Raw genomic sequence first — 57,671 nt, 5'->3', positions numbered from 1 at the left:
ACACTTCAGGCAATTGCCGCAGGCGATACTGGCCTTCGACCGCGTTGCCGTCCTTGGTCACCAGCGGATCGGCGTAGATCACGTCGCCCGGCTGCAGCACCTGCGAAACGGCGCTCGGCGCCTTGCCCTTGGTCTTGGCCCAGCGCACGCCGTCGATCGTGATGATGCCGGTCTGCCGCTCCTTGCTGACCGCGCCGCCGAGCTCGCGACCCGGCTGGAAGCCGATCCGCGCCGACTGATCGCTGGTCTCGAGCACGACGGCCATCCGCCACGGCGAGATGTCGGACAGCGACTTCACATCGGCAAGCTTGACGCCCCAGTCACCGGAAATGTCGAGCTTGTGCAGCGCCCCGCGCCAGCCCTGCGCCTCGTCGTAATTGACAAGCCCCGCGACCATGGTCTTGCGCGCCATCACCTGGATCTTGGGATCGAGCGTGGTGCGCACCGACAGACCACCCTCGTAGAGCTTCTTTTCGCCGTAGCGCTCGAAGATGTCGCGGCGGACCTCCTCGGCGAAATATTCGCCGGCGAAGATGTGCGCGCCGTTCGAGCGGCTGGTGACGTTGAGCGGGTCCTTGCGCGCCTTGTCGGCGTCGGCCTGCTTGATCCAGCCGTTCTCCAGCAGACGATCGATCACATAATTGCGGCGCTCGATCGCGCGGTCGCGGTTGCGCACCGGATGCAGCGCCGCCGGCGCTTTCGGCAGCGCGGCGAGATAGGACGCCTCCGCAATCGTCAGCTCGTTGACCGACTTGTCGAAATAGACCAGCGACGCCGCCGCGATGCCGTAGGCACCGAGGCCGAGATAGATTTCGTTCAGATAGAGCTCGAGGATGCGGTCCTTGGAATAGGCGCGCTCGATGCGCATCGCCAGCAAGGCTTCCTTGATCTTGCGGCTGAACGAGACCTCGTTGGTGAGCAGGAAGTTCTTCGCGACCTGCTGGGTGATGGTCGAGGCGCCCTGCGGGCGGCGGTTCGAGCCGTAGTTCTGCGCATAAAGGATCGCAGCGCGCGCCATGCCCTGATAGTCGATGCCACCGTGCTCGTAGAAGTTCTTGTCTTCGGCGGCGAGGAAGGCGTTGATCACGAGCTTCGGCACCGCCTGGATCGGCAGATAGAGCCGGCGCTCCTTGGAATATTCGCCAAGCAGCGCGCCGTCGGCGGCATGCACGCGGGTCATCACCGGCGGCTCATAGTCCTGCAGCTGCGAGTAGTCGGGCAGATCCTTGGAGAAATGCCAGATGGCGCCAGCGACGGCGGCGACACCGACCAGGAACACGACGGTTCCGGCGGCGAACAAGAAACCCATAAACCGCACGAGCAGGCGCATTATCGACGTTCCGTTCCTACCCTCCGGCGCTCAGTCGTCAGAAGCGCCTGTCCAAAAGTGCGAAAGCCTCACACAACGAAGCTTTGGCCCAGCGAGCCACCTTGCGCACGCGAGTATACAAGAGCCGCCGGACAATATGGTCGATTCTGCGGACCTGCGGTCCATTGTCTATACCGTCGCGGCTGTGGCCAAACTAGGGCTTCGGCGCAACGGCCCCGGCTTTTCAGCGGGCCGATTTCACTTTGCCGACCCGGCAGTTGCCAGCCGTTTGGCGAAGAACGTGTCGATCGCCTGGACCATCAAGCCGACCGCCTTGTTCCGCCAGCTCTCCGAGACCAGGTGCTCGAGGTCGCCCTTGTTGGAGACGTAGCCGATCTCGACCAGCACGGACGGCACGTCGGGCGCCTTTAGCACCCGGAAGCCGGCCGATTTGAGCGGGTGCTTGTGCATCCGCACGGTGGTCTTCATCTCGTCCATCAGAAGACGGGCGAAGCGATTGGAGAATGTCTTGGTTTCGCGCTGCGCGAGGTCGATCAGGATGTCGGCGACCTCGGTCGGCTCGTCGGTCAGGTTCACGCCGGCGATGGCGTCGGCCTTGTTTTCCGCCTCCGCCAGCCGTTCGGCCTCGGCGTCGGAGGCCTTGTCCGACACCGTGTAGATCGTGGCGCCCTGGGCATCGCCCTCGCGGCGCGGCAGGGCGTCGGCGTGGATCGAGACGAACAGCGCCGCGGACTGGGAGCGCGCGATCTTCACCCGATCGTTGAGCGGGATGAAGGTGTCGTCGGACCGCGTCATGACCACCCGATACTTGCCCGACTTTTCGATCCGGTCGCGCAGGGCAAGGCCAAAGCCCAGCACCAGGTTCTTCTCGGTCTGGTCGCCGGATTGCGTGCCGTTGTCGATGCCGCCGTGACCGGGATCGATCACGATCAGCGGGCGCGCGTCGGTGGCCGCAACCGGCGGCAGCGCCGCCGAGGTAACGGCCGGAATGGTCGCCGTGGTGGATTCGGAAATCGCCGGTTTCGATTCGGGCCGGCTCGCGGGCGCCAGCGACTGCACGAAGCTGGTGCGGTCGACCTCCTCGAAGTCCAGCACCAGCCGCGGCGGCTGGCCATTGGCGGCATCGAGCACGTAGGAATTGGCGATCTTCACCGGTCCGGTCAGGTCGAACACGATCCGCGAGCCGCCGGGCATCACGAGGCCATAGCGGAACGCCTTCACCAAGCCCCGCCCCGCCGAGCCGGTGCCGGCCGCGAGCTGAAAATCGACCTGTGGGATATCGACCACGACGCGGTAGGGGTCCGCGAGCGGGAAGGCGCGAAACTCGATCTTGCGGTCGAGGTCGAGGATGAATCGGGTCTGCTTGGCGTCGCCGGCGAGCCTGGCGCCGGATGCGACCGGGAAATTCGGGGAGCTCGCGGCCGGCGCAGGCGGGCTGTTCTGCGGGCCCTCAGCGGCGCTCGGGGCGCCGGCAATGGCAAACACCGATGTTGCGGCGCAAAATAGCCCGCATCCCAGAAAAACAAGGTGTTTTGCGCGGTTCGCCACCCAATTCGTAGCCTCCCAGCTGCTTCTTACCGCATTAGAACCACACGGTTAATCGCCCCCTAATGACGCTCCGGCGAAAAGAACCGAGTGTTGCGGCGGCGTGACGCTTCCCTTGCACGCGGCGGTCAATCCACGTATGTACGAGGTGCTGACGGCTAGTACTCCCGGTTGTGTCGCGTTCAGCCTCCCGGTGCAGCGGTGGAACCTTCCTGATCGAAGATCCCGCCGTGTTTTTCCGGTCCCTCCCCAGCCAGCGCCGCGCGCGGCTGACACGGAGTGGCGGATTCAAGCCCGAGCGGCGTCCGGTCCCAGGCACACTCCCTCGCCAGAGGGACGGTTTGAGACAAGGCATAACCGATTATCCGGTCCCTTGGGGCCTCGATATGCGATGGCCGGCAGGCGCTTCGGCGCCAGACGGGGCTTTCAGCAAAAGATACGGCGGTATTTTTCGCCGCCAACATGTTTAGACGGGCCGACGCTTAATGCGCCAGACTGCATTGCCGACCAGGATCCCCCGAATGATCGCGCTGACGCGAGGTGAAAACTTCGCCCGTCGCATCATCCCGGTGAGTTCCCGTCCGGCGCTGCGCCGCGAGATGCGTTTCGGCCTTCCCCTCACCCCCGAATCAGGTGGACCGTCGCGTCACCGGGCGGCGCAGTTTGCGCGCGCCATGATCCGCGCCCGCCGCCGTCAAGAGCTCCAAAATGCCCAACAAGATGTTGATCGATGCCACCCACCCGGAAGAGACCCGGGTCGTCGTGGTCCGTGGCAATCGCGTCGAAGAGTTTGATTTCGAGACCGCCCAGCGCAAACAGTTGCGCGGCAACATTTATCTCGCCAAGGTTACGCGCGTAGAGCCGTCGCTGCAGGCCGCCTTCATCGAGTATGGCGGCAACCGGCATGGCTTCCTAGCCTTCAGCGAAATCCATCCCGACTATTACCAGATCCCGGTCGCCGACCGTCAGGCGCTGATCGAGGCCGACGAGCGCGCCCATCGCGAGGCCGAGGAAGAGCACGAGAACCGCGGCCATCGCCGCCGGTCGCGCCATCGCAATGCCCGTCGCCGCGGCCATGGCGAGCGCGTCCAGAGCGAGGTGATCGAGGGCGCGAACGACACGCAGGCGCTGCCCACCATCGAGGCCCACGAACATCCCGTCGATGCCGAGCATCACGAACATGACGCCGGGCACCACGATCACGGCCTGGTCGCCCACGAAGGCCACGAGCATGAGGCGCATGATCATGCGCATCACGAGGACCATGAGCATCACCATGATCATGACCACGACGATCATGGCCACCACGATCATGGTCACGACGACCATCACGACCACGATCATGCCCATGATCACGACCACGCCCCCGAGGTGAGCGAGGCGGCGGCTGCCGACGCCCCCTCCGACCCCGTCGTTGCGGTGGTCGAAGCCTCCGCCGCGTCGGCCGCGCCCGAGACCGTCGAGACGGTCGAGGTCGATCATGAGCCCGAGCGGGTCCATGAGGAGCAGATCGAGGAAAACGCCGCGCATGCCGACGACGCGCCGCATGTGGCTTCCGACGAGCTTCACGCCGCCGCGGATGAACACGCGGTCGCCGAATATGGCGCGCTCGCCGAGGTGGTCGCGCCCGAGACCGGGCCTGGCGACGAGGCCGGCGAAGATGACGAAGAGGATGAGGGCGAGGAAGGCGAGGAAGAGGACGTCGTCGAGTCGGTCGGCGGCGACGACGTGCTCGAGGAGGTTCCGGAGCGCCCGTTCCGCCCGCGCCGCCAGTACAAGATCCAGGAAGTGATCAAGCGCCGGCAGGTGATGCTGGTGCAGGTCGTCAAGGAAGAGCGCGGCAACAAGGGCGCCGCGCTGACCACCTATCTGTCGCTCGCCGGCCGCTACGCCGTGCTGATGCCCAACACCGCGCGCGGCGGCGGCATCAGCCGCAAGATCACCTCCGCCCAGGACCGTTCGCGGCTGAAGGAAGTGGTGCAGGATCTCGACGTGCCCGAGGGCATGGGGATCATCCTGCGCACCGCCGGCGCCTCCCGCAGCAAGCCGGAAATCAAGCGCGACTTCGAATACCTGATCCGGATGTGGGAAACGGTGCGCGACCTGACGCTGAAGTCGCAGGCGCCGACGCTGGTCTATGAGGAAGGCTCGCTGATCAAGCGCTCGCTGCGCGACCTCTACAACAAGGAGATCGACGAGATCCAGGTGGCGGGCGAAGCCGGCTACCGTGAAGCGCGCGACTTCATGAAGATGCTGATGCCGGCCAATGTGCGGGCGGTGAAGCAATATCGCGACGGCCAGCCGCTGTTCTCGCGCATGGGCGTCGAAAGCCAACTCGACGCGATGTTCTCGCCGACCGTGCAGTTGCGCTCCGGCGGCTACATCGTGATCAACCAGACCGAGGCGCTGGTCTCGATCGACGTCAACTCCGGACGGGCGACGCGCGAGCACCATATCGAGGACACTGCGCTCAAGACCAATCTGGAAGCGGCGGAAGAAGTCGCGCGCCAATTGCGCCTGCGTGACCTCGCCGGCCTGATCGTCATCGACTTCATCGACATGGACGAGAAGCGCAACAACCGCGCGGTCGAGCGCAAGCTGTCCGACTGCCTGCGCCAGGACCGTGCGCGGATCCAGGTCGGCCGCATCTCGCATTTCGGCCTCTTGGAAATGTCGCGCCAGCGCATCCGCGCCAGCGTGCTCGAAAGCTCGACGGAGCCCTGCCCGCAATGCGGCGGAAGCGGTCACGTCCGCTCGGTCTCGTCGGTGGCGCTGCAGCTCTTGCGCGGCATCGAGGAGATCCTGATGAAGGGCGCGACCCACAACCTGGTGGTCCGCACCCGCACCGACGTCGCGCTGTACGTGCTCAACCACAAGCGCGGCCATCTGCGCGATCTCGAAGACTCCTTCCGGGTTTCGCTGTCGATCGTCGCGGATGCCACGGTGCATGGCCAGCAGTCCTACATCATCGACCGCGGCGAGCAGGTGCATACGCTCGAAGCCGCCAAGGCGCTGCTCGCTGCGCAGGCTGCCGCTGCGCCGGCTCAGGCCGAAGAGGCCGATGACGAGGAAGAGCTGTTCGAATACGAGGCCGAGATCGAGACCGACGAGACCGATGGCCTCGCCGACGAGCGGGCGGCCGGTGATGAAGCAGGCTCCGCCGAGGGCGAAGGCGACGGCCAGCGCCGCAAGCGGCGCCGCCGGCGTCGCGGCCGCGGCGGCAGCGAGGCGCGTGAAGGCGCCCAGCAGCCGCGCGAGGACGGCGATCTCATGCATGTCCTGCCCGAAGGCACCGAGGCGGTTGCCGCCGCCGATGCCGAAGGCGATGAGGACGAAGGTGACGAGCAGCAGGGCGCTGCCCGCGACGACCAGGCCGGCAATGGCGATCGTCGTCCGCGGCGCCGCGGACGCCGTGGCGGCCGCCGCCGGCGCGGCAGTGGCGGACCGGATGACGGTCTCGCCGGATCGATCTCCGATGAGTTGAGCCCGGCGGCGACGTCGGAGGCCTCCGACGCAGTCGCCGATTTCGATAGTCATGACGCGGAGCCGGCTCCCTCGCTGGCGCAGCCCGAACTGGTGGCCGAGCCGCCGGAGTGGCAGCCGACCGAGGTCGCCCCCGTCGAGCCGGTCGCGGCACCCGAGCCCGAAACCGCCACGGCGTCTGCCGCCGAGGACACTGCCGAAGGCGACCGTGCCCAGCGTCGCCGCTCGACGGTGCGCGAAAAGGTCAACTTCGCATCGAGCCCGCAGCCCGAGGCATCAGCGGCGCTGGTTCAAAGCCCCGCGGAGGAAGCCCCTGAGCCGGCCGCGGCTACTCCAGAGCCGGCACCGGCCGCTGCGGCCGAGGCTCCGGCCCGCAAGGGCTGGTGGTCGCGCCGCTTCGGCGGCGGCAACTAGCACCACCTGCAAGTCAAAACGCCCGGTTCACGCCGGGCGTTTTTACTGAACAGGCAATCCGTTCGTCGGACGCCGGCGTAACGGAGCCTGACGGAGACGGATCCCAATGCAAAGCGCGATCGTTCTTGGCGGCGGCATGGTGGGCGTCAGCACGGCGCTGCATCTGCAGCGTCGCGGCTGGTCGGTGACGCTCGTCGACCGCAAGGAGCCGGGCCGCGAAACCAGCTACGGCAATGCCGGCATCATCCAGAGCGAAGCGGTGCGGCCCTACCCGATGCCGCGCGATCCCGCCATCCTCGCCCGGATCGCGATGGGGCGCACCAACGATGTGCGCTATCGCCTGGCGTCGCTGCCGCAGCACGCCGGCCCGCTGCTGCGCTATTGGTGGAACTCGACGCCCGAGCGGCACCGCGAAGCCACCATCGCCTGGGCGCGCCTGATCGCCTACGCCACCGCGGAGCACGACACGCTGATCCGCGGCGCCCATGCCGACAATCTGATCCGCCGCGCCGGCTATCGCCTGCTGCATCGCGACCCGGCCGCGCTGGAGCAGGCCATTGCAATCGCCGAGGAGAACCAGCGCGACTTCGGCGTGACGTTTCGCGTGCTTGATGGCCGCGAGCTCGCCAAGGCGGAACCGTTGCTGCGCGACGACCTGCCCGGCGCCATTCACTGGCTTGGGCCCTGGACCGTGTCGGACCCCGGCGGACTTGTTTCCGCCTATGCCGGACTGTTCGAGCGTCTCGGCGGCACGCTGCTGCGCGGCGATGCGCAGACGCTGACGCAGACGACGTCCGGCTGGTCGGTCGACACCAGTGGCGGCCGGATCGATGCCGCCCACGTCGTGGTCACGCTCGGCCCGTGGTCACCGCAATTGCTGCGCAAGTTCGGCTACCGGATCCCGCTGGTGCGCAAGCGCGGCTACCACATGCACTATCAGGGCGGCCGCTCGCTCGACCTGCCGCTGGTCGACACCGCGAACGGCTACGCGATGGCGCCGATGGCCAAGGGCATCCGCATCACCACTGGCGCGGAGCTGACCAGTCCCGACGCACCGGCGACGCCGATCCAGCTCGGCTACGCCGAAGCGGCGGCGCGCGAGCTGATCGAGATCGGCAGCCGCGTCGAGCCCGAACCGTGGTTCGGCACCCGCCCCTGCACAACCGACATGCTGCCGGTGCTCGGGCCGGTGCCGCGGCATCGCGGGCTGTGGGTGAGATTTCGGCCACGGCCATCAGGGCTTCACGCTCGGCCCCGCGACCGCGCGGGTGCTGGCCGAAACGATGAACGGCGAGGCATCCGCGGTGGACACCTCGCCGTATCGGCTGGACCGGTTCTAACTAAGGAGAACTAGTCCGTCGTCAACGCGGTCTCCATGTCGGTTGGGTCGACCTGTTCGGCGAGATTGGCATTGAGCTTGTCGCGGTCGAGCTCGCCCTCCACCAGGCGACGATCACGCAAGCCACGCCGTTGCCGCACAGATTGGTCAGCGCGCGGCACTCGCTCATGAACTTGTCGATGCCGAGCACGATCGCCATGCCCGGCACCAGCCGCGGATCGACCACCGCAAGCGTCGCCGCCAGCGTGATGAAGCCGGCACCGGCGATGCCGGAGGCACCCTTCGAGGTCAGCATCGCCACGATCAGGATGGTGATCTGCTGGCTGAAGGTGAGATCGAAGCCCAGCGCCTGTGCGATGAACAGGGTCGCCAGCGTCATGTAGATGTTGGTGCCGTCGAGGTTGAACGAATAGCCCGTGGGCACCACGAGGCCGACCACCGATTTCGAGCAGCCGAGACGTTCGAGCTTCTCCATCAATGATGGCAGCGCGCTCTCGGAGGACGAGGTGCCGAGCACGATCAGGAGCTCGTCCTTGATGTAGGCCAGGAACTTGAAGATCGAGAACCCGGCGATCCGCGCGATGATGCCGAGCACCACGAACACGAACAACGCGGCGGTCAGATAGAACGTCGCGATCAGCCCCATCAGGTTGAGGATCGCGCCGGTGCCGAACTTGCCGATGGTGAAGGCCATCGCGCCGAATGCGCCGATCGGCGCCGCCCGCATCACGATCGAGATGACGCCGAACACCGCATGCGCGGCGTCGTCGATGAACGAGCGGATGGTGTGGCCGCGCTCGCCAAGGCCCATGATCGCGAAGCCGAACAGCACCGAGAACAGCAGCACCTGAAGGATCTCGCCCTGCGCGAATGCGCCGACCACTGTGTCCGGAATGATGTGCAGCACGAAGTCGACGCTCTTCTGCGCCTCCGCCTGCTTGGCATAGCCGGCGACCGCCTGCGCGTTCGCCGCCGCATTGCCGAAGCCGGCGCCAGGCCTGACCAGATTGCCGACGAGCAATCCGATCACCAGCGCGAAGGTCGAGACGACCTCGAAATACACCAGCGCCTTGACACCGATGCGGCCGACCTTCTTGGCATCTTGTATATGGGCGATGCCCGATACCACGGTGCAGAAGATGATCGGCGCGATCACCATCTTGATCAGCTTGATGAAGCCGTCACCGAGCGCCTTGATCCACTCGTTGGTGGCAAGGCCCGGCCACAACCAGCCGACCAATGCGCCGAGCACGATCGCGATCAGGACCTGGACATAGAGAACTTTATACCACGGCTTGCTGCCGGCGCTCGCCGGCGCAGCCGTGACAACGGTTGCCGTTGCCATGTGTCACTCCCCCTCAGAAATGGCGGAAACAGCCAAGATCAACTTGGCGGTTCAAGTCAAATGGAACTATGTGGGCCCTGCCGCTTATCCGCGATGATCCGCGCGCCACAGTGCCGGCGAAACCACGGCACTGCGCTGCGAAACCGATCCGAAAGGCAAAGCGAACGCCGGAAGGCTCTTGATGGCTCTTGGAGTTTGAAGGCTCCTGGAGTTCGCGGGCTATTTAAGCCAATGCGCGATCCGTGCAACTGCTTCCTGCATCTCCGCGGCCGAGCGTGCATAGGAAAAACGGATGAAGGCGCGGCCGTGGATCGGATCGAAATCGACGCCGGGGGTCGCCGCGACATGCGCCTTCTCGAGCATCTCGCTGGCGAAGGCGAAGCTGTCGGAGGTGAAGTCGGAGACGTCGGCATAGAGGTAGAACGCGCCGTCAGCGGGAAGGAATTTGGTCAGGCCGGCCTTCGGCAGCCCTTCGATCAGGATGCGGCGGTTCTCCTGATAGCCGCGCTTGATCGCCTCCATCTCCTCGCGGCCTTCGAACGCCGCTTCGGCCGCGATCTGCGACAGGGTCGGCACCGAGATCGACAGGTTCTGCTGCAGCCGCTCGATCGGCCGCACCAGCACGTCGGGCACCACCATCCAGCCGACACGCCAGCCGGTCATGCAGAAGTACTTCGAGAACGAGTTGATCACGAGCGCGTTCGGCGACAGCTCTGCGGCCGTCACCGCAGGGAACGCGTAGTCGAGCCCGTGATAGATCTCGTCGGAGATGAAGCGGATGCCGGCGCTGTCGGCGGCCGCCATCAGGGTCGACAGCGCCTCGCGCGACATCATGGTGCCGGTCGGGTTGGCGGGGCTGCCGACCAGCACGCCCTTCAGCGGCGCCTTGCGGTGGGCGGCGAGCAGCGCCTCGCCGGTCAGGGCATGGCGGGTGTCGCCGGAGGTTTCGATCAGCACTGGCTCGCAGCCCAGCGCGGTCAGGATATGGCGGTACGGCGGATAGCCCGGCACGGTCACCGCGACCCGGTCGCCCGGTTCGAACATCGCAAGAAACGCCAGGATGAACCCGCCCGACGAGCCGGTCGTGACGATGATGCGCTCCGCGTCGACCGCGCAACCATACGTGTCGCCGTAGTGCCGGGCGATGCGCGCGCGCAGCGAGGGAATGCCGAGCGCCGAGGTGTAGTCGATCCGCCCGTCCGCAAGCGCGGCCTGCGCGGCCGCGATCGCCGGCTTCGGCGCGCCTGCGGCAGGCTGCCCCACCTCCATATGGATGACATGGCCGCCGGCGGCCTCGATTCGCGCGGCCGCCGCCATCACGTCCATCACCATGAACGGCGGAACATCGCTCCGTCCGGACGCTGTCAACAGGCTGCTTACACGGTCTCTCGGTGTCGCTTCACGCATGGATTTCTGCTATTGCACGGCCGCTGCCGAATTCGGGTTCCCGTTACCGGCTGCCGCCCCAGACTGGCCGCATTCGGTGGCTCCTTATAACGCTTTCAGGCCAAGTGAATACCCGGTTCGCGTGAAGAAGAACTGCAAAAACAACAGACTGCGCCACGCGCCTGATCCGGTCGGGCCCGGAACACGGACTTGTGCCGGCGCGGCCAGTCATCGCCGATAGATCGCCCATGCTGTTCCGCCTCGCGCTTCGCACCAGGACCTTCAAGCTGACCGCGCTCATGACTGCGGTTGCGCTCGCGGTCGGCCCCGTGGTCCCTGCGCGAGCCCAGCAAAAAGGCCCGCCGGTGCTGCGCGACACCGAGTCCGAGCAGCTGTTGCGCGAATACACAAGGCCGATCCTGCGCGCCGCCGGTCTGGAGAAGCAGAACATCCAGATCGTGATCATCAACGACGGCTCGTTCAACGCCTTCGTCGCCGACGGCCGGCGCATCTTCGTCAATTACGGCGCGCTGCTGCAATCGGAGACGCCGAACCAGATCATCGGCGTGCTGGCGCACGAGACCGGCCACCTCGCCGGCGGCCATCTCGCCAAGATGCGCGAGCAGCTGGCGCAAGCCCAGACCCAGATGATCATCGCGATGCTGCTCGGCGTCGGCGCGCTTGCCGCGGGTGCGGGCGGCCGCGGCAATGGTCTCTCCAGCGCCGGCGCCGCGGCGATCTCGGCGCCGCAAGCGGTCATTCAGCGCACGCTATTGTCCTATCAACGCCAGCAGGAAGAGAACGCCGACCGCGCCGGCGTCAAGTTCCTGAATGCGACCGGACAATCCGCCAAGGGCATGTACGAGACGTTCAAGCGCTTCACCGACGAGAGCCTGTTCGCCTCGCGCGGGGCTGACCCTTATCTGCAGTCGCATCCGATGCCGGTCGATCGCGTCTCCGCGCTGCAGGAACTGGCGCGCTCCAGCCCCATCTGGGACAAGAAGGACGATCCGGCGCTGCAGCTGCGCCACGACATGATGCGCGCCAAGATCTCGGGCTTCATGGAGCGGCAGGACACGGTCTACCGCCGCTATCCGCTGTCCAACACCAGCCTGCCGGCGCGCTATGCACGCGCGATCACGACCTATCTGCACGGCGATCTGCGCTCGGCGATCGCGCAGATCGACGGCTTGATCCAGGTGCAGCCCAACAATCCCTATTTCCATGAATTGCGCGGCCAGGCGCTGCTCGAAGGCGGCCGGCCGGCCGAAGCCATCGCGCCGCTGCGCCGCGCAGTGCAGCTCTCCAGCAATTCGCCGTTGATCGAGATGCTGCTCGGCCAGGCGCTGGTCGCCTCGGACAACAAGGCCTACACCGACGAGGCGATCAACATGCTGCGTGCCGCGGTGGCGCGCGAGCCCGAGGCGCCGCTCGGCTATACCCAGCTCGCGATGGCCTATGGCCGCAAGGGCGACTATGCCCAGGCCGACCTCGCCTCGGCGCAGGCCGCCTATCTCCGCGGCGACACCAAGACCGCCCGCGATCTTGCGTCACGCGCCAAGACGCGGTTCGCGATCGGCACGCCCGGCTGGGTCAAAGCTGACGACATTGTGAGCGCCAAGCCCATGCCGGGTCAGAAAAACAACTAGAAATAAACCGTAGTTCCATACAACGATCACCGAAACCGGCTCACGGCCCCGCCGTTTTTTTGAGCCACCGCGAACAAGGATTTTGTCATGCCAGCGCTTCGTTTTCTTGCCCCTGCCCTGCTCGCGCTCGGCGTTTGCGCCGCGCCGCTTCCGGCGTCCGCGCAGAGCTTCACCGACACCCAGCGCGGCGACATCGAGACCATCGTGCGCAACTATCTGATCGCGCACCCGGAGGTGCTCGAGGAGGCGATGAACGAGCTGAGCAAGCGGCAGGCCGCCGCCGAAGCCGAGAAGCATGAGCAGAGCGTCGCCAAGAACGCCGACACCATCTTCAATTCGCCGCGCGGCGTCATGCTCGGCAACAAGGACGGCGACGTCACCTTCGTCGAGTTCTTCGATTACAATTGCGGCTACTGCAAGCGCGCGATGTCCGACATGCTCGATTTGATGAAGGCGGATCCGAAGCTGAAGGTCGTGCTGAAGGAATTCCCGGTGCTGAGCCAGGGCTCGGTCGAGGCCGCGCAGGTCGCGGTCGCCGTGCGCATGCAGGATCCGACCGGCAAGAAGTATCTCGATTTCCACCAGAAGCTGCTCGGCGGCCGCGGCGCCGCCGACAAGGCGCGCGCGCTGGCGGTCGCCAAGGAGGTCGGTCTCGACATGGCGAAACTCGAGAAGGATATGGCGAGCCCCGAGGTGAAGGCGACCATCGAGGAGAACTTCCGCCTCGCCGAATCCATGGGCATGAACGGCACACCGAGCTACGTGATCGGCAAGCAGGTCGTGATCGGCGCCGTCGGCGTCGACAACCTCAAGGAAAAGATCGGCATCGCCCGCTGCGGCAAGGCGACCTGCTGATCGCCGCTCCGACAGCGCTCATCGCGTACAAGATCCGGCTGCGATGCAGCCGGATTTTTTGTGGCCGCCACCGAACCGATTCCGCGCGGGTCGCAACCAAGGGCCGTCACCAACGACGCAAGTCGCGCGAAGCCGAAAATATAGCGCGACCTAATCTCGAGATCGAAGAGCATTTCGGCGGCTTCAATTTCGGCGGCGGCAACGGCCAGCTCGATCATGCGGGCGCGGAGTTCGACTGGGCCTGCGGTTGAAGCAGCCGCGCATTCATCTCGCGCGTTCATCGCGCATTCACCTCAAGAACAAACCGCAAGGAACCGCAAATCAACAGGAACATCGCACATGCTCTCCCGTTGTCGGCGCGGGCAATGCTGAAAAACGAGGAGGAATTACGATGTCTAACCGCTTTCTGATTTCGGTCGCGGCGGCGGCTTTGATCGCCGGCACCGGTTTCGCGAACGCACAGGGCGCCGGCGGCGCCAACAAGGAAACCGGGGCCGGTGGTGGTGCGACCACGCAGCAGTCTGCACCGTCCGGTGGTGCGTCATCGGGCACCATGCAGCATGACAAGAGCGGCATGAAGGGTTCCGAGCATTCGACGACCGGTGAGTTCGAGCACCAAGGGTGCGGAGTCCGACAAGTCCGGCACGGCCACCAAGGGCGCGCAGGACAGTACCCAAAAGTCGAAGGGCATGAGCTCGGAGAACGAAGCGACCAAGGGCTCCAAGGAGGGCTCGAAGGACATGAAGGCCGAAGGTCGCGACAAGAGCGGCAACATGAAAGCCGAGGAGCGTGACAAGAGCGGCAAGATGAACGCCGAGGGCCGCGACAAGAGCGGTGCCGGTGCCACGACCAACCAGAACGCTCAGACCAAGAGCCCGGCCGACCCCAACCGCGCGCAGACCAACGACACGAGCCGCACGCAGACCACGACCGGCAACGCGGCAACGTCGGCCACCGCGGCTCCGCCGGCCGAGAAGCGCAGCCAGATCACGACCGCGATCAAGTCGGAGCACGTGACCGAAGCCACCAACGTCAACTTTAACGTGTCGGTCGGCACCCGCGTTCCGGCTGACGTTCACTTCTACCCGGTGCCGGAGCGGGTCGTGACGATCTACCCGCAGTGGCGCGGCTATCAGTTCATCCTGGTCAAGGGCCGCTACGTGATCGTGCAGCCTGAGACCCATGAGATCGTCTACATCATCGAGGGCTAAACCGGCCTCGGTGCGAGGGCGCCCAAACGGGCCCTCGCCTTCATCTCGACCCGCCCCCTTCGGGGCGGGGTCTTGCTTTCGGCCGCACCCCGCATCACGCAGTGGATGGCGGGCCGGAGCGCCCGCCGAGGGCAGCTTCCGCAAGATTTGGTTAATCAGCATTTTCCGTAGGTTAGGACAGTCATCTAACAGGGTGGAGGAAGTTGTTGAAGACGTTCTGATTTCACCTAAAGACTTCCCCTTCGGCCGGTTGTTACCTATAACCCGGCCCACTCCACCCCTTGTCGGACCCCTCTCGGAACCTTTGGCCGGAACTCTTGGAACCTTTGGCCGGAACTCTTGGCAGGAAACTCTGGAATGGCTGCTGCCGGAACGATCTATGTGCTGAACGGCCCGAACCTCAATCTGCTGGGGACGCGCGAGCCGGAGACCTACGGCCATGCCACCCTCGCCGATGTCGAGAAGCTGTGCGCGGACACCGCGCGCCAGTTCGGGCTGAGCGCCGACTGCCGGCAGTCCAACCGCGAGGGCGAACTGATTGACTTCATCCATGAGGCCCACGCCAAGAAGGCGGTCGGCATCATCATCAACGCCGGTGGCTACTCTCATACCTCGATCGCGCTGCATGACGCGCTGATCGCGGTCAAGATCCCCGTGGTCGAAGTTCACGTCAGCAACATCCACGCCCGCGAAAGCTTCCGACACCACTCGTTCACTGCTAAAGCCGCCTTCGCGTCACTTTGCGGCTTCGGCATCGACGGCTACCGGCTTGCGATCATCGGCCTCGCCACCAGGATCGGCGTCAAGATCGACGCCAAGCCAAAGACTTAATCGTCAATCCTGACGTTCCCCGTCACCAGACAAAGATTTTGGATCACAGAGCATGGCGCGCCAGCCAGACGACAAATCAACCGCAAAAAAGAACAACTCCAAGAGCGACGACAGCGCCCTCATTCGCGAACTCGCGCTGCTGCTTGCGGAAACCAATCTGACCGAGATCGAGATCGAGCGTGCCGGCCTGCGTGTCCGCGTCGCGCGCAACATCAGCATCGCGGCCTCGGTGCCCGCCGCCTCCGTGGCGGGCGTTGCCGCACCGGCCGCCATTGCCGTCCCGGTGGCTGCGGCTGCGACCGATCTCGCCAAGCACCCGGGCGCCGTGCCGTCGCCGATGGTCGGCACCGCCTACTGGGCGCCCGAGCCGGGCGCCAAGCCGTTCATTGAAGTCGGCACCAAGGTCTCCGCCGGCCAGACGCTTCTGATCATCGAGGCGATGAAGACGATGAACCAGATCCCGTCGCCGCGCGCGGGCACCGTGACGCAAATTCTCGTCGAGGACGGCCAGCCGGTCGAATTCGGCGAGCCGCTCGTCATCATTGAATAGCTTCCGTCAACACCAGGCGCTGCGATGTTCGACAAGATCCTCATAGCCAATCGCGGCGAGATCGCGCTTCGCGTGCTGCGCGCCTGCAAGGAACTCGGCATCTCAACCGTCGCGGTGCATTCCACCGCCGACGCCGACGCCATGCATGTGCGGCTCGCCGACGAGAGCGTGTGCATTGGCCCGCCGCCGTCGAAGGATTCCTATCTCAACGTGCCGGCGCTGCTCGCGGCCTGCGAGATCACCGGCGCCGACGCCGTGCATCCCGGCTACGGCTTCCTGTCTGAGAACGCGCGCTTCGCCGAGATCCTCGCCGACCACAATCTGGGCTTCATCGGACCGAAGGCCGAGCACATCCGCCTGATGGGCGACAAGATCGAAGCCAAGAAGACCGCCAAGCGCCTCGGCATTCCCGTGGTGCCCGGCTCGGACGGCGCGGTGACCTCGGAGGCCGACGCGCTCGCGATCGGCAGAGACATCGGATTCCCGGTGCTGGTCAAGGCGGCGGCCGGCGGCGGCGGCCGCGGCATGAAGGTCGCCCATACCGAGGCTGACCTCGCGCTCGCGCTCTCGACCGCGGCCAACGAGGCCAAGTCTGCGTTCGGCGACGCCTCTGTCTACCTGGAGAAATACCTGCAGAAGCCGCGCCACATCGAGATCCAGATTCTCGGCGACGGCCGCGGCGGCGCCATCCATCTCGGCGAGCGCGACTGCTCGCTGCAACGCCGTCACCAGAAGGTCTGGGAGGAAGGCCCCTCGCCCGTGCTCGCGGCGGCGGCGCGCGCCAGGATCGGCGAGACCTGCGCCAAGGCGATGCGGGACATGAAATATCTCGGCGTCGGCACCATCGAATTCCTCTACGAGGACGGCGAGTTCTATTTCATCGAAATGAACACGCGCATCCAGGTCGAGCATCCCGTCACCGAAAGCATCACCGATATCGATCTCGTGCTGGAGCAGATCCGGATCGCCGCCGGCGGCGACCTTCCGGCCAAACAGGACGACATCGCGATCATCGGCCACGCCATCGAGTGCCGCATCAATGCGGAGAACCCGCAGACCTTCCGTCCCTCGCCCGGACGGATCACGCAATTCCATCCGCCTGGCGGCCTCGGCGTGCGGATCGATTCCGCCGTCTATCAGGGCTATGTGATCCCGCCCTATTACAACTCGCTGGTCGGCAAGCTGATCGTGCACGGCAAGACCCGCGGCGAATGCCTGATGCGGCTGCGCCGGGCGCTGGACGAGATGGTGGTCGACGGGATCGAGACGACGCTGCCGCTGTTCCGCGCGCTGGTACGCGAGCCCGACATCATCGAGGGCGACTACCATATTCACTGGCTGGAGCAGTACCTCGCCGGCCAGCCATCCGACGCCGCAAAATAGTTCGGAACTCCGTGGAACCCAGCCCTTCCTCAAACGTACTATAGGGTTATTGGCTTTCCACGGGGACGCGTTAAATCCCACTCCCATAGCGAGATCGTCGTGACGGTCGTTTCACGACGCCGGTCGACGTTACAGATCCTCCTGCTGTCGGCGGGATTTTTCGTGCTGGTCGCGGTCAGCGTGGCGTCCGTCCTGCTGGTCAACAAGGCGCGCGAGGACAACGCCTGGGTGATTCACACCGTCGAGACCGACAGCCAGATTGCCAACCTGCTGCTCGACATCAGGCGCGCCGAAAGCGCGACCAGGGCGTATCTGCTGACATCAGCACCACAATACCTGTCCGAGTACCAGTCCGCGGCAGCAGGAGTCCCGGCCGCGCTCAACCATCTCCAGATGATGACCGTGGATAATCCGGCGCAGGTTGCCAATGCCGCGAAGCTCAAGGCCGCCGTCGAGCAACGGCTGGCCGAGTTCGCGCTCAGCATCGAGCGCGTCAAGAACAACGACACGGCGACCAGCATCGACGTCCTGCGCAAGACCACATCGACCGATGCGGTCGAGGCGATCGCCCGGATCGCCCGCGACATCCGCACCGAGGAGGATCGTCTGCTGGCGCTGCGCACCGCGACGGCGGACAAGACCCAGGTGCTGGCCTCCTCCGTCACGATCGCCGGCTCCTGCATGGTGCTGGCGCTCGCCGCTCTCTCAGTGGTGCTGCTGCGGCGATCGTCGCGGGCGCGCGATGAGGCCGAGGCCAGGCTGCGCGACAGCAATGTCAATCTCGAAACCATCGTCGACGAGCGCACCTCCGACCTACGCGAGGCCAACGAGGAAATCCAGCGCTTCGCCTATATCGTCAGCCACGATCTGCGCTCGCCGTTGGTCAACATCATGGGCTTCACCAGCGAGCTCGAGGAACTGCGCGGCGACATCTTCAAGCGCATCGCCACGCTCAATCGCGCCGCGTCGCTGGCGCCGGCGATGCCGGAAGACGCGACCGATGTGGCCGAGCCCGAGCTTGAAGGCTCCGACAAGCGGCTATCCGACGATTTCAACGAATCGCTCGGTTTCATCAAATCGTCGATCGCCAAGATGGATCGCCTGATCAGTGCGATCCTCAATCTCACCCGCGAGGGCCGCCGCGAGTTCAAGCCCGAACGCATCGATCTGCGCGAGCTGATCGACGGCATCGTCAAGACGATGGCTCACCAGGCCGTCGAGGCCAACGCGACCGTCGAGGTCGGCGCGCTGCCAAATATCGTCAGCGACCGCCTCGCGCTGGAGCAGATCTTTTCCAATCTGGTCGACAACGCCCTCAAGTACCTCAGGAACGGCGTTCCCGGCGAGATTTCGATCGAGGGCCGCACCAAGCTCGGCTTCGCGATCTTCGAAGTCACCGACAACGGCCGCGGCATCGATCCGAAGGACCACCAGCGCATCTTCGATTTGTTCCGTCGCGCCGGAACCCAGGACAAACCCGGTCAGGGCATCGGGCTTGCCCATGTCCGCGCACTTGTGCGCAGAGCTGGGCGGCACCATGTCGGTAGCATCGGAACTTCACAACGGCAGCACCTTCACGATCACGCTGCCTATCAATTGGTCAGGCAAGAACCGGGACAAAGTGACATGAGTGATCCAGTCACCATCATCATGATCGAGGACGACGAGGGCCATGCCCGCCTGATTGAGCGGAATATCCGGCGCTCGGGTGTCAACAATGAGATCATCCCGTTCACCAACGGTACAGAGGCGGTCAACTACCTGTTCGGCAAGGATGGCAGCGCCGTCGAGCGCAAGGGCCAGGCCCTGCTGATCCTGCTCGATCTCAATCTGCCCGATATGACCGGCATCGATATTCTGAGGCGGGTCAAGGAGAACAAATATCTCAAGTCGACGCCGGTGGTCGTGCTGACCACGACCGACAACTCCCAGGAGATCAAGCGTTGCTACGAGCTGGGTTGCAACGTCTACATCACCAAGCCGGTGAACTACGAAAGCTTCGCCAACGCCATTCGTCAGCTTGGCCTGTTCTTTCCGTGATTCAGGTGCCGCCGGCTTCCGTATGACCAGCGCAACGCCGACACTGCTCTACATCGACGACGACGCGGCGCTGGCGCGCCTCGTCGAACGCGGGCTGACGCGCGCGGGCTACAAGGTCGTGCACGCCGCAAGCGGCCAGGAAGGCCTCGACCGGCTCGCCCAGGGCGGCATCGACGTCGTCGCGCTCGATCAGTATATGCCCGGCCTCGACGGGCTGGAGACCCTGGAGCAGATCCTCAAGATACCGGACGCTCCGCCGGTGGTGTTCGTCACCGCGTCGCAGGATTCGGCGATCGCCGTCACCGCGCTGAAGGCCGGCGCGGCGGACTATCTGGTCAAGGACGTCAGGGGCGAGTTCATCCCCCTGCTCCAGGTCGCGGTGAACGGCGCGATCCGGCAGGCCGCGCTCCAGAAGGCGCGCGACGAGGCCGAGGCCGAGGTGCACGCCTCGCGCGACCGCTACGCCGCGCTCGCCGCAGAGCGTGAGGTTCTGCTCCGCGAGGTCAACCATCGCGTCGGCAATTCGCTGCAGATCATCGCCTCGTTGCTGCATCTGCAGGCCAACTCCGCGACCCAACAGGATGTGAAGGCCGCGCTCACCAACGCGATGGGGCGCGTCGCGGCCGTTGCACAGGTGCACCGCCGCCTCTACACCTCGCAAGACTTCAAGACGGTGATGCTCAACCAGTATCTCGAGGCACTGCTCGAGGATCTCCGGCGATCGGCCGAAGGCAACAAGATGTCGCGGCTGACCTTGAAGGCCGACCCGATCGAGATCGATCCCGACCGCGCGGTCGCGATCGGCATCATCGTCAACGAGCTGGTGATGAACGCCGTGAAGTACGCCTACCCCGACGGCGCCGGCCCGATCCATGTCGAGCTGAAGCCGCAAGGCGACGATCTGCAGCTCGCGATCAGCGACGACGGGGTCGGCTTTTCCGACAAGGCCGATCCGCGCGGCACCGGCATGGGCCAGCGGATCGTCAGCGCGATGGCAGCCAAGCTCGATGCCAGCGTCGAGCGCGACCCCGGCCACAAGGGCACCCGCTTCGTGGTGCGGTTCGCCCGCGTCAGCCCGGTGCTCGACAAATCGACAAGCGCCGCCGCCAGCTAATGCCGCAAATTTCAGCAAATTCGATTGACTTGTCCGGTTCGCTTTAACGACTACGTCATGCTGTTGATGAATCGCGGCGCGCCAAGCCTGACCGATTAAGGAAGTTCTGGGCGTCCCTTGCGATGCTTGTGCCAACTGCTTGGCAGGAGCGGCACGCGATGTTCGGGCGCAGGCCAATTTTTGGAAAGAAGCAAGAGACGACCTTGGGCGAGCTCAAGGAGACCGTGCGTCCGGCGCCGGGCGCCGACGGCGCGACGCCCGCTTTTCACAAGCAGCAGTGGGATCACCCACTGATCGGCTCGATGCTGCGCGATGCAGGCTTCGCGCCTGATGACGAAGCCAGCATCGTGCCGACGGCGAACAATCGCCTTGCCGTGTTCGCTGCGGCCAACAAGCGATTGCAAGACCGTACCGAGACCTTCAACCGCGACATGACGGCGCGGCACGGCCATTGCCACGCGGTGCCGTTCCTGGTCATCGACCAGAAGATCTGGGATGGACCGCATGGCGCGTTTCTCTACGCGCAGATGGGGCTGATCGGCTACGACGAGTGGAACGTGATCATGCTGGCAGGCGACCCGCAGACCACGGCGTCATGCGGCCTGGCAGGCCATCCCGGCTTCCTTCCATCCGTGACGCAAGTCATGACCGAGCATGTGATCGCGTGGAAGGCGCGGCACAACGCCCTGCTCGAGACGTTCGGAATCACCGCGACCGGCGGCCGGGATATCTCGCACGAACAATACGAGATGGAAAAGGACACCTTGCGCAACGAAATCATCGACAAGGCCGGCTGGATGAAGCTGCGCATCATCGACGAGCTCTTGCGCAAGGCCTAGAGGCATCAAGCCTTTGCGAAGCGCCTCACTCGCGCCCGCCGCGGTGCCGGCGTGTGCGCTGCGGACGGCAGTCCTGACACGGTGCGCCAAACACGACCTGCGATGGATAGGGCTGCGCGGAATGCCACGGCGTCGAGCCGAACAGGCCGGCCGCACCGAACCCCGCGCTGAAGGGATCGGCCGCGAAATTGCCGGGGAAATATCCGTTACTGCGAAAATCCCGGTCGTCGTCCCTGCCGTCGAAATACGCGCCGCCGGTGCTGCCGTAGCGCAGCGGCCGCTGCTGGGCCGATGCCGCGGCTACGCTGAGCGCGATGGCGGCGCAGGCGATCAGTCCTCTCATGGCGATCATGGCCAACCCCTCATTGCGGAAGGGTGCCCCAGTCGCCCTTCCAGGCGATCAGGCGTCCCTTGCCGAATTGCAGATAGAGCCCGTCGCTGCGCCTCGACAGCACGCTGCCCCTGACATTGGGCAGCGCGACGAACAATTCATTGCCCGGCGTGCCGCGCACGTAATTCAGGGGAACGCCGAGCGACCGGCTGGCCTGGCCGGCGCTCATGCCGAAGGCGAGCGGAACGCTGTTCGGTGGCCGCTGCTGCGCGCGGGACGCGCCGGTCGATGCGCCGAGCCCGATGATGACGAGGGCAACGAGGGAGTGTCGCGAAACGCTGCATGGCTGACCTCATGGCACTGCCGCCGCCAGCGTACCGGCGGGCGTCCAGCCGCCGCCGAGCGCCTGGAACAGGGTGCTCGCCGCGAGCAGCTTGTTGAGCCTGACCGTGACCAGATTGTTCTCGGCGGTGAACAGCGTCTGCTGCGCCTGCAGCACCGTGATCAGGTTGACCGTGCCGCCGCGCAGCTGCGTCTCGGCGACCTCGAACGCCTTGCGCGAGGCGGCGACGACGTCGGACTGCAGGCGCTCCTGCAATGTGTACTTCTGCAACGCGATCAGCGCCTTCTCGACATCGGCGAAGGCCGACAGCACCGCCTTGCGATAGGCCTGCAGGTTTTGCAGCTGCTGCCCTTGGCGAGCTTGAGCTGGCTCTCCAGCAGGAAGCCGTCGAACAGCGGCTGGGTCAGCCCGGCGGCGAGCGTGTAGTACCAGGCGCCGGGCGCGAACAGCGCGGCGAGCGCCGCGCTCTGGAAGCCGGTAGTGCCGGTCAGCTGGATCTGCGGAAAGAATGCCGCGCGCGCCGCGTCGACGCTGAAATTGGACGACGCCAGCTGCGCCTCGGCCTCGCGGACGTCAGGCCGCTGGTAGAGCAATTCCGACGGCAGTCCCGGCGTGACGCGCGGCACCGCGATCTGCGTGGTGGACCCGCCGCGCACCTTGAAATCGGCAGGCGCGCGCCACGAGCACGGCGAGCGCCGCGGTGTTCTGCCCACCGTTACCTCGAGCGGCGGGATCGCCGCGCGCTGCGTGGCGACCAGCGCCTCCTGCTGCGACAGATCCAGCTGCGAAGCGGTGCCGCCCGCAAATTGCGACTTGATCAGCGCAAGGATGCGCTCGGCCGCCGCGAGGTTGCGGCGGGTGACCTTGATCTGGTCCTGCGCCGCCAGCAGCTGGAAATAGGTATTGGCGACCGTCGCCATCGTGGTCAGCGCGACCACCTCGCGATTGTAGCGCGCGACGGTCGCGCTCTCCTCCGAGGCCGACAGCGTCGCGCGGTTCTTGCCCCAGAAATCGACGATGTAGCTTGCGCTCAGCCCCAGGCTGTACTGCGAGAAAGTGCCGCTGGTGCCGAACGACGAACTGGATCCCGTTGCCACACGCTGACGCTCGGCGTTCGCCGATCCGGAGATGGACGGCAGCAGCGCGGCGCCGGACACGCCGACCTGGGCGTCGGCCTGCACGATCTGGGCGATCGCCACCGCGATGTCGAGATTGTAGAGCTGCGCGGACTCCATCAGCCCGGTCAGTTCGGGCGAGCGGAAGCCGCGCCACCAGGCAAGCGCCGGAACAGCCGCGTCGGCATCGCCTTTGGCCGCAGTCTTGTAGCTCGCCGGCACTTCGAGGCTGAGCTCCGGCTTCTCCGCCCGGGAATACAGCCGGACAGACCGAGGCTGAGGCCGCCGAACGCCGCCACGCGCAGAAACCGGATCGGCTTGCGCATCAACTGAAGATTTCGCAACGCTGTACCTGTCGGCATTTACTCGCCCGGTTGAAGTGAGGAGCCCGGCGTCCGCATCGCGCCGCCGCGGCGCGCGCGCTGGGCCCACAGGCGGAACCGGTCGAGATAGAGGTAGATAACCGGCGTCGTGTAGAGCGTGAGGACCTGGCTCAGGATCAGGCCACCGACGATGGCGATGCCGAGCGGCTGCCGCAGCTCGCCGCCGTCGCCCATGCCGATCGCCAGCGGCACCGCCCCGAGCAGCGCGGCCATCGTCGTCATCATGATGGGGCGGAAGCGCAGCAGGCAGGCCTCCCGGATCGCCTCGAGCGGCTCCAGCCCGCGCCTGCGTTCCGCCTCCAGCGCAAAGTCGATCATCATGATGGCGTTCTTCTTCACAATGCCGATCAGCAGGATGACGCCGATCAGCGCCATGATACTGAACTCGGTCTTGAATGCCATCAGCGCCAGCAAGGCGCCCACACCCGCCGAGGGCAATGTGGACAAGATGGTCAGCGGATGGATGTAGCTCTCGTAGAGCACGCCCAGCACGATGTAGATCGCCACCAGCGCGGCCAGGATCAGGAACGGCTGGTTGCTCAGCGAGTCCTGGAACGCCTTGGCGGTACCCTGGAAGGTGCCGCGGATCGTGGCCGGGACCCCGATCCGGTTCATGGTCGCCTCGATGCTGCCGACCGCCGTGCTCAGCGACACGTTCGGCGGCAGGTTGAACGAGATGGTGTTGGCGACCAACAGACCCTGGTGATTGACCGCAAGCGGCGTCGCGCCCTGCTTGAATGCTGCAACTTCCGACAGCGGGATCATGGTCTCGCTGCTGGTGGAGACGGCCGATCCGGTCGAGGCAACGCCCTTCCCGGTCGAACCGATCGAGTTGGTGGCCTGGTTGCGCGCGGCCTGGGCGTTGGCTGCACTGGCCGCGCTGGAGTTGCCTGGGGCGACGACCGTGCCTGCCACCGCGTTGGTCGATTGCGAGCCGCCGACCGATCCGCCGGACGTGCTGATATAGACGTCCTTCAGCGTCTCCGGGTTCTGCCAGTAGCGCGGCGCGACCTCCATGATGACGTGATACTGGTTGCGCGCGACATAGATCGTCGACACCTGCCGCTGGCCGAAGGCGTCGTAGAGGGTGTTGTCGATCTGGCTCACCGTGATGCCGAGCCGGGCCGCGGCGTCGCGGTCGATCACGAGATCGGATTCCAGGCCCTTGTTCTGCTGGTCGCTGTTGACGTCGGCGAGATCAGGATCGCGCTGCAGGGCCGCCGCGATCTTCGGCGTCCATTCATTGAGCTCCTCCAGCGTCGATCCCTGCAGCGTGTACTGATACTGCGCGTTCGAGGCCCTGCCCCCGACCCGGATGTCCTGCACCGCCTGCAGGAACAGGCTCGCGCCCGGCACCACCGACATCTCGCGGCGCAGCCGCGCGATCACGCCGTCGGCGCCGATCTTGCGCTCATCAAGCGGACGAAGCGAGACGAACACGAAGCCGGAATTGGTCTGCCCCCGCCGGTGAAGCCGACCGCCGTCTCAACCGCCGGATCGCGCTTGATGATGCCGACGAACCGCGCGAGCTTCTGCTGCATCAGCTGGAACGACACGCTCTGGTCAGCCTGGATCGAGCCGACCAGCCGGCCGGTGTCCTGCTGCGGGAAGAAGCCCTTCGGGATCACGTCGTAGAGATAGAAGTTGAGGCCGAACACCGCCGCCAGGATCAGCATCACCGACAGCGGATGCGCCAACGCCGCGGTCAGCGTTCTGCGGTAGAAATTTAGCATCGCCTCGAAGAAGCGCTCGCTCGCCCAATAGAGCCGGCCATGGCCGCCGGTGTCCGGCTTGAGCAGCACGGCGCACATCATCGGCGTGGTCGCCAGCGAGACCGCGAGCGAGATCAGGATCGAGATCGAGATCACCATCGCGAACTCGCGGAACAGCCGCCCGACGATGCCGGCCATCAGCAGGATCGGGATGAACACCGCGATCAGCGAGATGCTCATCGACAGCACGGTGAAGCCGACCTCGTTGGCGCCCTTCAGCGCCGCCTGGAGCGGGCTCAGCCCCTGCTCGATGTAGCGGGTGACGTTCTCCAGCACCACGATGGCGTCGTCGACCACGAAGCCGGTCGCGACCGTCAGCGCCATCAGGGAGAGGTTGTCGAGGCTGTAGCCGAACAGGTACATCGCCCCGAAGGTCGCGACCAGCGACACCGAGACCGCCACCACCGGAATGAAGGTGGCGCGCGCATTGCGCAGGAACGCGAACACCACGATGATGACCAGCAGCACCGCCAGAACCAGGGTTCGTTCGACGTCCCGGAGCGAGGTGCGGATGGTCGTCGAACGGTCGACCGCAAAGCCGATGTCGATCGCCGGCGACACCGATGCCTGCAGCTGCGGCATTAGCCCCTTCACGAGGTCAACGGTACTGATGATGTTGGCGTTCGGCTGCCGGTAGAGGATGATCAGCACCGCCGGCTTGCCGTTCGCGAGACCGGCATTGCGCAAATTCTCGACGCCGTCGGCCACCTCGCCGACGTCGGAGAGATGAACCGGTGCGCCATTGCGGTAGGCCACGATCAGCGACTTGTAGTCGTCGGCCTTGTTGGCCTGGTCGTTGGCGTAGACCTGGTAGCGCTGGTCGCCGACGTCGATGCCGCCCTTCGGGCTGTGGGCGTTGGCGCTCGACAGCGCCGCGCGGACGTCTTCCAGCCCGATGCCGTATTTGTAGAGCGCCTGCGGGATCAGATCGACGCGCACGGCCGGCAGCGAGCTGCCGCCGACCACCACCTCGCCGATGCCCTCGACCTGCGACAGCTTCTGCGCCAGCACCGTGGAGGCGGCGTCGTAGAGATCGCCGCGCGTCAGCGTATCCGACGTCAGCGTCAGGATCAGGATCGGCGCGTCGGCCGGGTCGACCTTGCGGTAGGTCGGATTGCTGCGCAGGCTGGTCGGCAGGTCGGCCCGCGCCGCATTGATCGCGGCCTGCACGTCGCGCGCCGCGCCGTTGATGTCGCGATTCAGCCCGAACTGCAGCGTGATGCGGGTCGCGCCCACCGAGCTCGACGACGTCATCTCGGTGACATCGGCGATCTGGCCGAGATGGCGCTCGAGCGGACTGGCGACCGTGGTCGCGACATCCTGCGGGCTGGCGCCGGGCAGCGTCGCCTGCACCGAGATGGTCGGGAAATCCACCTGCGGCAGCGGCGACACCGGCAGCTTGAAGAACGCGACGATGCCGGCCGCCGCGAGCCCGCACGTCAACAGCGTCGTTGCGACCGGCCTACGGATGAAGGGCGTTGACGGATCCATGGCTCAACGCGACCCGCTCGCCTCGCCGATCTCGTCCGCCCGCCCGGCAAACCGCAGCGCGAGGCGATCGAACCAGAGGTAGATCACCGGTGTCGTGAACAGGGTCAGCAGCTGGCTCACCAGGAGGCCGCCGACGATCGAAATGCCGAGCGGATTCCGCAGCTCGGACCCGCGCCGCTGCCGAGCATCAGCGGCAGCGCGCCGAGGACAGCTGCCATCGTCGTCATGATGATCGGCCGGAACCGCAGCAGGCAGGCCTGGTAGATCGCCTCCCGCGGCGGCTTGCCCTCGTTGCGCTCGGCGTCGAGCGCGAAGTCGATCATCATGATCGCGTTCTTCTTCACGATGCCGATCAGGAGGATGATGCCGATGATCGCGATGATGGTGAGATCCTGTCCGGCCATCATCAGCGCCAGCAGCGCGCCGATGCCGGCGGAAGGCAGCGTCGAGAGGATCGTCAGGGGATGGATGAAGCTCTCATAGAGCACGCCGAGCACGATATAGACTGTGATGATCGCGGCCAGGATCAGGAACAGCTGGTTGGACAGCGAGGACTGGAACGCCAGCGCTGCCCCCTGGAAGCTCGTGATCATGCCGAGCGGCTGGTTGATGTCGGCCTGCGCCTGCTTGATCGCCGTCACCGCCCCGCCGAGGGAAGCGCTGGGAGCGAGATTGAACGAGACGGTCGCCGACGGGAACTGGCCGAGATGCGAGATCTGCAGCGGCGCGGTCTCCACCCGCATCTTGGCCATGACCGACAGCGGCACCGGCGTCGAGCCCACCGATGACGGCAGGTAGATCGACGACAGGGAATCCAGCGAAGTCTGCAGCGACGGATCGGCTTCCAGGATCACGCGGTACTGGTTCGAATTGGTGAAGACGGTCGAGACGATGCGCTGGCCGTAGGAATTGTACAGCGCGTTGTCGATCGTTGCCGGCGTGATGCCGAACCGCGCCGCCTGGTCGCGATCGATGTCCACGAACACCGAGAGCCCCTGCGCGGAGATGTCGCTGGTGACGTCGCTGAGCTCGGGCAATTCCCGGAGCTTGTCGACCAGCTTCGGCGTCCATTCCGCAAGCTCGTTCGGATCGGCATCCTGCAGGATGAACTGGTACTGCGTCCGGCTCACCGTGCCTTCGATGGTGAGGTCCTGCACCGGCTGCATGTAGAGCGTGATCCCGGTCAGATCAGCCGTGCTCGCCTTGATCCGGTCCATGGTCGTCGAGACATTGGCCTTGCGCTGCTCATGCGGCTTCAGATTGATCAGGATGCGGCCGCTGTTCAGCGTGGTGTTGGCGCCGTCGACGCCGATGAACGACGACAGGCTCTGCACGTCCGGATCCTTCAGGATTGCGCTGGCGAGCCGCTGCTGCCGCTCGGCCATCGCCGCATAGGACACCGATTGCGGCGCCTCGGAGATCGCCTGGATCACGCCGGTGTCCTGCACCGGAAAGAAGCCCTTGGGGATCACGACGTAGAGCAGCGCCGTCAGGCCAAAGGTGGCGAGCGCGATCAGCAGCACGAACGTCTGGCGATCCAGCACCCAGTTGAGCATCCGGGCGTAGATCGCGATCACGGCATCGAAGCCTTCGCGGCTGAGCCGCTGGAAGGTGTTCTCGCGCGTCATGGCCTCCGGCTTCAGCAGCTTCGCACAGGCCATCGGCACCAGGGTCAGCGACACCACGGCGGAGATCAGGATCGTGACCGACAGCGTGATGGCGAATTCGCGGAACAGGCGGCCGACCACGTCGCCCATGAACAGCAGCGGGATCAGCACCGCGATCAGCGACACCGTCAGCGAAATGATGGTGAAGCCGATCTGCTCCGACCCTCGCAGCGCGGCTTCGAGCGGCAACTCGCCCTCCTCGATGTAGCGCGAGATGTTCTCGATCACGACGATCGCGTCGTCGACCACGAAGCCGGTCGCGATCGTCAGCGCCATCAGCGACAGATTGTTCAGGCTGAAGCCGAACAGATACATCGCGCCGAGCGTGCCGACCAGCGAGAGCGGCACCGACAGGCTCGGGATCAGCGTGGCGCGGGTCGAGCGCAGGAACACGAAGATGACCAGCACGACCAGGATCACGGCGAGCGACAGCTCGTATTCGACGTCGCGCACGGAGGCCCGGATCGTGACGGTGCGGTCGGTCAGGATATTGAGGTCGATCGCAGCCGGCAGCGTCGCCTGCAGCTGCGGCAGCAGGTCCTTGATGCCCTGCACCACCGAGATGACGTTGGCGCCGGGCTGACGCTGGGTGTTGAGGATGATCGCCGGCGTCTCGTTCATCCAGGCGCCAAGCTTGTCGTTCTGCGCGCCGTCGACGACGTTGCCGACATCGCTGAGGCGGACCGGCGAGCCGTTCTTGTAGGCGATGATCAGCGAGCGGTAGTCGCTGGCATTGCGGATCTGATCGTTGGCATTGATGGTGTAGGCGCGCATCGCGCCGTCGAAATTGCCCTTCGGCGTGTTGACGTTGGCGTTGCCGAGCGTGGTGCGGAGATCGTCGATGTTGAGGCCATAGGCCGCGAGCTTGCGGATATCAGCCTGGATGCGCACCGCGGGCCGCTGGCCGCCGCTGATGCTGACGAGGCCGACGCCCGGCAGCTGCGAGATCTTCTGCGCCAGCCGCGTGTCGACGAAATCCTGTACCTGGGTCAGCGGCATGGTCTTCGAGGTCAGGCCGAGGGTCAGGATCGGCGCATCGGCCGGATTGACCTTGGCGTAGATCGGCGGCGCCGGCAGGTCCGACGGCAACAGATTGCCCGCGGCATTGATCGCGGCCTGCACCTCTTGCTCGGCGACGTCGAGCGAGATGGACAGGCCGAATTGCAGCGTGATCACGGACGAGCCCGCCGAGCTCACCGAGCTCATCTGGGTCAGATTCGGCATCTGGCCGAACTGCACCTCGAGCGGCGCCGTCACCGACGAGGTCATCACGTCGGGGCTCGCGCCCGGATAGAGAGGTCTGCACCTGGATGGTCGGGTAGTCGACCTCCGGCAGTGCCGCCGACCGGGAGAAATCTGAATGCCAGCATGCCCGACAGCATGATGGCGATCATCATCAGGGTCGTCGCTACCGGCCGCAGGATGAATGGCCGCGACGGGTTCATTTCTTCTGCCCGTCCTCGGACCGCTTGTGGTGGCCGCCTCCGGGATCAGCGCCGTCCTTACTATCTCCCTTGCTATCTCCTTGCCGTCTCCCTTCGCCGCGCCACTCGCCGCCCCCTTGACCGCAGCGGCCGGGTTCGCGGCATCGGCGGCGGAGCGCACCACCACCTTCGCACCCTCGCGCGGCTTGGGCGCCGTCGATCACGATGCGATCGCCGGCCACGAGCCCCGACAGCACCTCGACCCGGTCGCCGTCGGTGACGCCGAGCTTGACCGGCCGAACCGAGACCGTGCTGTCGGCGTTGACGAGATCGACGAAGGTGCCGGGGACACCGCGCTGGATGCCGGCGGTCGACATCGTCGTCGCATCCTTGTGGGTATCGAGCAGCAGGCGCACGTTGACGAACTGGTTCGGATAGAGCGTGCGCTTGTCGTTCTCGAACTGCGCGCGCAGCTTGATGGTGCCGGTGGTCGCATCGATCTGGCTGTCGAAGGTCTGCAACGATCCCTCGGCGAGCTTGTTGGCGCCGCTGCGGTCGATAGGCCGCCGTCGGCAGCACCGCGCCCTCCCTCAACCGCTTCGAGACCGCCTGCAGATTGTCCTCCGGCAGCGTGAACAGCACGCTGATCGGCTCGAGCTGCGTGATCACGACGAGGCCGTTGGTATCGCCGGGCGTCACATAGTTGCCGAGATCGACCTGGCGCAGTCCGACGCGTCCGTTGATCGGCGACACGATGTGACAATATTGCAAATTCACCTCGGCCGACTTCACCGAGGCGCGATCGGCCTCCACCGTGCCCTGATACTGCGCGACCAGCGCGACCTGGGGTGTCGAGCGTCTGATGCGGCACGGCGTTCTGCGCGGCGAGGTTCTGGTAGCGGGTGAGATCGACCTGGGCGCCCTTCAGCTGCGCCTCGTCGCGGGCGAGCTGTCCCTTGGCCTGCGCCAGCGTCGCTTCATAGGGGCGCGAATCGATCTCGGCGATCAGGTCGCCCTTCTTGACCTCATCGCCCTCCTTGAAATCGATCTTCATCAGATAGCCGCTGATCTGGCTCCTGATCGTCACGGTCGCGAGCGACGTCACGGTGCCGAGCGCATTCAGGCTGACGCCGATATCGCCCTTGCCGATCGTCTCCGGTACGATCGACATCGGCCCGGCGTTGCGCCCGCCACCGGCCTGCGGCGGCGCGGCCTGCTGCCGCGTCCACCAGACGATGCCGGCCAGCACCGCCAGCACGAGACATCCGTCAGAAACCCCCGCCAACGCGATCCTCGCCTGGTTCGCTCGGGCGCCACAATCGACGGGTCTTTGATCTGCTGGTCCATAACCTGCCCACGAAGAAACACGAATGAGCTCGCGCGGCTCTATGTGTCCCCTGAACTCCGCGCGCGCCACATCCGACGAAGCATTTTGAAGGCTTCTGCCGGACAAAGCGCGTTAAGAATTGTAAAGGATAGCGGCTCTTCCCGGTCGGCCGCTGTTTCTCGCTGGATTGTGGCTATTTTACCCGATCATTTGTAACCAGGGCAACACGATCAGCAACAATCCGGCAAAGTAGATCAGGCCGAAGATCAGCCCGAATTTCCAGAAGTCGCCTTTGCCGATATAGCCGCTGCCGTAATACATCGGCGCCGGTCCCGTGGCATAGGGCGAGATCACGCCCATCAGGCCCAGCGAATACACGCAGAGCAGCATCAGGGTCTGCACCGACAGGCCGGGAATGCTGGAGCCGACGGCGAGCACCACCGGCAGCACCGCGGCGGTATGCGAGGTGATGCTCGAGAAGAAATAGTGGATCCAGAAGAAGAAGGTGACGAGCAGGATCATCCCGACCATCGGCGACGTGCCGGAAAGCGGCTTGGCATAACCCTCGGCCACCCATTTGATGAAGCCGATCTCGTTGAGGCCGGACGACAGCGTGAGCAGCGAGGTGAAATAGAAAAATACCTCCCACGCACTCTTCTCCGCGACGATGTCCTCGAACGCGATCACGCCGGTCAGCAGCATCAGCGAGATCACGACGAACACGACCGTGGTCGCGTTGATGAAATTCGAGCCGAGCAGCGGCACGCTGATGTTGGGGTTGGAGCCGCAGATCCACAGGAACATCGCGAGCACCACCAGCACCGCCATGATCCATTCGTGCCGCGACGGCGGCCCCATCTTGGCGAGCTCGCCCTCGCTCCAGGTCACGATCTCGGGGCTCTCCTTGATCTCGGGCCGGCAGACCAGATAGCTGAGCAGCGGCACCAGCAGCAGCAAGAGGATCCCGAGCGGCGCGAAGCCGATGAACCATTGCGACCAGCCGACCTCGATGTTGACGAGCTTCTTGGCGATCGAGAGCGCGGCGGCGTTCGGCGCCAGCGCGGTCAGGAACAGCGAGCTGGTGACGGCCGTGGTCGCGAACGCGGTCCACATCACGAAGGTGCCGATCTTGCCCGCGGTCGGGCCGGGCTCGGAGCCGTAGATGCGCGGGATGTTGCTGACGATCGGATAGATGGTGCCGCCCGAGCGCGCGGTGTTGGACGGCGTCGCCGGCGCCAGCACGAGATCGGAGAACGCCACCGCGTAGCCGAGCCCGATGGTGCGGCGGCCGAGGCCGCGCACCAAGAGCAGCGCCAGCCGGCGGCCGAGCCCGCTCTTGCGATAACCGATCGAGAACACGAAGGCGCCGACGATCAGCCACACCGTGCTCTCGGAAAAGCCGCCGAGCATCCAGCGCAGCGACTTGTTCGGATCGTGCTCGACATAGCCGCCGATGCCGGCGACCGTCAGGCCGATCAGACCGACCGCGCCGACCGGCATCGATTCAAGGATCAGCCCGGTGATCACGGCGGCGAACACCGCGAAATAGTGCCACTGATTGGCGTTCAGCCCCGAAGGCACCGGGACCAGATAGATCACCAGCCAGACCAGCAGCGGCGCAAACGTCCGCCATGACCATTTCATGCAGCGTCCCCCTCACCTGTGTCGATTGTCGGGCGCGCAAGCCACCGTGTCCCGGCAGCGCCGCCATCTTTTTGTTGCAATCTAGCACGACCGCGCAGTCCGTCTCGGGAAACTGCGGCGGAACGGCGCGGCTTGTGGAGGAACCGGCGCGTTTCGTCAACACGTAGCGTCCCGGTGGCAGCCCCCATCGCAAGACCGCCCGCGCTTTGCTATCCTTGGCGGTATGACGTCGCGCGACTCCGCCTCCTCCGAGATCACGCCCGAGGTGCTGCTGCGCGCCTACGCCTGCGGCATCTTCCCGATGGCGGAGAGCGCCGACGATCCGACCCTGTTCTGGGTCGAGCCGGAATTGCGCAGCGTGATTCCGTTCGACGGCTTCCGTGTCGCCTCCCGCCTGGCGCGCACCGTGCGCTCCGATGCCTTCACGGTCACCGTCGATACCGCGTTCAAGGCCGTGATCGCCGGTTGCGCGGCGCCGCAGCCCGGCCGCGACGACACCTGGATCAACAGGCGCATCCGCGATCTCTATGTCGGGCTGTACGCGTCGGGCCATTGCCACAGCGTCGAGGTCTGGCAGGACGACAATCTGGTCGGCGGGCTCTACGGCGTCAGCCTCGGCCGCGCCTTCTTCGGCGAAAGCATGTTTCACACCACGCGCGACGCATCGAAGGTCGCGCTGGTGCATCTGGTGGCGCGGCTGATCGCGGGCGGGTTCGAACTGCTCGACACGCAATATGTGACGGAGCACCTGAGGACGTTCGGCGCGATCGAGATCTCGCGCCGCCGCTATCGCACGCTGCTCGACAAGGCGATCACGGGCGCACCGGCGGATTTCCGCAAGCTCGACGCCACCCAGCCGGTCAAAGGTGCCGACGCGCTGGCAATCATCGCCGAACGCAATTGAACGGTTGATCGCGTAGCCCGGATGAAGCGAAGCGCAATCCGGGACAAGTCTGTCCGCGGAGAGAAACCCGGATTTCGCTGCGCTTCATCCGGGCTACGCCGTGCTTGCTAGTTCCCAAACAATCCGCCGAACAACCCGCCCGGCCGCTGCTGTTGCTGGGGCGGCGGAGGTGGCGGCTGCTGCTGGTATTGCGGCTGCGGCGGCGGACGCGGCGCGGCCTGCTTCGGCGGCGCGCGCTTCTGGGCCGGCGGCGGCGGAGGCGTCGGCGCCTTCGGCGGATCGGGCGCGGCGGTCACGATGGTCTGATCCGGCCCTTTGCAGTCGGTCAGCCAGATGTCGTAGATCGGATGCTCGACGCCGTGCAGGCCGGGACTCGCCGCGAACATCCAGCCCGAGAAGATCCGCTTCACCTCGCCCTGCAGCGTGATCTCGTCGACCTCGACAAAGGCGTCGGTGTTGGCGGCTTCCGTCGACGGCCTCGTGTAACAGGCATCGGTCTTCACCCGCAGCGCGCCGAACTGCACGGTCTCGCCGATATCCTCGTCGAAATTGATGATGCGCCCAGTGATCTTGTCGAGACCGGAGAAGCTCGCCTTCTTGTTGGTGATCTTGGTCGACGGCGGCTCCTGCACGACCTCGTCGCCCGGCTGCAACGTGGCAGGCGTCTGCGGCGGGGTGCCCTGGGGCGTGCCCTTGGGACGCTGCCCCGGCGGCAGCGGATTGGCGCCGGGCGGCGTATTGGCAACGGCCGGACCGCCGGGTTGCGGCGGCTGCACGGCGACACCGGGCTGGGTGCCCTGCGGAGCCACCGTCGAGCCGGGCGGCGGCGCCAGCGGCTGCGACTGCACGCTGCCGGGCGGCGGCACCGCCTGGCCTGGCGGCAGCGCCCGCGGCTGTGTCGGCAACAGACGGCCGCGCGGCAATTCCGGCACTTCCTCGTCGTCGTCGCTGGGAGGAGCCGGCTGACCACGCGGGATCGAACCGGGCGGACGCGGCGCGGGATCGGAGAAAATCGTTCCGATCTGCGCGCGCGCGGGCGGCGCAAGCGAGATGGTCGAGGCGGCAACCAGGGCCGCAAAGCCAGTCAGGGCAACGGTTCGAAGCATCTCGCGCGGCTTTAAAGGGCGAATCGGGCTCGCGACAGTCTACCTTGATATCGGCCGCTCGCAGGCCATCGGTTAACACGCCGAATACGGCGGGGAAAGGGCACCCGGCCACCTCTCCCCGGCCCAACGCTCACCCTCCTGTCAACCTCTGGTCACTCCTGGGAACACGTGTGATAGTCCTCACGCTGAAGGCACGCCGCCAGCGCGTGAAAACCAGGAAAATCCGGATCGAACCGGACCAGCCAGAGGAAACCCACCATGCCCGATCGCATCAGGCTCGACGGCCGGGTCGCCGTCGTCACCGGGGCTGCCGGCGTCATCGGAACCGCCTCGCTTCAACTGCTCGCCGAACGGGGTGCGCGGATTGTCGCAGTCGACCGCAAGGGCGCCGATCTCAAGGCCGCCATCAAGGACCTGCCCGCCTCGGCCGAGGCCCTTGCAATCGAAGCCGACGTCACCGACGAGGACGAGGTCAAGGATTATGTCCGCGCCGCCGTCGACCGCTTCGGCACCATCGATGCCTTCTACAACAACGCCGGCGTCGAGGGCGACATCAGGCCGATCCCTGAATATTCGCTGGAGAGCTTTCGCCGGGTGCTCGACGTCAACGTCGTCGGCGTCTTCCTCGGCATGAAGCACGTGCTGCCGGTCATGCTGAAGCAGAACAAGGGCAGCATCATCAACACCGCCTCGATCGCCGGCCTGATGGGATCACCGATGATCGCAGTCTACAGCGCGAGCAAGCACGCGGTGATCGGGCTGACCAAGAGCGCGGCCTGGGAATGCACCGGCACCGGCGTGCGGGTCAATTGCGTCTGCCCGGCATGATCGAGAGCCGGATGCTGAGCACGATCCTGCAGGGCCGCTCCCGCGGCAACGCGCCGCCGCCGATCGAGAAGATCGTCGACCGCATCCCGGCGCGCCGGCTCGGCCTCGCAAGCGAGGTCGCCTCCATCGTCGCTTTTCTTGCCTCCGACGAGGCGAGCTACGTCTCCGGCTCCGCCTACACCGTCGACGGCGGCCGCACCGCCGCCTGACACGACCGTCATTCCGGGATGGTGCGCAAGCACCAGACCCGGAATCTCGAGATTCCGGGTTCGATGCTTCGCATCGCCCCGGAATGACATCACCAAAAGAAGGTCCCTCCAATGCCCGTCGTTCTCGATCCCGATGCCGCTGCCGTCTACAAGGCGTTCCAGGAGGCCGGCCGTCCCGCCTATGAGACGCTGACCGCGCCGGAAGCGCGCGACTATTATCGAGCCGCCCGCGTCGTCTCCAATCCCGAGCCGCCCGCGCTGGAATCGAGCAAGCCGCTCGCGATCCCGGCGCCGCACGGCACGATCCCTGCCCGCATCTACACGCCGTACACGCTGCGCAAGAAAGACGGGCTCGCGCCCTGCCTGGTGTTCTTCCACGGCGGCGGCTGGGTGATCGGCGACCTCGATACCCATGAGGTGGTTTGCCAGAAGCTTGCCCATGAGGGCGAGCTGATCGTGATCTCGATCGATTACCGCCTCGCGCCCGAGCATCGTTTCCCTGCCGCGGTCGATGACGCCGTCACCGCGACCCGATGGGTCGCCGCCAATGCCAGGGATCTCGGCATCGACGCCGCGCGCCTGATCGTCGGCGGCGACAGCGCCGGCGGCAACCTCGCGGCGGTGGTTGCCCTGACCGCCCGCGACGGCGGGCCGAAGCTCGCCGCCCAGCTGCTGATCTATCCCGCGACCGATTTCTCGCGGAAGCATCCCTCGCATCGCGAGCCCGAGACCAGCATCCTCCTGACGCATTCGGTGATCGGCTGGTTCGCCAACCATTATCTCGGTGACGCCGACAACAACGACTGGCGTGCCTCGCCGGCGCGCGCGAAGGACTTTGCCGGCTTGCCGCCGGCCTATGTGCTGACCGCCGGCGCCGATCCGCTGCGCGACGAAGGCGACGAGTATGCGAAATTCCTCAAGGACGCCGGCGTGCCGGTGACCTATCGGCATTTCCCCGGCCAGTTCCACGGCTTCTTCACCATGGGCAAGCTGCTCAATCAGGCCAATATCGCGGTGACCGAGATCAGCGCCTGGCTGAAGACGCTGGGCTAAGCAATCAGATCAGCGGCGACGTGCCTGGCGTCGTCCCGATCGGGCTCGCGAGCGCATCGCGAGCCTGTTGCGGCGTTCCTGTTGCGGCGTTAGCGCGCCTTGAAGTTCCCGACGCCGCGCGATAGTGCCGCCGTCAGCGCTTCACGCCGCCGGGCACTCCAGCCATCGAGATCGTCTTGCTCACGCCACTCCTCATCTACGGTATTCCGCTCGATTTCATCCTGTTCGCGCTGACGCTGCTCGGCGTCGCGATCTTCCATCACCACACGCTCGCCGTGGCGCTGACGGGCCTTGCCGCGATCGTCGCCTACAAGCTGCTGTTCGCGGGCTTTGCGAAGTTCGGCGCGGGCCTGCCCGGTCTCGCGCATCACATGGAGCATGAGTGGGTCACGCTCGCCAACCTGTTCCTGCTCCTGATGGGCTTTGCGCTGCTGTCGCGCCATTTCGAGGAGAGCCGCATTCCCGACGAGATGCCGGCGCTGCTGCCCGATGACTGGAAGGGCGGACTGATCCTGCTGGTGATCGTGTTCGTGCTGTCGGGCTTCCTCGACAATATCGCGGCCGCGCTGATCGGCGGCACCGTGGCCCGCCACGTGTTCCGTGGCCGCGTCCATATCGGCTATCTCGCGGCCATCGTCGCCGCATCGAATGCCGGCGGCGCCGGCAGCGTCGTCGGCGACACCACGACGACGATGATGTGGATCGACGGCATCAGCCCGCTCACGGTCGTGGAGGCATATGTCGCAGCCATCGTCGCGATGCTGGTGTTTGCGGTGCCGGCCTCGCTGCAACAGCACCGCTTTTCCCCGATCGTGAAGGATGCACCGTCCGGCCTCAGAATCGACTGGGCGCGGGTTGCGATCGTCGCCGTGATCCTGCTCGCCGCGCTGACGGCCAATGTGACGGCCAATTTGAAGTCCCCCGCGCTGCTCGATGCGCTGCCCGTGCTCGGGCTCGCCGTCTGGGCCGCGATCCTGGTCACCTCGGTGCTGCGCCGACCGGATTGGTCGGTGATGCCTGAGACGCTGAAGGGCACCGTCTTCCTGCTCGCGCTGGTGACGGCGGCCTCGATGATGCCGGTCGAAAAATTGCCTGCCGCATCGTGGCAGACCGCGCTCGGGCTCGGCTTCGTCTCGGCGGTGTTCGACAATATTCCCCTGACCGCGCTGGCGCTGAAGCAAGGCGGCTATGACTGGGGCTTCCTCGCCTACGCGGTCGGATTTGGCGGGTCGATGGTCTGGTTCGGCTCGTCGGCGGGCGTTGCAGTGTCCAACATGTACCCGGAAGCCAAATCGGTGGTCCGCTGGATCACCCAGGGCTGGCCGATCATGGCGGCCTATGTGGTCGGCTTCTTTGTGATGCTCGCACTGCTTGGCTGGCATCCCGACGCGCCACATTGACGCAACACAATGCTGCAGTGCACAATTGCGCTCACCTCAAAACTGTGGAAAATCGAGACAATTCCGTTGACATTGCTAAACTCCATTCGCCGTAACAAGTTATGGAGAGTTCGCATGAGTGTTAGTGCAGAAGTCCTCGCCCGCGCTCCGTCGGAGCAGATGGAGGACGAAATCAACACGGTGACTTCGCATCGACCACGCAGCAACATCCGGCCCCTCTCGCCGATGCCGGACTATGTCGAGCATCGCAACGGCGTCAACGAGGTGGGCAAGCTGTCGGCCGAGGCGGTCGTGCGCGAATATGAAGCGGCGGTGAAAGAGATCGAGGCCCTTGGATCGGAACTGCAACTGGCCGCCAAGAACTGCGAGGTCATGGTCGCAGGCGTTCATGACATGATCGCGGAGATCAAGGAGTTCGCTGCCGGTTACCGCGATCAGGGCAAGCGCTTCTTCCTGCAGATCGAAGCCGTCTCGCTGATGACCGCGGAGGTCAGGGATACCTGCGAAGCACTCAAGAAGAAGATCGCAACCGATACATTGGGCCAGTGATCTTTCGGTTGAAGCACGGTTCGCGATCAGAGCATCCGTGGATCTCTGCGATCGTGGGCTGATCCTGTATTGGTGAATGACTGCGCTATTCCGGCGCGGCGGAACCGTTAGTTCTATTCAAGACCAAGTCGCTCAAGACTAAGTCGTTCAACATCTTGCCCCGCTTCGGCGGGGCATTTTTTGTTGCGAGACGAGTGATCTCTGCACGGGCTGCGTCCTCGAACCGGCCGGACCTCCGTCCATGCCCTTAACGTGCGTCAGTTGCACGCCCGGTCATGTCCGTTGCCGGAGGCAAATCGGATATCGCGGACCAGCGATCGCTGAAATCCTTGGCCGGGAGCGCGTCCGTGCTGGCGACGGCGATGCCGTCGGTCCGGGGCGCGTGCGACTTGATGGTCGCGGCGGTTGCGGTGACAGCCAGCAGGGCGACAGCCACGAACCCGGTAATCGTTCGATGCTTTGTCATTAGAACCTCCTCGGGTCCCCAATGCCCACTTAACGTGGGTCACGGGAACCCTCGCCAGGTTCATCACTGCAAAGACGACATGGATCGCGTGAAATCGGACAACGAGCTTGTCCCAAACGCGCCTACCCGGCCCGCGCCGCACGCCGTAGCGATTGCGGCGGCTGGCCGAAGGCGCGGATGAAGGCGCGGCGCATCCGCTCAGGATCGCGGAAGCCGGTGATCTCGGCGACGCGCTCGATCGCCTCGCCCGACGACTGCACGCGCTGCCGCGCGACTTCGATCCTGAGCCGCTCGACCGCTTTCGACGGCGTCGTGCCGGTCTCCGCGATGAAGGCGCGGGTGAAATGCCGCGAACTCATCCCGGCCTTGTCGGCGAGGTTCTCGACCGTCAGCGGCGCATTGAGATGCTCGCGCGCCCAGGCGAGCAGTGGCCCGAACCGGCCGTTCGGCGTCTTCAATTCCAGCAGCGAGGAAAACTGCGACTGCCCGCCGCTGCGCCGATGATACAGCACGAGTTGCCGCGCGGTATTCTGCGCGACCTCGTCGCCATAGTCCTCGGTGATCATCGCGAGCGCGAGGTCGATGCCGGCGGTGATGCCGGCCGAACTCCAGATATTGCCGTCACGGACGAAGATCTGGTCCGGCTCGAGCTTGATCTTCGGATAGGACTTCACGAAATGCGGCGTGCGCTGCCAATGCGTGGTGGCGCGGCGGCCGTCGAGCAGGCCCGCCTCGGCCAGCACATAGGCGCCCGAGCAGACGCTGGCGACGCGAATGCCGCGGCCGGCCATCCGCCGCACGAATGACAGCGTGGCTGGACAGGTCGCCGGCGTGCGCACACCGTTGCCGCCGGCAATGATCAACGTCGTGATCGCCGTCGATGGCTTGAAGCCGCGTGCGAGCATCTCGACACCGGACGAAGAGCGCACCGGTCCTGCCTTCACGGCAAGCGTCCTGATCGCCGGCGCGTTGTTGGCGAAGCGCGCCGCGATCTCGAAGGCCGCGATCGGCCCGGCCGCGTCGAGCAGCTGGAAGTCGGGAAAGATCAGGATGCCGATCATCGCCAAATCCTCGCGGGTGACGTTACTTTCCTGGCGGCCCTCTCTCAGGAGCCTTCGTCCGAAAATGAGGGAAATACGCCATTTTGGACGAGAGGCCATCATGCCATCGTGGTTCCGTCAAGCGCTATTTGGAGCCCCCGATGACCGAACCCCTGCAGATTGGATTGCTCGTCTTCCCGAAGGTGACCCAGCTCGACCTGACCGGTCCGCTGCAGGTGTTCTCCTCGGTCCCCGGCGCCAAGGTGCATCTGATCTGGAAACGCATCGAACCCGTTCCGACTGATTCCGTCATGGTCCTGACGCCGACCACGACCTTTGCCGATTGCCCGCAGCTCGACGTGATCTGCGTGCCCGGCGGCTCCGGCACCGACGACATGGTCGGTGACGAGGAGATGCTGGCCTTCCTCCGCAAGCAGGCCGAGGGTGCGAAATACGTCACGTCGGTCTGCACCGGATCACTGGTGCTCGGCGCGGCCGGCCTGCTCAAGGGCTATCGCGCGACCACGCATTGGAGCTCGATTGATTTCCTGTCGGGCTTCGGGGCCATTCCGACCAGGACGCGCGTCTGCGTCGACCGCAATCGCTTCACCGGCGGCGGCGTCACCGCGGGCATCGACTTCGCGCTGACGCTGGTGTCGGAGCTCGTCGACCGCAAGACCGCGGAAGCGATCCAGCTCAGGCTCGAATACAACCCGGCCCCGCCGTTCAACGCGGGCTCGCCGGATACCGCACCGGCCGAGATCCTCGCTTTCATGAAAGAGCGGATCGCGCCGTCGCAGGCGCGCCGCGCCGACTTGATGGGCCGTGCCGCGGCACGGCTGTCCTGACCTGATCGCCGCAAAGAAAAAGGCCGCCCGGTTTCCCGAGCGGCCCTTCCTGTCTCACGGTAGCCTCACATTTGCGGGCGATTTCAGGACGTCTGTACCGGGGGCCTATCTCCCGGCCGCATCCAACTCGGAGGCCGCTGCACATCGGGACAGTCGCGATCTGGAGCCCGATCCGACGCGATGGTTTCCCATCTCCGTAAGATGGCCCTATTGAGCCGCGAACCCGCGCCCGGCGCAAGCGGGCAGCATCGGCTGCGGGCCATCTGTCCCCGCTGTTACCGTTGTTCACAGGCGCGCGCTTGCGCTGCCGGGCGCGTGTGCGATGCACGCGCGTCGTTACGCGCGTGCACGTCAGAACAACAATGCGTGAAAGTCAGCTTCCCGGCGTCCAGGCGTGATAGTCGCCAGTCGCCTTGGGCGGCGGCCGCTCGCCAGCGTCGAGCCGGACGGGCGGTAAGCCTGCGCGGTGCCGGTCAGGTTCGGCAGATGCGGCTTCTCCCATTCGCGCGCCTGGTAGCTCTGCTCGGTCGGCGGCACATCGACGGTGTGATGCAGCCAGCCGTGCCAGCCGGCCGGAATACGGGAGGCTTCGGCGTAACCGTTGTAGACCACCCAGCGACGCTCGAAATGCAGCGTCGGATCGATCTCACCACCCTTGGTGCGGTAATAACGGTTGCCCTGCTCGTCCTCGCCGACCAGTTCACCGAATCGCGAGGTCCACAATTGCGTGCCAAAGGTCTGGCCATTCCACCAGGTGAAGAATTTCAGCAGGAATTGTTTCATGCGTGGCCGGTCGTCGGTTCGAGACTATGCGGCTCTGATGCCACCTCATTCCCCAAATGTCCAGCCGCCGCCAAGGTAGCCCCGCACCCCTCGGACAGCCCCCGGTTTATGCACCCATTTGGCGACCAAATGACGCGCTCACGAGGAGTTTTGTTCAGCTGCCATACATGAGCCGCCGGCTACGCGAAGATGACCCACAATCAATGTGGAGCACGGGAACGTCCGACCACAGAGATGGTTAGACATTCACCGTTTTGATGGAGTCCAAAATGATCAATATGAAGGTTCTGAGCACCGCCGCGGCTCTGGCGCTTGCGCTGCCGTTGGCTGTGGCGCCGACCGTTTCGTTCGCCCAGTCTGCCGCACAGATGGGCGCGATGGGCGGCGGCGGCGGCCACGTTGGCGGCGGCGGTGGTGGTGGTGGCGGCGGCTTTGGCGGCGGCCGCGGAGGCGGAGGTGCCATGGGCGGCGGCGGTGGCGGCGGCTGGCACGGCGGCGGTGGCGGTGGTCACTGGGCCGGTGGTGGCGGCGGCGGTTGGCGCGGCGGTGGCGGCTGGCACGGCGGGTATCATCGTGGCGGCGGATTCTGGCCCGGCGCGGTGGCCGGTGCGGTCGTCGGCGGCGCCCTCGCCTCGGGCGCTTATTACGGCTCCGGCTATGGCTACGGCCCCGGCTATTATGACGACAGCTACGGCTATTACGATGAACCGTCTGTTGCCGTGGAGGTGCCGAATGGCGGCGCCAGCTACTGCGCGCAGCGCTACAGGTCCTACGATCCTGCCTCGGGCACCTATCTCGGCTATGACGGCCGGCGGCATCCCTGCCCGTAATGAAGGCCTGAATTCTTGATTGCAAAAGGGCGGCGCCAGCGCCGCCCTTTTTCATGTACGCAAGTCTTATGTGCGCAAGGCGACCGCGACGGCCGCGAACGTCACCACGAGCGCTGCGATGTCGCTCGTGCTGAGCGGCTCGCGCAGCATCGCCGCTGCCGCAAGCACGCCGACGACGGGGACCAGCAGCGTGCCGATCGACGCGGTCGCCGCCGGCAATCGCTCGAGCGCCGCAAACCAGCAGACATAGCAAAGGCAGAACTGGATCAGCGTCATGTAGATCATCGACGCCCAGCCGAACTGCGACAGCGCGGCGAGCTGCGGCTGCTCGATCATGATGCCGATGATTGCGATCGGCACGCAGCCGATCGCAAGCTGCCAGGCCGCGAGCGACAGCGGCGGCATCGCGAGCTTGAACGATTTGGTCAGCACCGTGCCGAGCCCGACGCAGACCGCGCCGGCGAGCGCGAACAGAATCCCCGGCAGCTTGCCGAGGCTTGCGTCGATGCCGCCGCCGCCGATCAGCACCGCGATCCCGGCGAGCGCCACCGCAAGCGCAAGCGCACGCGGCAGCGACACGCGCTCGCCGAGCACCGGCCAGGCCACCAGCGCGACCCACACCGGAATTGATATCCCGAGCACGGCCGCCTCGCTGGCCCGCAGCCAGATCAGCGCGAGGCCCATGGACGCGACCCAGCCGCCGATCGACAGTGTCGACACCAAAGCAAGCCGCAACCACATGCCGTCGGGCACGCGCAGCGTCTGTCCCCGCACCAGCGCGACCAGCCCGAGCGCAACCGCGCCGACCACGCCGCACAGCCCGCGCGAGGACAGCGGCGGCCACTCCGTGAGCAGGAACTTCATGATCGGGAAGTTGAGTCCCCAGCCGATCGAGGCGACCACCAGGAATGCGACGCCAAGCGGTGACAGCGGGGCGCGGCCGGCCATGGGAACTGCGGTCATGGACCTGTCGTAAAGGGGATGGACAAATACAGGTGATGTGTCACGGCTAGCTGGAAATCCGCTTGTCAGCAAACAGCATATGCATTCTATGATACAGACTTTCCGTCTAGGTTCCGCCTTAATTGACGAACAGGCCAAGCGAGTCGCCGGCACGCGAGGCCGTTAGAAAGAGGATGCATCGTGCCGAGCGTTCTCGTGGTTGATGACGACCCGATGGTGTGCGTTGCCATCGAGGTGTGTCTGCAACGCCAGGGCTTCGAGGTCACCGTCGCCGATGGCGGTGAAGCTGGCATGCGCGCGCTCGAGCAGGCCACCTTCGATGTCATGCTGGTCGACGTCTTCATGCCGCATATGCGCGGGTTCGAGGCGATCCGCGTCTTCCATGAGCGCGCCCCCGAAATTCCCGTCATCGCGATGTCGGGCTATGCCTTCGCCAATGCCGACCGCGCGCCGGACTTCCTGCGGATGACGATCGAGCTCGGCGCCTCCGCCTGCCTGCGCAAGCCGTTCACCCCGCAGGCGCTGATTGCCGCCGTTAACGAATGTCTTGCGAAGTATGCACCTTCCGCTCGTCTTTCGAAATAATTGCTCGTACTAATCGTCGATGGCTTCCCAGCGTCTCATTCTCGGCAGCGGCCTTGCGATCCTCCTCGTCATCAGCGCGGCGTCGATCGGGTTGGACGTCAAGTCGCGCAGCGAGATTGATTCGGTCGACCGCACGCTCAGCATCCTCAAGCGCATTTCGGACGCGCGTCAGCTGCCGCGCAGCGTCGAGAGCGCGGCGCGCGGTTTCGCGCTGACCGGCGATGCGTCCTTTGCCGACGAGTTTCGCGACCAGAGCGCAGCCCTCACCGCGGCCTTCGACGATCTGATGGCCGCGGTGACGTCGGCCCCCGAGGAGGCGCAGCTGATCACGGGCACCAGGGTCGAGGTCCAGCGTGCCATTGCGCTCGGCGCCGAGCTGATCAGGTTGCGCAGCGCGGGCGACACGGCCGGCGCCGCGGCGCTGGTCTCCGCGGGCGAGAGCCGCGCGCTGACCGACAAGGTCGGCGCGGCGCTCGACCGCCTGGTCACCGAAGAGCGCCGCCTGCTCCGGATTCGCACCGACCAGTCCAAGACCAATGGACGGCTGCTGCTGATGATCGATCTCGCCGGCGTGGCGATGATCCTGCTGCTCGCGATCGCGCTGACGCTGACGGCCCGGCGCGCCAGCCGCGAACTGCAGGGCGCGCTCAGCGCGACCAAGGCGACCAATCTGTCGCTCGAGGGCAAGGTCGCCGATCGCACCAAGGATCTCGGCGCCGCGCTCGAGGAGCTCCGCCGTTCCACCTCGGTGATGGAAACCACCTTCCGCACCATGGCGGAGGCGGTGCTGGTGATCGACAGCACCGGCACCGTGCTGCTGTCAAACCCGGCCGCCGAGAAGATGCTGCGCTACAAGCCGGGCATGACGGTCCGGCAGCTGCGCGCCATGAGCAACGTGTTCCAGTCCGACGGCGTCACGCCGATGCAGGCCGACGACATGCCGTCGGCCAGGACGCTGCGCGGCGAGGAATTCGACGGGCTGGAATTCGTCGCCAAGCCGGTGCGCGGCGCGCCGGAGATTCACCTCGTGGTTTCGGGCCGGCCGCTGCGCGACGGCGACGACACCATCACCGGCGCGGCGCTGATCTATCACGACATCACCGCCTCGCGCGAAACCGAGCACAAGCTGCAGCAGGCACAGAAGCTCGACGCCATCGGCAAGCTGACCGGCGGCGTCGCGCACGACTTCAACAACATGCTGACGGTCATCACCGGCACCACCGAGACGCTGGTCGACAGCCTGCGCGCCCAGCCGCAGCTCGCGAAAACCGCCGAGCTGATCGACCGCGCCGCCGAGCGCTGCCGCGAGCTGATCCAGCATCTGCTCGCCTTCGCCCGCCGCCAGCCGCTGGAGCCGCGCACCGTCGACATCAACGGCACCGTGGTCGACATCGCCAAGCTGCTGCGGCCGACGCTCGGCGAGCAGATCGAGATCAATTCGGTGCTGGCGCCCGATGTCGCCAGCGTCCATATCGATCCGTCGCAGCTTGCCAACTCGCTGCTCAACATGGCGATCAACGCCCGCGACGCGATGCCGAACGGCGGCAAGCTGCTGTTCGAGACCAGCAACATCGTGCTCGACGACGCCTATGCGGCTGTCAATCCCGACATCACGCCGGGCCGCTACGTGCTGCTCGCGGTCAGCGACACCGGCACCGGCATGTCGCACGCGGTGCAGGACAAGGTGTTCGAGCCGTTCTTCACCACCAAGGAAGTCGGCAAGGGCTCCGGCCTCGGCATGAGCATGGTCTACGGCTTCGTCAAGCAGTCCGGCGGACATATCAAGATCTACAGCGAGGAAGGCCACGGCACCACGATCAAGCTCTATCTGCCCCCTGCCCGCGGCCAGGTCGAGGTCGAGGCGCCCCCGCCGGAGCCGGTGCGGCGCGGCAGCGAAGTCATCCTGGTGGTGGAAGATGACCAGCTGGTGCGCAACTACGTGGTCACGCAGCTCGGCGCGCTCGGCTACAAGACCATCGCCGTGCCCGACGCCCGCGCCGCGCTGGCGCTGGTCGACAAGGGCGAGAAGTTCGACCTCCTGTTCACCGACGTGATCATGCCCGGCGGCATGAACGGCCGCCAGCTCGCCGACGAGGTGCAAAAACGCCGGCCCGGCATCAAGGTGCTCTACACCTCGGGCTACACCGAGAACGCGATCGTGCATCACGGCCGCCTCGACCAAGGCGTGCTGCTGCTGGCCAAGCCCTACCGCAAGGCGCAGCTCGCCAGCATGCTGCAGCAGGCGCTCGGCGAGTGATGTGAGCGCCCGATAGCGCGTGGCGCCTCGCTCGGATGGCCGCTCTGCGCGCTCCCCGTCATTGCGAGCGAAGCGAAGCAATCCATTTCGCCGCTTGTGGAGGCAGTGGATTGCCGCGGCGCTGCGCGCCTCGCAATGACGCGGTGAAAGAGAAGCGACTTACCTCGTCGCCAGCGCGACACCGGCGAGGGTGAACAGCAGCGCGACGATCTGGCTTGGCCCCAGCGGCTCGTGCAGTGCGACCGCGGACGCCACCACGCCGATGACAGGCACCGCCATGGTGCCGATCGCCGCCACCGAGGCCGGCAGGCGCGCGAGCGCGGCGAACCACGCGACATAGGCGACGCAGAACTGGATCAGCGTCGAATAGACCAGCAGCCACCAGCCGACGGTCGTGATGCGGTCGACATGCGTGGTCTCGATCATCATGCCGACGATCGCGATCGGCACGCAGCCGAGGCCGATCTGCCAGGCCGCGGCCGGGATCGGCGGCATCACCAGCGGATATTTCTTCGCCAGCACGGTGCCGAGCGCAAAGCCGAAGGCGCCGCCGAGCGCCATGATGATTCCCGGCAGCTTCTCCCGGCTTGCGCTGATGCCGCTGCCGCCCATGATCGCGGCGAGCCCCGCGAATGCCATCACCAGCGCGATGGTCCGCAGCAGCGTCGGCCGTTCGCCGAGCACCGGCCAGGCCAGCAGCGAGGCCCATACCGGCATGGTGTAGGCGATCAGCGCGGCCTCGCTCGCCGGCAGCCAGAGCAGCGCCAGCCCCATCAGCACCATCCAGCCGGTGACGTTGAGCGCCGCATACAGCACGAGCCGCGGCCACAGCCGGCTCTCGACATGCAGGCTCTGGGCGCGGATCAGCGCCAGCACCGCCAGCAGCACGGCGCCGATCACCCCGGTGGTGCCGCGCAGGGTCAGCGGCGGCAGCTCGCCGAGCAGGAACTTGGTGGACGGCCAGTTGAACCCCCAGCCCACCGAGGTGATGGCGAGGAACATCAGGCCGGCGGGCGCAAGGCGCGGCCGCGCGGAAGGCTTCTGGACTGTCATGGAACCCGGCAAGGGTGTGAAAAGGATGTGAGTTGGCCTCACCTTGCCCGCGATTTTGTCGCCCGACCATCACGGCTCTGACATGCCTGATCCGTACTTTGCCCGTAGGCCTACGTGAGTCCCCAAAATTCAATCCGGGACCGCGAATAAAAACTTCGCCTGTGAACAGCGGGGCGAAGCTCCGATCCACAGGCGATAGGAATATTTTTGGCTTGGGAATCCCTGAGGACTTACCGATAGTTGGCTCGATCACAGGCGCGGCACCGACCCCTGTTATCCCCCTCTTTCCACCATATTTAGTGTTTGATTCAGAAACTCGTACTAGTCCTTGACGGGCGTGACGGACATGGCCTAGCTTTCAACCTGTTCGGCGCGAGTGTGTTTGGGTCCCCGCCGGTCGCTCCCACAAGGGTTCCAAAATGACCACTCCGCCAGGCCTTCGGGCCGCGGGTGAAGGGCTTTTCTGCCCTGATTTTGGGGCACCGTCGGGACGTCAAACGGGCCGCGAAGGACCCGGAAACAGAGGCCGTAACCGGCCCGCGAAGAAGCGTACGCGTGACGTGTCGCGTGAAGCGTTTTGGGGCGTTGAATGCATGACCCGGAGCACCCGACCAGTCGGGCGCCGGGACGATGCCGCCGCAGGACCGGTCATACCGGCGCCCAGCGGATGAGAGAAAACAGGCCGGGTCCACCGGCTGAGCTGCGGATGACGGGAGGCGTGCTGACGCGTGTTCCGAAGTCCGCGAACAGACAACATTCCGGCACCTGCGGAGAACGCGGGGCCGGGCAGAAGAAGAGACGGGGCTCGACCATGCGAATCGAACGACGCAACACCACCAGCGGACAATCTCCCTACGCCGGGATCAATTTCCGCCTGACCACCTCAGAGATCCGCAATCCGGACGGCTCGGTCGTGTTCCGCGCCGAGAACGTCGAGGTTCCGGAATTCTGGTCGCAGGTCGCCTCCGACGTGCTGGCGCAGAAGTATTTCCGTAAAGCGGGCGTTGCCGCGCGCCTGAAGAAGGTCGAGGAAGAGACCGTGCCGTCGTGGCTGTGGCGTTCGGTGCCGGACACCGAGGCGCTGGCAGCGCTGCCCGAGAACGAGCGCATCGTCGGCGAGACCTCGGCCAAGCAGGTGTTCGATCGCCTCGCCGGCTGCTGGACCTATTGGGGCTGGAAGGGCGGCTACTTCTCTTCGGAAGAAGACGCCCTCGCCTTCTTCGACGAACTCCGCTTCCAGCTGGCAAAACAGATGGTCGCGCCGAACTCGCCGCAGTGGTTCAACACCGGTCTCCATTGGGCCTATGGCGTCGATGGCCCCGGCCAGGGCCATCACTATGTCGACTGGAAGACCGGCAAACTGACAAAATCGAAGTCGGCCTATGAGCATCCGCAGCCGCATGCCTGCTTCATCCAGGGCGTCGGCGACGACCTCGTCAACGAGGGCGGCATCATGGACCTCTGGGTGCGCGAGGCGCGCCTGTTCAAGTACGGCTCCGGCACCGGCTCCAACTTCTCGAGCCTGCGCGGCGAAGGCGAAAAGCTGTCCGGCGGCGGCCGCTCAAGCGGCCTGATGAGCTTCCTCAAGATCGGCGACCGCGCCGCGGGCGCGATCAAGTCCGGCGGCACCACGCGCCGCGCCGCCAAGATGGTCGTGGTCGACGCCGATCACCCCGATATCGAGACCTATATCGACTGGAAGGTGAAGGAGGAGCAGAAGGTCGCGGCGCTCGTCACCGGCTCCAAGATCAACCAGAAGCACCTCAAGGCCGTGATGAAGGCCTGCGTGAACTGCGAAGGCAGCGGCGACGACTGCTTCGATCCGGAGAAGAACCCTGCCCTGCGCCGCGAGATCAAGCTTGCGCGCCGCGCGCTGGTGCCGGACAACTACATCAAGCGCGTCATCCAGTTCGCCAAGCAGGGCTACAAGGATATCTCGTTCGACACCTACGACACCGACTGGGATTCGGAGGCGTATCTCACCGTCTCCGGCCAGAACTCCAACAACTCGGTGTCGCTGAAGGATGATTTTCTGCGCGCGGTGGAAACCGACGGTGACTGGAATCTCGTCGGCCGCACCACCAGGAAAGTCACAAAAACGCTGAAGGCCCGCGACCTCTGGGAGAAGATCGGTTACGCCGCCTGGGCGAGCGCCGATCCCGGCCTGCACTTCAACACCACGATGAACGACTGGCACACCTGCAAGGCGTCCGGCGACATCCGCGCGTCCAATCCCTGCTCGGAATACATGTTCCTGGACGACACGGCGTGCAACCTCGCCTCGGCCAACCTGCTGACGTTCTACAGCACGACCACCAAGCGGTTCGACATCGAGTTCTACGAGCATCTCTGCCGGCTCTGGACCATCGTGCTCGAAATCTCCGTCATGATGGCCCAGTTCCCGTCGAAGGCGATCGCCGAGCTGTCCTACGAATTCCGCACCCTCGGCCTCGGTTTTGCGAATATCGGCGGCCTGCTCATGACCATGGGCCTGCCCTATGACAGCAAGGAAGGCCGTTCGCTGTGCGGCGCGCTGACCGCTGTCATGACCGGCATCGCCTACAAGACGTCGGCGGAGATGGCGGCCGAGCTCGGCACCTTCCCGGGCTACAAGAAGAACGCCGCGCACATGCTGCGCGTGATCCGCAACCACCGCCGCGCCGCCCACGGCAACGCCGCCGGTTACGAGGCGCTCTCGGTCAACCCGGTGCCGCTCGATCACGCCTCCTGCCCGCAGGAAGACATCGTCGCGCATGCCAGGCTGGCGCTGGACGACGCGCTGGCGCTCGGCGAGGTCAACGGCTATCGCAACGCCCAGACCACGGTGGTGGCGCCGACCGGCACCATCGGCCTGGTGATGGATTGCGACACCACCGGCATCGAGCCCGACTTCGCGCTGGTGAAGTTCAAGAAGCTCGCCGGCGGCGGCTACTTCAAGATCATCAACCAGGCGGTGCCCTCGGCGCTGCGCGCGCTCGGCTATCGCGAGAGCGAGATCGCGGAGATCGAGGCCTACGCCGTCGGCCACGGCTCGCTGTCGAATGCGCCCGGCATCAACGCCTCGACCCTGAAGGCAAAGGGCTTCACCGATGAAGCCATCGCCAAGGTGGAAAAGGCGCTGCCGACCGCGTTCGACATCAAGTTCGCCTTCAACAAGTGGACGTTCGGCGAAGACTTCATCCGCGACCAGCTCGGCATCGGCGCCGAGGCAATCGCGGCCCCCGGCTTCGACCTGCTCCAGGCGGTCGGCTTCAGCAAGCGCGAGATCGAGGCCGCCAACGTGCACATCTGCGGCGCGATGACGGTCGAGGGAGCTCCTCACCTCAAGGCAGACGACTATGCGGTGTTCGACTGTGCCAACCCCTGCGGCAAAATTGGAAAACGCTATCTCTCGGTTGAGAGCCACATAAGGATGATGGCGGCCTCGCAGCCGTTCATCTCGGGCGCGATCTCCAAGACCATCAACATGCCGAACGACGCCACGGTGGAGGACTGCAAGTCCGCCTACCTGCTGTCGTGGAAGCTGGCGCTGAAGGCCAACGCGCTGTACCGCGACGGCTCAAAACTGTCGCAGCCGCTGAACTCGCAGCTCATCGCCGACGATGAGGACGAGGACGATGCGGTGGAAGCGCTCTACGAGAAGCCGATGGCGGCGCGTGCCGCCCAGGTCTCGGAGAAGATCGTCGAGAAGCTGGTCGAGCGCATCGTCGTGATGCGCGAGCGCGAGAAGATGCCTGACCGACGCAAGGGCTACACCCAGAAGGCGGTTGTCGGCGGCCACAAGGTCTACCTGCGCACCGGCGAATATGACGACGGAAGGCTCGGCGAGATCTTCATCGACATGCACAAGGAAGGCGCGGCGCTGCGCTCCTTCATCAACAATTTTGCGATCGCAGTATCCCTGGGTCTGCAATACGGCGTGCCGCTGGAAGAGTATGTCGACGCCTTCACCTTCACCCGCTTCGAGCCCGCAGGTCCCGTGCAGGGCAACGACTCGATCAAGTACGCGACCTCGATCCTCGACTATGTGTTCCGCGAGCTCGCGGTGAGCTACATGGCGCGCTTCGACCTCGCCCATGTCGATCCGAACGAAAGCGGCTTCGACGCGCTCGGCAAGGGCGTCGAGGAAGGCAAGGAGCCGGATGAGGCCCCCGCCCAGCACCAGGCGACAAAATATCTGTCGAAGGGCCTGACCCGGTCGCGCACCGACAACCTCGTCGTCATGCGCGGCGGCTCGGCCGCGGTGAGCCAGGGCGCCGACAACGCGCCCGCCGGCAACCGCGTCACCGCGCTCGCCTCCCACGGCGCAACCTCGCGCGGCGCCTCCGACACCGTCGAAGGCGCGGTCGCCCTGAAGCAGGAAGTCAGCCACGACCTCTCGCCGACCGAGAAGCTCGAGGCGCTGAACTGGAGCAAGCCCGGCACCGCCGCAGCCGCCGCCCCCAGCAAGGCCGAGCGTCGCGCCGAAGCGAAGGCCAAGGGCTACGAGGGCGAGATGTGCTCGGAGTGCGGCAACTTCACCCTGGTGCGGAACGGCACGTGCATGAAGTGCGATACTTGCGGAAGCACGACGGGGTGTTCGTGAGGCGAAACGCCTGGAATGCCGCAGTGAGAGACATAGTACGTTCTTGACGATTCTTCAGTCGTAGCCAGCGACATGCGCTAGCTACGACTTTTTTGTCTCAACGGAGTAATTTCGACAAGCGAGGAAAAGGCGACAATGCTTTTCTCGGAGCGGTTTCAGATAACAAAATCGGTCGACGACACCTGGTTCGATCCAATACTCTTCACTGATACAAAGCTTTTCATCGACCCCTTTCTAATTTTCGACAAGGAGAGCGACGATGAATTCAGAGACAGTCATGCCGAAGTCGTTCAGTTCTTCGACTTCATTTTCAAGTTGATTGCGCAGAGCGACGGAAAATCATCGTCACCTCACTGGAAGCAAGCGACAACTCTCCTCGAATTGGGAGAGGTATATGAGCTTTGCATCGGGTATTCTGGAGTCGGGATGCGCGGCTCAGGGTCCGGCCGCGGCCTTGCCACGCAGATGGCCAAGGGACTTCTTTCTGCTGTCCGGCAAGGGATAAAAAAGCTCGAGCACTTCGAAGAAGTGCAGATATTCGAGGAGCGCATCGGCGCCGATCGAATAAGCGATGCTACCGCGGGAATATTGCGAGATCGGTTAGCAAAATACACAGAACGAATAGCTAAACGGCACGAGTTACCTACGCAGGAGGTTCGATACCTGCGGGCCTTCTTTGACATATCAAAAGGACGGTGGCAGGCAGCGCGATACGCTCTACCATTGAATCCATACACCAACCATCCCATTCTGTTGATACCTGAAGACTACTTGCGGTCCCTACCTACAATCAATCCGGCCGACTTCTGGGACTATTGCTTTGACACGCAAAACGAAACAATCCGCCGCGAATTCGGAAGCGACATAACGAAGAATGTGGACAAGGCGACGATCATTGACCTTGCACGACGACATCCAGAACTCCGAGAAAAATACATCAAGGCCAAGGAGGTCGAGGGCAGCGAACCCTACAATTTAAGGACCGATCCCCACGGCTATTATCAGCCGTATCTCGCGGCACGAGGCTGGGCGGGTAACAATCTTATCCAATGCCTGATTTCATCTTCGGACGATCTGTTCAAATCTGTTCTTCAGTTTGCTAACCAGTACAAGAATTATGTCGAGAACAACGAAGGGTGGCGGCTTCTCTGGAACGACGATAGGACGCCTAAGCACGAAATAGCCTTTCAAGCACTGTTTTCAGGCGTGGTTATTCCATATTGCCAAGCCAACAACATCGACATTTCCAAGGAAGCCAACATTGGTCGCGGCCCCGTCGATTTTAAATTTTCCCAAGGCTATTCGAGTCGAGTTTTGCTTGAGGCTAAGCTCGCGAGCAATTCGAAATTTTGGTCCGGCCTCTCAAAACAGTTGCCCATGTATTTGAAGGCGGAACAGATTGATAGAGGCATATTCCTGGTGGCTTGCCAGCGTGAGGCAGACTTCAGACGCGTTGCAGGCATCATGTCTATCGCGCAGGAAGTCAGCACTGCTGCAGGCGTTCAAATCGAAGTGGTAGCAATAGATTGTCTGTACGGCCCCCCATCTGCTTCAAAGCTCTAGCAAGCGTAGGGCAGATTAGCGAAGCGTAATCCGCCCTTTTGCTAGCTAAGATCGCGGCGGGTTACGCTTCGCTCACCCGCCCTACTCGCTGACGGTCAAATCGGCACCGTCTACCGCGAGGCATGGGCGCGCCTCTCGAGAAGCAGCGTGCGGTCGGCGATGTCCTTTAATTCGAACGCCTGGGAGTTCGAGGAACGCGACGGAGCCGTTGTCGGGGTCCGCGGCAAGGCGATGGGTTTCACTGAGATGATGCTTCAGCCAGGTCCGCTGCTCCCTGAGCAATTGCGCGTGCGCCTCGCCCTTCGAGCTGACGAGAAGGGCTTGATAGGCGGCGTTGAGCCTCGTGTCCCACTGGTCGATTTCGGTCCTGCCGCAATCGAGCATCTTCGTTGACACCCCTTCGGCCTTGTCCATGCACGCATCATACGCGGCGCTTTGCTGCGCGCGGACCGACAAGGTCCCGAGCACGAGCATGGCCGCAACGACGACAAGCCTCCGCGAAAGCATCACCACGTCCAAATCACCCTGCCTGCGTCCTTCGAAAAGCGTCGCCGTACAAAGCATCCCTGGCAGAGCCTGGACCCGACGGCCGACGTTGCCTACGCCGGCAGCACGATCACCTTCGTTTTGACGGGCGTTCGCGAATAGAGGTCGATCATGTCCTGACTGAGGAGGCCGGTACAGCCGCTCGTAATGCCGTTCCCGATCGTTTCGGGGTGCTGGTGCTATAGATCGTGTAAAGCGTGTACACGCCATTCTGGTAGAGGTAGAGCACGCGCGCGCCAAGTGGATTGTCGAGACCTCCCGGCATGCCGCGAGCATATTTGCCCGCCTCCGGCTGGCGCGCGATCATCTCCTTGGGTGGCGTCCAGGTCGGCCATTCGGCTTTGCGCCCGACATAAGCCTCCCCGCTCCACCGGAACCCATCGCGACCGACATTGGCGCCATAGCGGGTCGCGTTTCCTTCGCCTTCGATGCGGTAGACATAGTATTTGCCGGGATCGACGATGATCGTCCCGGGCGCCTCAGCGCTGTCGTACTTCACTGTCTTGCGAAAATATTTCGGATCGACCTTGCTGACGTCGATCGCGGGGATCGGGAATTTCTCGTCGGGCACGGGCCCGTAGACCTTCTGTGCCTCGGCCAGGCTCATGTAGTCGGATGCACAACCGGCCAGGCTCAGTGCGGCGAGACCGGCAGCAGAACCGGCCAGAAACGCCCGGCGGTTGAGAAGCCGCGACGAAGGCCCAGGCAGAGCGCCCTCGCCCATCGCGCCGGCGTCGGCAAGTCCACGGTCCATCATCATGATTTCGGATCTCCCCTTGTCCCGTTGCGCGGCCGGAGCAGACTTTGGCATACAGCAGAAGGGAAAAGAAAAGTTCTTCGTCATTGTCCGAGGTTGACCAACAGACGGTCTTGTGAATCCTCCCCGGGAACAATGCGAGAACTTCGGCGGGTTACGCCTTCGGCTAATCCGCCCTACGCGATGGCAACAACTGATTGATCACGTTTCTATGCGATTGATCTGCGGCGCTTTGTCGGACCAAATTAGTATGGAATTACCGCCCCACCACCCTGCCGCATTCCATGCGGAAAATGAATCGAAGGTGAAAACCCAATGAGACGCGTTGTCCAGGCTTCGCTCGGACTCCTCGCATGGAGCATTCTCCAAACCTCGCCCGCATCCGGCCAGCTCAAGGGCAACGCCGACAACATTTGTCGGAACGGATATTTCCCGCGCGAGAGCACCGAGTACAGGCTGGCGAAGATCAAAGGCGCAGCCGGCGACAGGATCTATTTCCGCGGCGATGGCAACGAGCGTTGCCCCGACGACCAAGCCTGTCGTCTGAAAACTTATGTCGTTCGCAACGATGAAGTCATTGTTTCCCGGACGTCAGGCAAGTTCGCATGCAGTTGGTTTCAACCTCGCAAGGGCACTGAGACGGTCGGCTGGATCGAGATCGAAAGTCTTGCGTGGCAGGAGGACATACGACGACCGGCAGAACGGGATTGGCTCGGCGAATGGCGTGCCTACGACAACGTCATTCGCATCTCGAAATCGAAAGAGGCAGGTCAGCTGGCCATCAAGGGCGAGGCCATTTGGGGTTCGGGCAGCCGCACCCATTCCGGCGAGCTTGATTACGAAGCAAAACCTTCAGGCGATAAGATGAAATTTGGTGACGGGACGGACGAACTCGACTGTCAGGTCACCATGCAGCTCGTCGGCAAGTTACTGGTTGTCGGCGACAACCTCCATTGCGGCGGGACAAACGTCTCATTTTCAGGTGTCTACCAAAAGAGACCGACGCGATGAGCATCTCGCAGCTCGAAGGGCGGATTAGCGCAGCGTAATCCGCCTTCGTCGCGGTAACGCCGAGCGGCGGGACGAAATCGACCCGTTGCGGACGTAGATGGGTCGGCCATAATGTCTTCTTTTCAAGGCAATTCGGTCGGAGGCGAGATGGTCGATCCGTGGCCCGCAGATGCAAAGTTTCAAATGGGTGACTATGCCGCCAAGAAGGGGCGAGCATCATGGCGCGGTCGAATTGTTGGTTGGTATCGTACGGATTTGACCAGGCTCGGATATGCGATCGAGAGCTACTTCGAGCCCGGCTCGGTGCAGATTTACCCGGAGACGGCGATCGACGCATGGCAGCCGCCGGCCTTGGAACGTGAGTGACCGATTCTCACCCTCCTGCGACCTTCGGAACGTCCGCGCTAACCCCGCCACCTCGGCGCGCCATCGCAAGCGTCACGGCGTCATTGCAATCGATCGGTCAGGCGTCGTCAGCCACACGCAACGTGATCCGCGTCAATTCAGAGGGGCGGCCGAGCCGCAAGGCAAAGCCGGGCCATAGCGCGGTGCCGTTGTTGACGTAGAGCGTCATCCCGTCGACGTCGTAGCGGCCGGAGACGAAGCCGGCGTTGGCGCGCGCGGCGAGGCGATCGATCCCCAGGATCAATCCGCCATGGGTGTGTCCGGAGAGTTGCAGGGCGACGCCGAGCCGGGCTGCCTTTCGTGCGTCGCTCGGCTGGTGGTCGAGCAGGACGACGGGCGCGCCTTTGGGTGCGCCGTCGAGAACCGCGGCAAGGTCGCGGATGGAATGCCCCCGGTGGCGCGACGCGCGGTCGGTAATCCCTGCGATCACCAGGCGGCCGCCGCCGCGTTCGAGCACGATGTGCCGGTTCTCGAGCGAGCGCAGGCCGAGCGCTTCGTAATGCGCCATCCACCCGTCATAGCCGAAGATATATTCGTGATTGCCCGAGATCACGTAGACGCCATCGGCGGCCATCAGGTCGCGCAGCGGCGCGATGTCGTTGCGCCGCGCATCGATGGTGCCGTCGATCAGGTCGCCGGTGATCGCGATCAGGTCGGCGCCGAGCTTGTTCGATCGCTCGACCACGGCGCGCGCCCATGGCGCAGGAAACAGCCGGCTGATGTGCAGATCGGTCAGTTGCAGCATGGTGTAGCCGTCGAACTGCCGCGGCAGTGCCCGGATGCCGACCTCGACATCCCTGAGCGGCGGAATGCGCATCGCCTGATGGACGCCGATCGCGGCGGCTGCGGCCGCGAGCGCAGCAAGCGCATAGCGGACGCCGTCGGGCGCGCCGACGAAGCCGCCGTGGATCAGCGCGGCCACCAGCAGCCCGGCATCGAGCGCCAGTTGCAGCAGCGCCAGCAGCATGATCGCGCCGAACGCCCAGTTGAACAGGACGACCACCGGACGCGGAAACTCCGGCGAGAATTCCGATCCCGACGACAGCCTGTTCCAGCGGTGAAACTGCAAGGCGACCAGCACCAGCAACGCGGCGACGATCTTTGCCGCGAGCGGCCAGT

General features: G+C 64.9%; 37 protein-coding genes and 10 pseudogenes (2 of these 47 cut by a window edge). 25 read left to right on the top strand and 22 right to left on the bottom strand.

Annotated features, from left to right (window positions below):
* From ACSKB9_RS01685 to ACSKB9_RS01670, 4 genes are all read right to left on the bottom strand, one after another.
* Nucleotides 1-1,330, bottom strand: the 5' portion of a protein-coding gene (locus ACSKB9_RS01685) for a penicillin-binding protein 1A (protein ID WP_438071314.1). 1,172 nt of this gene lie to the left of the window's left edge; only the first 1,330 of its 2,502 coding nucleotides appear in the window; the start codon lies at nucleotides 1,328-1,330; its stop codon lies off the left edge, out of view.
* A gap of 237 nt (nucleotides 1,331-1,567) precedes the next feature.
* A complete protein-coding gene (locus ACSKB9_RS01680; RefSeq protein ID WP_438071312.1) occupies nucleotides 1,568-2,878 on the bottom strand; it encodes an N-acetylmuramoyl-L-alanine amidase in 1,311 nt (436 codons plus the stop codon).
* A gap of 615 nt (nucleotides 2,879-3,493) precedes the next feature.
* A complete protein-coding gene (locus ACSKB9_RS01675) occupies nucleotides 3,494-3,781 on the bottom strand; it encodes a hypothetical protein (RefSeq protein WP_438071311.1) in 288 nt (95 codons plus the stop codon).
* A gap of 6 nt (nucleotides 3,782-3,787) precedes the next feature.
* Nucleotides 3,788-4,225, bottom strand: a complete 438-nt coding sequence (locus ACSKB9_RS01670; RefSeq protein WP_438071309.1) for a hypothetical protein — start codon at nucleotides 4,223-4,225, stop codon at nucleotides 3,788-3,790.
* A 21-nt stretch (nucleotides 4,226-4,246) separates the two neighbouring features.
* Here ACSKB9_RS01670 and ACSKB9_RS01665 point away from each other — a divergent pair, with 21 nt between their 5' ends.
* Both ACSKB9_RS01665 and ACSKB9_RS01660 read left to right on the top strand, forming a co-directional pair.
* The gene (locus ACSKB9_RS01665; protein ID WP_438071307.1) at nucleotides 4,247-6,772 is read left to right on the top strand and encodes an Rne/Rng family ribonuclease; all 2,526 of its coding nucleotides are present in this window, start codon (nucleotides 4,247-4,249) and stop codon (nucleotides 6,770-6,772) included.
* 106 nt (nucleotides 6,773-6,878) lie between these two features.
* A pseudogene (locus tag ACSKB9_RS01660) lies at nucleotides 6,879-8,112 on the top strand (NAD(P)/FAD-dependent oxidoreductase).
* Nucleotides 8,113-8,122: 10 nt separating this feature from the next.
* On the opposite strand, the pseudogene ACSKB9_RS01655 reads toward ACSKB9_RS01660, so the two are convergent.
* Together ACSKB9_RS01655 and ACSKB9_RS01650 are read right to left on the bottom strand one after the other, a co-directional pair.
* A pseudogene (locus ACSKB9_RS01655) lies at nucleotides 8,123-9,456 on the bottom strand (dicarboxylate/amino acid:cation symporter).
* Nucleotides 9,457-9,675: 219 nt separating this feature from the next.
* Nucleotides 9,676-10,863, bottom strand: coding sequence for a pyridoxal phosphate-dependent aminotransferase (locus ACSKB9_RS01650; protein ID WP_438071306.1), 1,188 nt, complete (start codon nucleotides 10,861-10,863; stop codon nucleotides 9,676-9,678).
* Nucleotides 10,864-11,090: 227 nt separating this feature from the next.
* Here ACSKB9_RS01650 and ACSKB9_RS01645 point away from each other — a divergent pair, with 227 nt between their 5' ends.
* From ACSKB9_RS01645 to ACSKB9_RS01600, 10 genes and pseudogenes are all read left to right on the top strand, one after another.
* Complete coding sequence (locus tag ACSKB9_RS01645; protein ID WP_438071304.1) at nucleotides 11,091-12,491, top strand: M48 family metalloprotease; 1,401 nt, start codon at nucleotides 11,091-11,093, stop codon at nucleotides 12,489-12,491.
* A gap of 87 nt (nucleotides 12,492-12,578) precedes the next feature.
* Nucleotides 12,579-13,346 (top strand): DsbA family protein, encoded by a 768-nt coding sequence (locus ACSKB9_RS01640; RefSeq protein ID WP_016840097.1) that lies wholly within the window; start codon nucleotides 12,579-12,581, stop codon nucleotides 13,344-13,346.
* Between the two features lie 602 nt (nucleotides 13,347-13,948).
* A complete protein-coding gene (locus ACSKB9_RS01635; protein WP_438071302.1) occupies nucleotides 13,949-14,557 on the top strand; it encodes a DUF1236 domain-containing protein in 609 nt (202 codons plus the stop codon).
* Nucleotides 14,558-14,914: 357 nt separating this feature from the next.
* Nucleotides 14,915-15,388, top strand: coding sequence for a type II 3-dehydroquinate dehydratase (aroQ, locus tag ACSKB9_RS01630; RefSeq protein ID WP_438071300.1), 474 nt, complete (start codon nucleotides 14,915-14,917; stop codon nucleotides 15,386-15,388).
* Between the two features lie 52 nt (nucleotides 15,389-15,440).
* Entirely contained in the window at nucleotides 15,441-15,938 is a 498-nt protein-coding gene (gene accB / locus ACSKB9_RS01625; RefSeq protein WP_438071298.1) for an acetyl-CoA carboxylase biotin carboxyl carrier protein, read from the top strand.
* A 24-nt stretch (nucleotides 15,939-15,962) separates the two neighbouring features.
* Nucleotides 15,963-17,321: an acetyl-CoA carboxylase biotin carboxylase subunit gene (gene accC, locus ACSKB9_RS01620; protein WP_438071296.1), complete on the top strand. Its 1,359-nt coding sequence runs from the start codon at nucleotides 15,963-15,965 to the stop codon at nucleotides 17,319-17,321.
* Between the two features lie 93 nt (nucleotides 17,322-17,414).
* A pseudogene (locus tag ACSKB9_RS01615) lies at nucleotides 17,415-18,951 on the top strand (sensor histidine kinase).
* Nucleotides 18,948-19,387: pseudogene (locus ACSKB9_RS01610) on the top strand (response regulator). Before ACSKB9_RS01615 ends, ACSKB9_RS01610 begins: the two co-directional pseudogenes overlap by 4 nt.
* Nucleotides 19,384-20,475, top strand: a complete 1,092-nt coding sequence (locus ACSKB9_RS01605) for a sensor histidine kinase (protein ID WP_438071294.1) — start codon at nucleotides 19,384-19,386, stop codon at nucleotides 20,473-20,475. Before ACSKB9_RS01610 ends, ACSKB9_RS01605 begins: the two are co-directional and overlap by 4 nt.
* Nucleotides 20,476-20,678: 203 nt before the next feature.
* Nucleotides 20,679-21,314 (top strand): hypothetical protein, encoded by a 636-nt coding sequence (locus tag ACSKB9_RS01600; RefSeq protein WP_438071292.1) that lies wholly within the window; start codon nucleotides 20,679-20,681, stop codon nucleotides 21,312-21,314.
* 25 nt (nucleotides 21,315-21,339) lie between these two features.
* Here the strand turns inward: ACSKB9_RS01600 and ACSKB9_RS01595 are convergent, their stop codons facing one another.
* The 7 genes and pseudogenes from ACSKB9_RS01595 to ACSKB9_RS01565 form a co-directional block, all read right to left on the bottom strand.
* A complete protein-coding gene (locus tag ACSKB9_RS01595; protein WP_225646826.1) occupies nucleotides 21,340-21,666 on the bottom strand; it encodes a BA14K family protein in 327 nt (108 codons plus the stop codon).
* Nucleotides 21,667-21,676: 10 nt separating this feature from the next.
* The gene (locus ACSKB9_RS01590; protein WP_438071290.1) at nucleotides 21,677-21,874 is read right to left on the bottom strand and encodes a hypothetical protein; all 198 of its coding nucleotides are present in this window, start codon (nucleotides 21,872-21,874) and stop codon (nucleotides 21,677-21,679) included.
* 123 nt (nucleotides 21,875-21,997) lie between these two features.
* Nucleotides 21,998-23,325: pseudogene (locus ACSKB9_RS01585) on the bottom strand (efflux transporter outer membrane subunit).
* Nucleotides 23,326-23,465: 140 nt separating this feature from the next.
* Nucleotides 23,466-26,749 (bottom strand): annotated as a pseudogene (locus ACSKB9_RS01580) (efflux RND transporter permease subunit).
* Between the two features lie 3 nt (nucleotides 26,750-26,752).
* Nucleotides 26,753-29,861 (bottom strand): annotated as a pseudogene (locus ACSKB9_RS01575) (MdtB/MuxB family multidrug efflux RND transporter permease subunit).
* Nucleotides 29,858-30,361 carry a hypothetical protein gene (locus ACSKB9_RS01570; RefSeq protein ID WP_438080625.1) on the bottom strand — a complete coding sequence of 168 codons (504 nt, stop codon included), beginning with the start codon at nucleotides 30,359-30,361 and terminating at the stop codon, nucleotides 29,858-29,860. Before ACSKB9_RS01570 ends, ACSKB9_RS01575 begins: the two are co-directional and overlap by 4 nt.
* A gap of 1,004 nt (nucleotides 30,362-31,365) precedes the next feature.
* A complete protein-coding gene (locus tag ACSKB9_RS01565) occupies nucleotides 31,366-32,811 on the bottom strand; it encodes a DASS family sodium-coupled anion symporter (protein WP_225162515.1) in 1,446 nt (481 codons plus the stop codon).
* A 223-nt stretch (nucleotides 32,812-33,034) separates the two neighbouring features.
* Between ACSKB9_RS01565 and aat the strand changes: the two genes are divergently transcribed.
* Complete coding sequence (gene aat / locus ACSKB9_RS01560; protein ID WP_438071288.1) at nucleotides 33,035-33,715, top strand: leucyl/phenylalanyl-tRNA--protein transferase; 681 nt, start codon at nucleotides 33,035-33,037, stop codon at nucleotides 33,713-33,715.
* A 107-nt stretch (nucleotides 33,716-33,822) separates the two neighbouring features.
* On the opposite strand, the gene ACSKB9_RS01555 is transcribed toward aat, so the two are convergent.
* A complete protein-coding gene (locus ACSKB9_RS01555) occupies nucleotides 33,823-34,821 on the bottom strand; it encodes a DUF2155 domain-containing protein (protein WP_438071286.1) in 999 nt (332 codons plus the stop codon).
* Between the two features lie 258 nt (nucleotides 34,822-35,079).
* On the opposite strand from ACSKB9_RS01555, the pseudogene ACSKB9_RS01550 reads away from it, so the two are divergent.
* From ACSKB9_RS01550 to ACSKB9_RS01535, 4 genes and pseudogenes are all read left to right on the top strand, one after another.
* Nucleotides 35,080-35,858: pseudogene (locus ACSKB9_RS01550) on the top strand (SDR family NAD(P)-dependent oxidoreductase).
* Nucleotides 35,859-35,969: 111 nt separating this feature from the next.
* On the top strand, nucleotides 35,970-36,911 hold the full coding sequence (locus tag ACSKB9_RS01545; protein ID WP_438071285.1) for an alpha/beta hydrolase: 942 nt from the start codon (nucleotides 35,970-35,972) through the stop codon (nucleotides 36,909-36,911).
* Between the two features lie 176 nt (nucleotides 36,912-37,087).
* A complete protein-coding gene (locus ACSKB9_RS01540) occupies nucleotides 37,088-38,311 on the top strand; it encodes an SLC13 family permease (protein WP_438071283.1) in 1,224 nt (407 codons plus the stop codon).
* Between the two features lie 114 nt (nucleotides 38,312-38,425).
* On the top strand, nucleotides 38,426-38,860 hold the full coding sequence (locus ACSKB9_RS01535; protein WP_229193149.1) for a hypothetical protein: 435 nt from the start codon (nucleotides 38,426-38,428) through the stop codon (nucleotides 38,858-38,860).
* Nucleotides 38,861-39,107: 247 nt separating this feature from the next.
* On the opposite strand, the gene ACSKB9_RS01530 is transcribed toward ACSKB9_RS01535, so the two are convergent.
* Both ACSKB9_RS01530 and ACSKB9_RS01525 read right to left on the bottom strand, forming a co-directional pair.
* On the bottom strand, nucleotides 39,108-39,326 hold the full coding sequence (locus ACSKB9_RS01530; protein WP_141343333.1) for a hypothetical protein: 219 nt from the start codon (nucleotides 39,324-39,326) through the stop codon (nucleotides 39,108-39,110).
* A 122-nt stretch (nucleotides 39,327-39,448) separates the two neighbouring features.
* Nucleotides 39,449-40,387, bottom strand: a complete 939-nt coding sequence (locus tag ACSKB9_RS01525; protein WP_438071281.1) for a GlxA family transcriptional regulator — start codon at nucleotides 40,385-40,387, stop codon at nucleotides 39,449-39,451.
* 140 nt (nucleotides 40,388-40,527) lie between these two features.
* Here ACSKB9_RS01525 and ACSKB9_RS01520 point away from each other — a divergent pair, with 140 nt between their 5' ends.
* A complete protein-coding gene (locus ACSKB9_RS01520) occupies nucleotides 40,528-41,214 on the top strand; it encodes a DJ-1/PfpI family protein (protein ID WP_438071279.1) in 687 nt (228 codons plus the stop codon).
* A 373-nt stretch (nucleotides 41,215-41,587) separates the two neighbouring features.
* Here ACSKB9_RS01520 and ACSKB9_RS01515 read toward each other — a convergent pair.
* Nucleotides 41,588-41,997 (bottom strand): annotated as a pseudogene (locus tag ACSKB9_RS01515) (NADH:ubiquinone oxidoreductase subunit NDUFA12).
* Between the two features lie 269 nt (nucleotides 41,998-42,266).
* On the opposite strand from ACSKB9_RS01515, the gene ACSKB9_RS01510 reads away from it, so the two are divergent.
* A complete protein-coding gene (locus tag ACSKB9_RS01510; protein ID WP_438071277.1) occupies nucleotides 42,267-42,827 on the top strand; it encodes a BA14K family protein in 561 nt (186 codons plus the stop codon).
* A gap of 66 nt (nucleotides 42,828-42,893) precedes the next feature.
* Here ACSKB9_RS01510 and ACSKB9_RS01505 read toward each other — a convergent pair whose 3' ends face one another.
* Complete coding sequence (locus ACSKB9_RS01505; RefSeq protein WP_438071275.1) at nucleotides 42,894-43,790, bottom strand: DMT family transporter; 897 nt, start codon at nucleotides 43,788-43,790, stop codon at nucleotides 42,894-42,896.
* 180 nt (nucleotides 43,791-43,970) lie between these two features.
* On the opposite strand from ACSKB9_RS01505, the gene ACSKB9_RS01500 reads away from it, so the two are divergent.
* Together ACSKB9_RS01500 and ACSKB9_RS01495 are read left to right on the top strand one after the other, a co-directional pair.
* Nucleotides 43,971-44,375: a response regulator gene (locus ACSKB9_RS01500; protein WP_028332273.1), complete on the top strand. Its 405-nt coding sequence runs from the start codon at nucleotides 43,971-43,973 to the stop codon at nucleotides 44,373-44,375.
* A gap of 19 nt (nucleotides 44,376-44,394) precedes the next feature.
* On the top strand, nucleotides 44,395-46,632 hold the full coding sequence (locus ACSKB9_RS01495) for a CHASE3 domain-containing protein (RefSeq protein ID WP_438071273.1): 2,238 nt from the start codon (nucleotides 44,395-44,397) through the stop codon (nucleotides 46,630-46,632).
* 159 nt (nucleotides 46,633-46,791) lie between these two features.
* Here the strand turns inward: ACSKB9_RS01495 and ACSKB9_RS01490 are convergent, their stop codons facing one another.
* Entirely contained in the window at nucleotides 46,792-47,685 is an 894-nt protein-coding gene (locus ACSKB9_RS01490; RefSeq protein WP_438071271.1) for a DMT family transporter, read from the bottom strand.
* An 811-nt stretch (nucleotides 47,686-48,496) separates the two neighbouring features.
* Here ACSKB9_RS01490 and ACSKB9_RS01485 point away from each other — a divergent pair.
* Together ACSKB9_RS01485 and ACSKB9_RS01480 are read left to right on the top strand one after the other, a co-directional pair.
* Nucleotides 48,497-52,270 (top strand): vitamin B12-dependent ribonucleotide reductase, encoded by a 3,774-nt coding sequence (locus ACSKB9_RS01485; protein WP_438071270.1) that lies wholly within the window; start codon nucleotides 48,497-48,499, stop codon nucleotides 52,268-52,270.
* Between the two features lie 135 nt (nucleotides 52,271-52,405).
* Nucleotides 52,406-53,833 carry a hypothetical protein gene (locus ACSKB9_RS01480; protein WP_438071269.1) on the top strand — a complete coding sequence of 476 codons (1,428 nt, stop codon included), beginning with the start codon at nucleotides 52,406-52,408 and terminating at the stop codon, nucleotides 53,831-53,833.
* A gap of 81 nt (nucleotides 53,834-53,914) precedes the next feature.
* On the opposite strand, the gene ACSKB9_RS01475 is transcribed toward ACSKB9_RS01480, so the two are convergent.
* Together ACSKB9_RS01475 and ACSKB9_RS01470 are read right to left on the bottom strand one after the other, a co-directional pair.
* On the bottom strand, nucleotides 53,915-54,346 hold the full coding sequence (locus ACSKB9_RS01475) for a lysozyme inhibitor LprI family protein (protein ID WP_438080017.1): 432 nt from the start codon (nucleotides 54,344-54,346) through the stop codon (nucleotides 53,915-53,917).
* A gap of 86 nt (nucleotides 54,347-54,432) precedes the next feature.
* Nucleotides 54,433-55,139: pseudogene (locus ACSKB9_RS01470) on the bottom strand (L,D-transpeptidase).
* A 312-nt stretch (nucleotides 55,140-55,451) separates the two neighbouring features.
* On the opposite strand from ACSKB9_RS01470, the gene ACSKB9_RS01465 reads away from it, so the two are divergent.
* Nucleotides 55,452-56,147, top strand: a complete 696-nt coding sequence (locus tag ACSKB9_RS01465; RefSeq protein WP_438071268.1) for a hypothetical protein — start codon at nucleotides 55,452-55,454, stop codon at nucleotides 56,145-56,147.
* Between the two features lie 111 nt (nucleotides 56,148-56,258).
* Nucleotides 56,259-56,513 (top strand): hypothetical protein, encoded by a 255-nt coding sequence (locus tag ACSKB9_RS01460; protein WP_063790162.1) that lies wholly within the window; start codon nucleotides 56,259-56,261, stop codon nucleotides 56,511-56,513.
* Nucleotides 56,514-56,610: 97 nt separating this feature from the next.
* Here the strand turns inward: ACSKB9_RS01460 and ACSKB9_RS01455 are convergent, their stop codons facing one another.
* Nucleotides 56,611-57,671, bottom strand: the 3' portion of a protein-coding gene (locus ACSKB9_RS01455) for a metallophosphoesterase (RefSeq protein WP_438080015.1). Its footprint extends 64 nt past the window's final position; the window shows 1,061 of its 1,125 coding nt (coding positions 65-1,125); its start codon lies off the right edge, out of view — the gene reads right to left on this strand; its stop codon occupies nucleotides 56,611-56,613.

This window comes from Bradyrhizobium sp. BR 1433 (genome assembly GCF_051547665.1).
Taxonomy (GTDB): domain Bacteria; phylum Pseudomonadota; class Alphaproteobacteria; order Rhizobiales; family Xanthobacteraceae; genus Bradyrhizobium; species Bradyrhizobium australafricanum.
This window is presented reverse-complemented; position numbering and strand designations above follow the sequence as displayed.

Excerpts from the sequence above, each read along its gene's own strand:
- ACSKB9_RS01675 (WP_438071311.1), bottom strand. The coding sequence starts at position 3,781 with ATGCCGGTTGCCGCCATACTCGATGAAGGCGGCCTGCAGCGACGGCTC.
- ACSKB9_RS01670 (WP_438071309.1), bottom strand. The coding sequence starts at position 4,225 with ATGGGCATGATCGTGGTCGTGATGGTCGTCGTGACCATGATCGTGGTG.
- ACSKB9_RS01650 (WP_438071306.1), bottom strand. The coding sequence starts at position 10,863 with ATGCGTGAAGCGACACCGAGAGACCGTGTAAGCAGCCTGTTGACAGCG.
- ACSKB9_RS01645 (WP_438071304.1), top strand. The coding sequence starts at position 11,091 with ATGCTGTTCCGCCTCGCGCTTCGCACCAGGACCTTCAAGCTGACCGCG.
- ACSKB9_RS01640 (WP_016840097.1), top strand. The coding sequence starts at position 12,579 with ATGCCAGCGCTTCGTTTTCTTGCCCCTGCCCTGCTCGCGCTCGGCGTT.
- aroQ (WP_438071300.1), top strand. The coding sequence starts at position 14,915 with ATGGCTGCTGCCGGAACGATCTATGTGCTGAACGGCCCGAACCTCAAT.
- accB (WP_438071298.1), top strand. The coding sequence starts at position 15,441 with ATGGCGCGCCAGCCAGACGACAAATCAACCGCAAAAAAGAACAACTCC.
- accC (WP_438071296.1), top strand. The coding sequence starts at position 15,963 with ATGTTCGACAAGATCCTCATAGCCAATCGCGGCGAGATCGCGCTTCGC.
- ACSKB9_RS01605 (WP_438071294.1), top strand. The coding sequence starts at position 19,384 with ATGACCAGCGCAACGCCGACACTGCTCTACATCGACGACGACGCGGCG.
- ACSKB9_RS01595 (WP_225646826.1), bottom strand. The coding sequence starts at position 21,666 with ATGATCGCCATGAGAGGACTGATCGCCTGCGCCGCCATCGCGCTCAGC.
- ACSKB9_RS01590 (WP_438071290.1), bottom strand. The coding sequence starts at position 21,874 with ATGAGCGCCGGCCAGGCCAGCCGGTCGCTCGGCGTTCCCCTGAATTAC.
- ACSKB9_RS01565 (WP_225162515.1), bottom strand. The coding sequence starts at position 32,811 with ATGAAATGGTCATGGCGGACGTTTGCGCCGCTGCTGGTCTGGCTGGTG.
- aat (WP_438071288.1), top strand. The coding sequence starts at position 33,035 with ATGACGTCGCGCGACTCCGCCTCCTCCGAGATCACGCCCGAGGTGCTG.
- ACSKB9_RS01555 (WP_438071286.1), bottom strand. The coding sequence starts at position 34,821 with ATGCTTCGAACCGTTGCCCTGACTGGCTTTGCGGCCCTGGTTGCCGCC.
- ACSKB9_RS01545 (WP_438071285.1), top strand. The coding sequence starts at position 35,970 with ATGCCCGTCGTTCTCGATCCCGATGCCGCTGCCGTCTACAAGGCGTTC.
- ACSKB9_RS01535 (WP_229193149.1), top strand. The coding sequence starts at position 38,426 with ATGAGTGTTAGTGCAGAAGTCCTCGCCCGCGCTCCGTCGGAGCAGATG.
- ACSKB9_RS01530 (WP_141343333.1), bottom strand. The coding sequence starts at position 39,326 with ATGACAAAGCATCGAACGATTACCGGGTTCGTGGCTGTCGCCCTGCTG.
- ACSKB9_RS01525 (WP_438071281.1), bottom strand. The coding sequence starts at position 40,387 with ATGATCGGCATCCTGATCTTTCCCGACTTCCAGCTGCTCGACGCGGCC.
- ACSKB9_RS01520 (WP_438071279.1), top strand. The coding sequence starts at position 40,528 with ATGACCGAACCCCTGCAGATTGGATTGCTCGTCTTCCCGAAGGTGACC.
- ACSKB9_RS01510 (WP_438071277.1), top strand. The coding sequence starts at position 42,267 with ATGATCAATATGAAGGTTCTGAGCACCGCCGCGGCTCTGGCGCTTGCG.
- ACSKB9_RS01505 (WP_438071275.1), bottom strand. The coding sequence starts at position 43,790 with ATGACCGCAGTTCCCATGGCCGGCCGCGCCCCGCTGTCACCGCTTGGC.
- ACSKB9_RS01495 (WP_438071273.1), top strand. The coding sequence starts at position 44,395 with ATGGCTTCCCAGCGTCTCATTCTCGGCAGCGGCCTTGCGATCCTCCTC.
- ACSKB9_RS01490 (WP_438071271.1), bottom strand. The coding sequence starts at position 47,685 with ATGACAGTCCAGAAGCCTTCCGCGCGGCCGCGCCTTGCGCCCGCCGGC.
- ACSKB9_RS01485 (WP_438071270.1), top strand. The coding sequence starts at position 48,497 with ATGCGAATCGAACGACGCAACACCACCAGCGGACAATCTCCCTACGCC.
- ACSKB9_RS01480 (WP_438071269.1), top strand. The coding sequence starts at position 52,406 with ATGCTTTTCTCGGAGCGGTTTCAGATAACAAAATCGGTCGACGACACC.
- ACSKB9_RS01465 (WP_438071268.1), top strand. The coding sequence starts at position 55,452 with ATGAGACGCGTTGTCCAGGCTTCGCTCGGACTCCTCGCATGGAGCATT.
- ACSKB9_RS01460 (WP_063790162.1), top strand. The coding sequence starts at position 56,259 with ATGTCTTCTTTTCAAGGCAATTCGGTCGGAGGCGAGATGGTCGATCCG.